52 protein-coding genes (2 of these 52 cut by a window edge) are annotated in these 56788 nt (G+C 64.6%); 20 read left to right on the forward strand and 32 right to left on the reverse strand.

What is annotated here, in order from left to right; all coding sequences use genetic code 11:
* From IH615_RS18835 to IH615_RS18845, 3 genes are all read left to right on the forward strand, one after another.
* A protein-coding gene (locus tag IH615_RS18835) for a heparinase II/III-family protein (protein WP_291364334.1) crosses the window boundary here: on the forward strand, nucleotides 1-560 show its final stretch. The gene continues 1339 nt to the left of window position 1, outside the view; the window shows 560 of its 1899 coding nt (coding positions 1340-1899); its start codon lies off the left edge, out of view; it ends in the stop codon at nucleotides 558-560.
* A 118-nt stretch (nucleotides 561-678) separates the two neighbouring features.
* The gene (locus IH615_RS18840; protein WP_291364336.1) at nucleotides 679-1668 is read left to right on the forward strand and encodes a sterol desaturase family protein; all 990 of its coding nucleotides are present in this window, start codon (nucleotides 679-681) and stop codon (nucleotides 1666-1668) included.
* 2 nt (nucleotides 1669-1670) lie between these two features.
* Nucleotides 1671-2813 (forward strand): GNAT family N-acetyltransferase, encoded by a 1143-nt coding sequence (locus IH615_RS18845; protein ID WP_291364506.1) that lies wholly within the window; start codon nucleotides 1671-1673, stop codon nucleotides 2811-2813.
* Here the strand turns inward: IH615_RS18845 and IH615_RS18850 are convergent.
* The 6 genes from IH615_RS18850 to IH615_RS18875 all read right to left on the reverse strand — a co-directional run bounded on the left by IH615_RS18850 (nucleotide 2801) and on the right by IH615_RS18875 (nucleotide 8671).
* Complete coding sequence (locus IH615_RS18850) at nucleotides 2801-3769, reverse strand: PDR/VanB family oxidoreductase (RefSeq protein ID WP_291364338.1); 969 nt, start codon at nucleotides 3767-3769, stop codon at nucleotides 2801-2803. The genes IH615_RS18845 and IH615_RS18850 overlap by 13 nt on opposite strands.
* A 10-nt stretch (nucleotides 3770-3779) precedes the next feature.
* On the reverse strand, nucleotides 3780-4523 hold the full coding sequence (locus tag IH615_RS18855) for a GntR family transcriptional regulator (RefSeq protein WP_291364339.1): 744 nt from the start codon (nucleotides 4521-4523) through the stop codon (nucleotides 3780-3782).
* A 3-nt stretch (nucleotides 4524-4526) separates the two neighbouring features.
* Nucleotides 4527-5573 (reverse strand): aromatic ring-hydroxylating dioxygenase subunit alpha, encoded by a 1047-nt coding sequence (locus IH615_RS18860; RefSeq protein ID WP_291364340.1) that lies wholly within the window; start codon nucleotides 5571-5573, stop codon nucleotides 4527-4529.
* Nucleotides 5574-5696: 123 nt separating this feature from the next.
* Nucleotides 5697-6719 (reverse strand): TRAP transporter substrate-binding protein, encoded by a 1023-nt coding sequence (locus IH615_RS18865; protein ID WP_291364342.1) that lies wholly within the window; start codon nucleotides 6717-6719, stop codon nucleotides 5697-5699.
* Nucleotides 6720-6809: 90 nt separating this feature from the next.
* Entirely contained in the window at nucleotides 6810-8132 is a 1323-nt protein-coding gene (locus IH615_RS18870) for a TRAP transporter large permease (RefSeq protein ID WP_291364344.1), read from the reverse strand.
* Complete coding sequence (locus IH615_RS18875; RefSeq protein WP_291364346.1) at nucleotides 8129-8671, reverse strand: TRAP transporter small permease; 543 nt, start codon at nucleotides 8669-8671, stop codon at nucleotides 8129-8131. The genes IH615_RS18870 and IH615_RS18875 overlap by 4 nt, the downstream gene beginning before the upstream one ends.
* A 338-nt stretch (nucleotides 8672-9009) precedes the next feature.
* Here IH615_RS18875 and IH615_RS18880 point away from each other — a divergent pair, with 338 nt between their 5' ends.
* The gene (locus tag IH615_RS18880) at nucleotides 9010-9468 is read left to right on the forward strand and encodes a MarR family transcriptional regulator (protein ID WP_291364348.1); all 459 of its coding nucleotides are present in this window, start codon (nucleotides 9010-9012) and stop codon (nucleotides 9466-9468) included.
* Between the two features lies 1 nt (nucleotide 9469).
* On the opposite strand, the gene IH615_RS18885 is transcribed toward IH615_RS18880, so the two are convergent.
* From IH615_RS18885 to IH615_RS18920, 8 genes are all read right to left on the reverse strand, one after another.
* A complete protein-coding gene (locus IH615_RS18885; RefSeq protein WP_291364350.1) occupies nucleotides 9470-10234 on the reverse strand; it encodes a crotonase/enoyl-CoA hydratase family protein in 765 nt (254 codons plus the stop codon).
* 23 nt (nucleotides 10235-10257) lie between these two features.
* Nucleotides 10258-10674 carry a thioesterase family protein gene (locus IH615_RS18890; RefSeq protein ID WP_291364352.1) on the reverse strand — a complete coding sequence of 139 codons (417 nt, stop codon included), beginning with the start codon at nucleotides 10672-10674 and terminating at the stop codon, nucleotides 10258-10260.
* Nucleotides 10675-10682: 8 nt separating this feature from the next.
* Complete coding sequence (locus IH615_RS18895; RefSeq protein ID WP_291364353.1) at nucleotides 10683-11444, reverse strand: SDR family NAD(P)-dependent oxidoreductase; 762 nt, start codon at nucleotides 11442-11444, stop codon at nucleotides 10683-10685.
* The gene (locus IH615_RS18900) at nucleotides 11444-12685 is read right to left on the reverse strand and encodes a thiolase family protein (protein ID WP_291364355.1); all 1242 of its coding nucleotides are present in this window, start codon (nucleotides 12683-12685) and stop codon (nucleotides 11444-11446) included. The genes IH615_RS18895 and IH615_RS18900 overlap by 1 nt, the downstream gene beginning before the upstream one ends.
* Nucleotide 12686: 1 nt before the next feature.
* Nucleotides 12687-14549: a feruloyl-CoA synthase gene (locus IH615_RS18905; protein ID WP_291364356.1), complete on the reverse strand. Its 1863-nt coding sequence runs from the start codon at nucleotides 14547-14549 to the stop codon at nucleotides 12687-12689.
* Nucleotides 14550-14699: 150 nt separating this feature from the next.
* Nucleotides 14700-15491, reverse strand: a complete 792-nt coding sequence (locus tag IH615_RS18910; RefSeq protein ID WP_291364358.1) for an ABC transporter ATP-binding protein — start codon at nucleotides 15489-15491, stop codon at nucleotides 14700-14702.
* Entirely contained in the window at nucleotides 15481-16515 is a 1035-nt protein-coding gene (locus tag IH615_RS18915; RefSeq protein WP_291364360.1) for an iron ABC transporter permease, read from the reverse strand. Before IH615_RS18915 ends, IH615_RS18910 begins: the two co-directional genes overlap by 11 nt.
* On the reverse strand, nucleotides 16512-17546 hold the full coding sequence (locus IH615_RS18920; protein ID WP_291364362.1) for an iron ABC transporter permease: 1035 nt from the start codon (nucleotides 17544-17546) through the stop codon (nucleotides 16512-16514). Before IH615_RS18920 ends, IH615_RS18915 begins: the two co-directional genes overlap by 4 nt.
* Before the next feature lie 81 nt (nucleotides 17547-17627).
* Here IH615_RS18920 and IH615_RS18925 point away from each other — a divergent pair, with 81 nt between their 5' ends.
* From IH615_RS18925 to IH615_RS18935, 3 genes are read left to right on the forward strand one after another with little or no spacing between them, the layout of a single operon-like run.
* Nucleotides 17628-18545 (forward strand): iron-siderophore ABC transporter substrate-binding protein, encoded by a 918-nt coding sequence (locus IH615_RS18925; RefSeq protein ID WP_291364364.1) that lies wholly within the window; start codon nucleotides 17628-17630, stop codon nucleotides 18543-18545.
* 47 nt (nucleotides 18546-18592) lie between these two features.
* Nucleotides 18593-19510, forward strand: a complete 918-nt coding sequence (locus tag IH615_RS18930) for an iron-siderophore ABC transporter substrate-binding protein (RefSeq protein ID WP_291364366.1) — start codon at nucleotides 18593-18595, stop codon at nucleotides 19508-19510.
* Between the two features lie 5 nt (nucleotides 19511-19515).
* Nucleotides 19516-20382, forward strand: coding sequence for a sucrase ferredoxin (locus IH615_RS18935; protein WP_291364368.1), 867 nt, complete (start codon nucleotides 19516-19518; stop codon nucleotides 20380-20382).
* A 9-nt stretch (nucleotides 20383-20391) separates the two neighbouring features.
* Here the strand turns inward: IH615_RS18935 and IH615_RS18940 are convergent, their stop codons facing one another.
* From IH615_RS18940 to IH615_RS18965, 6 genes are all read right to left on the reverse strand, one after another.
* Nucleotides 20392-22857: a hypothetical protein gene (locus IH615_RS18940; RefSeq protein ID WP_291364370.1), complete on the reverse strand. Its 2466-nt coding sequence runs from the start codon at nucleotides 22855-22857 to the stop codon at nucleotides 20392-20394.
* A 60-nt stretch (nucleotides 22858-22917) separates the two neighbouring features.
* Nucleotides 22918-23970 carry an oligopeptide/dipeptide ABC transporter ATP-binding protein gene (locus IH615_RS18945; protein ID WP_291364372.1) on the reverse strand — a complete coding sequence of 351 codons (1053 nt, stop codon included), beginning with the start codon at nucleotides 23968-23970 and terminating at the stop codon, nucleotides 22918-22920.
* On the reverse strand, nucleotides 23963-25003 hold the full coding sequence (locus IH615_RS18950; protein WP_291364374.1) for an ABC transporter ATP-binding protein: 1041 nt from the start codon (nucleotides 25001-25003) through the stop codon (nucleotides 23963-23965). Before IH615_RS18950 ends, IH615_RS18945 begins: the two co-directional genes overlap by 8 nt.
* A 4-nt stretch (nucleotides 25004-25007) precedes the next feature.
* A complete protein-coding gene (locus IH615_RS18955; protein ID WP_291364376.1) occupies nucleotides 25008-26135 on the reverse strand; it encodes an ABC transporter permease in 1128 nt (375 codons plus the stop codon).
* A 9-nt stretch (nucleotides 26136-26144) separates the two neighbouring features.
* Entirely contained in the window at nucleotides 26145-27131 is a 987-nt protein-coding gene (locus IH615_RS18960) for an ABC transporter permease (protein WP_291364378.1), read from the reverse strand.
* A gap of 80 nt (nucleotides 27132-27211) precedes the next feature.
* Complete coding sequence (locus IH615_RS18965; RefSeq protein WP_291364381.1) at nucleotides 27212-29116, reverse strand: ABC transporter substrate-binding protein; 1905 nt, start codon at nucleotides 29114-29116, stop codon at nucleotides 27212-27214.
* Nucleotides 29117-29516: 400 nt separating this feature from the next.
* On the opposite strand from IH615_RS18965, the gene IH615_RS18970 reads away from it, so the two are divergent.
* On the forward strand, nucleotides 29517-30608 hold the full coding sequence (locus tag IH615_RS18970) for an ROK family transcriptional regulator (protein ID WP_291364383.1): 1092 nt from the start codon (nucleotides 29517-29519) through the stop codon (nucleotides 30606-30608).
* Here IH615_RS18970 and IH615_RS18975 read toward each other — a convergent pair whose 3' ends face one another.
* The 5 genes from IH615_RS18975 to IH615_RS18995 form a co-directional block, all read right to left on the reverse strand.
* Nucleotides 30609-31655, reverse strand: coding sequence for a LacI family DNA-binding transcriptional regulator (locus IH615_RS18975; RefSeq protein WP_291364385.1), 1047 nt, complete (start codon nucleotides 31653-31655; stop codon nucleotides 30609-30611). It abuts the gene before it with no gap.
* Nucleotides 31656-31710: 55 nt separating this feature from the next.
* Entirely contained in the window at nucleotides 31711-32817 is a 1107-nt protein-coding gene (locus IH615_RS18980; protein ID WP_291364387.1) for a CehA/McbA family metallohydrolase, read from the reverse strand.
* A gap of 115 nt (nucleotides 32818-32932) precedes the next feature.
* Nucleotides 32933-36028, reverse strand: coding sequence for a glycoside hydrolase family 38 C-terminal domain-containing protein (locus IH615_RS18985; RefSeq protein WP_291364389.1), 3096 nt, complete (start codon nucleotides 36026-36028; stop codon nucleotides 32933-32935).
* A 153-nt stretch (nucleotides 36029-36181) separates the two neighbouring features.
* Complete coding sequence (locus tag IH615_RS18990; RefSeq protein WP_291364390.1) at nucleotides 36182-38728, reverse strand: FtsX-like permease family protein; 2547 nt, start codon at nucleotides 38726-38728, stop codon at nucleotides 36182-36184.
* On the reverse strand, nucleotides 38725-39426 hold the full coding sequence (locus IH615_RS18995) for an ABC transporter ATP-binding protein (protein WP_291364391.1): 702 nt from the start codon (nucleotides 39424-39426) through the stop codon (nucleotides 38725-38727). Before IH615_RS18995 ends, IH615_RS18990 begins: the two co-directional genes overlap by 4 nt.
* Nucleotides 39427-39510: 84 nt before the next feature.
* On the opposite strand from IH615_RS18995, the gene IH615_RS19000 reads away from it, so the two are divergent.
* The gene (locus IH615_RS19000; RefSeq protein ID WP_291364393.1) at nucleotides 39511-40119 is read left to right on the forward strand and encodes an arylesterase; all 609 of its coding nucleotides are present in this window, start codon (nucleotides 39511-39513) and stop codon (nucleotides 40117-40119) included.
* A gap of 73 nt (nucleotides 40120-40192) precedes the next feature.
* On the opposite strand, the gene IH615_RS19005 is transcribed toward IH615_RS19000, so the two are convergent.
* Both IH615_RS19005 and IH615_RS19010 read right to left on the reverse strand, forming a co-directional pair.
* Nucleotides 40193-40423 (reverse strand): zf-HC2 domain-containing protein, encoded by a 231-nt coding sequence (locus tag IH615_RS19005; protein WP_291364395.1) that lies wholly within the window; start codon nucleotides 40421-40423, stop codon nucleotides 40193-40195.
* A gap of 90 nt (nucleotides 40424-40513) precedes the next feature.
* Entirely contained in the window at nucleotides 40514-41140 is a 627-nt protein-coding gene (locus tag IH615_RS19010; protein WP_291364396.1) for a sigma-70 family RNA polymerase sigma factor, read from the reverse strand.
* A 351-nt stretch (nucleotides 41141-41491) separates the two neighbouring features.
* On the opposite strand from IH615_RS19010, the gene IH615_RS19015 reads away from it, so the two are divergent.
* The 4 genes from IH615_RS19015 (at nucleotide 41492) to IH615_RS19030 (ending at nucleotide 43996) form a co-directional block, all read left to right on the forward strand.
* Complete coding sequence (locus IH615_RS19015) at nucleotides 41492-41785, forward strand: DUF2282 domain-containing protein (RefSeq protein ID WP_291364399.1); 294 nt, start codon at nucleotides 41492-41494, stop codon at nucleotides 41783-41785.
* 71 nt (nucleotides 41786-41856) lie between these two features.
* Complete coding sequence (locus IH615_RS19020) at nucleotides 41857-42726, forward strand: DUF692 domain-containing protein (RefSeq protein ID WP_291364401.1); 870 nt, start codon at nucleotides 41857-41859, stop codon at nucleotides 42724-42726.
* Nucleotides 42723-43481, forward strand: a complete 759-nt coding sequence (locus tag IH615_RS19025; protein ID WP_291364403.1) for a DNA-binding domain-containing protein — start codon at nucleotides 42723-42725, stop codon at nucleotides 43479-43481. The genes IH615_RS19020 and IH615_RS19025 overlap by 4 nt, the downstream gene beginning before the upstream one ends.
* Nucleotides 43482-43495: 14 nt before the next feature.
* Nucleotides 43496-43996, forward strand: a complete 501-nt coding sequence (locus IH615_RS19030; RefSeq protein WP_291364405.1) for a DoxX family membrane protein — start codon at nucleotides 43496-43498, stop codon at nucleotides 43994-43996.
* A gap of 61 nt (nucleotides 43997-44057) precedes the next feature.
* On the opposite strand, the gene IH615_RS19035 is transcribed toward IH615_RS19030, so the two are convergent.
* Nucleotides 44058-44504 (reverse strand): universal stress protein, encoded by a 447-nt coding sequence (locus IH615_RS19035; RefSeq protein WP_291364406.1) that lies wholly within the window; start codon nucleotides 44502-44504, stop codon nucleotides 44058-44060.
* Between the two features lie 361 nt (nucleotides 44505-44865).
* On the opposite strand from IH615_RS19035, the gene IH615_RS19040 reads away from it, so the two are divergent.
* The 3 genes from IH615_RS19040 to dxs all read left to right on the forward strand — a co-directional run bounded on the left by IH615_RS19040 (nucleotide 44866) and on the right by dxs (nucleotide 50638).
* Nucleotides 44866-46566 carry a L,D-transpeptidase family protein gene (locus IH615_RS19040; protein WP_291364408.1) on the forward strand — a complete coding sequence of 567 codons (1701 nt, stop codon included), beginning with the start codon at nucleotides 44866-44868 and terminating at the stop codon, nucleotides 46564-46566.
* A 232-nt stretch (nucleotides 46567-46798) separates the two neighbouring features.
* The gene (locus IH615_RS19045; protein ID WP_291364410.1) at nucleotides 46799-48469 is read left to right on the forward strand and encodes a DUF882 domain-containing protein; all 1671 of its coding nucleotides are present in this window, start codon (nucleotides 46799-46801) and stop codon (nucleotides 48467-48469) included.
* 237 nt (nucleotides 48470-48706) lie between these two features.
* Nucleotides 48707-50638 carry a 1-deoxy-D-xylulose-5-phosphate synthase gene (dxs, locus tag IH615_RS19050; RefSeq protein WP_291364412.1) on the forward strand — a complete coding sequence of 644 codons (1932 nt, stop codon included), beginning with the start codon at nucleotides 48707-48709 and terminating at the stop codon, nucleotides 50636-50638.
* On the opposite strand, the gene IH615_RS19055 is transcribed toward dxs, so the two are convergent.
* Nucleotides 50639-52126: a cache domain-containing protein gene (locus tag IH615_RS19055; RefSeq protein ID WP_291364414.1), complete on the reverse strand. Its 1488-nt coding sequence runs from the start codon at nucleotides 52124-52126 to the stop codon at nucleotides 50639-50641. It lies immediately after the preceding gene.
* A gap of 130 nt (nucleotides 52127-52256) precedes the next feature.
* Nucleotides 52257-52721: an Lrp/AsnC family transcriptional regulator gene (locus IH615_RS19060; RefSeq protein WP_291364415.1), complete on the reverse strand. Its 465-nt coding sequence runs from the start codon at nucleotides 52719-52721 to the stop codon at nucleotides 52257-52259.
* Nucleotides 52722-52881: 160 nt separating this feature from the next.
* On the opposite strand from IH615_RS19060, the gene IH615_RS19065 reads away from it, so the two are divergent.
* From IH615_RS19065 to IH615_RS19075, 3 genes are all read left to right on the forward strand, one after another.
* Nucleotides 52882-53592, forward strand: coding sequence for an aspartate/glutamate racemase family protein (locus IH615_RS19065; protein ID WP_291364417.1), 711 nt, complete (start codon nucleotides 52882-52884; stop codon nucleotides 53590-53592).
* Nucleotide 53593: 1 nt separating this feature from the next.
* Nucleotides 53594-54364: a class II glutamine amidotransferase gene (locus tag IH615_RS19070; RefSeq protein ID WP_291364419.1), complete on the forward strand. Its 771-nt coding sequence runs from the start codon at nucleotides 53594-53596 to the stop codon at nucleotides 54362-54364.
* A 97-nt stretch (nucleotides 54365-54461) separates the two neighbouring features.
* Nucleotides 54462-54692: a flagellar basal body rod C-terminal domain-containing protein gene (locus IH615_RS19075; RefSeq protein WP_291364421.1), complete on the forward strand. Its 231-nt coding sequence runs from the start codon at nucleotides 54462-54464 to the stop codon at nucleotides 54690-54692.
* Nucleotides 54693-54696: 4 nt separating this feature from the next.
* On the opposite strand, the gene IH615_RS19080 is transcribed toward IH615_RS19075, so the two are convergent.
* Entirely contained in the window at nucleotides 54697-55551 is an 855-nt protein-coding gene (locus tag IH615_RS19080) for a LysR substrate-binding domain-containing protein (protein WP_291364509.1), read from the reverse strand.
* Nucleotides 55552-55647: 96 nt separating this feature from the next.
* Between IH615_RS19080 and IH615_RS19085 the strand changes: the two genes are divergently transcribed.
* Nucleotides 55648-56535, forward strand: a complete 888-nt coding sequence (locus tag IH615_RS19085) for a PhzF family phenazine biosynthesis protein (RefSeq protein WP_291364422.1) — start codon at nucleotides 55648-55650, stop codon at nucleotides 56533-56535.
* 103 nt (nucleotides 56536-56638) lie between these two features.
* Here the strand turns inward: IH615_RS19085 and IH615_RS19090 are convergent, their stop codons facing one another.
* A protein-coding gene (locus tag IH615_RS19090) for a DUF2312 domain-containing protein (RefSeq protein WP_291364423.1) crosses the window boundary here: on the reverse strand, nucleotides 56639-56788 show its 3' portion. 114 nt of this gene lie beyond the right edge of the window; 150 of the gene's 264 nt are visible here — the last part of the coding sequence; its start codon lies off the right edge, out of view — the gene reads right to left on this strand; it ends in the stop codon at nucleotides 56639-56641.

Consider the following 56788-nt stretch of genomic DNA (forward strand, 5'->3'; position numbering starts at 1 on the left):
ATCCCGGCACCTACCTCTATGGATCGGGCGGCCCCTGGCGAGCCTGGTTCCGCTCGACGCCTGCGCACAACACCCTCAATCTGGCGTGGCAGAGCCAGAGCGTGATGTCCGGGGCTTTCAACTGGTCGCACAAGGCAAATGCCGGCCTTGTCGAGCATCGGCCGGCGGACTGGAGCGTCACCGCCGAGCATGACGGCTACGAACGACGCTTTGGGGCGCGGCATCGGCGGCAGGTACAGCGGAAGGATGACCATGCCATCCTCATCCACGATTGTCTTGTCGGCACGGCACGGGAGGCGGAGATCGTGTTCCAGCTGGCCATTGGGCTCGACGCCGAGCGCATCGGCAATGTCGTGACCGCTAGCCGCAATGGTACGCCGCTGCTGCGCATCACGCTCCCCGACGACGCCATCACCATTCAGGCTGGCGGGGAGTTGCCTGATCATGGCGGGTGGGTTTCGCCGCGCTTCGGCGTCAGGCATCCGGCGCCCCGGATTGCCTGGCAGGGCAGGGTCGACGCGGCGGGCGTTCGCTCGGTCCTGACCGTCCTGCCAAGTTAACTAAGCTTTAGTAATTAAGGGGTCTTGGCCCCCGTGATCTGGCATTTTGATCGCGCGGCGGACGCCCCTGTCCAGGGTCGCGTGCCAACCCATCCACTGTCGCTCGGGAGCAAATGCGATGATCGCCCAATTCCTCGACAAGGTTATGGACAAGCTGACGGTCGAGAACCTGACGACGGCGGGCCTGCTGTTCCTGACGGCTTTCGTCAGTGCACTCATCGCCTATTGGCGGACCGTGGAAAAGAAGTCCTTTGCCGATTTCTTCGAATTCGCCTTGCCCAAGGAAGTGATCCTGCATCCATCGGCCCGTGCCGACGCGCTGTTCTGGATCACCAAGCGGCTGATCATGCCGTTCCTCCTCATCCCATCGGGCGTGATCTTCGTGTCGGCGGTGGCCTTTGCGACCAATCAGGGCTTGGGGGCGCTGTTCAACATTCACTCGCCCCTGCTGGGCGGACCAGCCGGCCCCGTCGTGGTGATCATCTTCACCATCACCATGCTGCTGGCCTACGATCTTTCGTATTACCTCTATCACGCCGCTCAGCACCATTTTCCGGTGCTTTGGGAACTGCATAAGGTGCACCACTCGGCCGAGGTCATGGTCGGCATCACCAAGGACCGGGTGCACCCGCTTGACGATCTGCTGAACCGCATGTGGGACGGCGTCATCCCCGGCATTGCCTTCGGCATCTGGACGTTGATCGCGCTCGACCCTGTCGAGGTGACCATTTTCGGCATCAATGTCTATGTCATCCGCAACATCCTGATGATGGACTTCGTCCGTCACACCCATTTCAAGATCTCGTTCGGCCCGCTCAACAACGTGGTGCTCTGCCCCCATTGGCATCAGTTGCACCACAGCGTTGATCCTCGCCATTACGACAAGAATTTCGGGCTGCTGTTCTCATTCTGGGACCGGATGTTCGGCACCCTGGTCGTCCCCCAGCCGGACGAAGACTTCAAGTTCGGGCTGATGGATCGCGACGCCCACGAGTATCAGTCGCTATTCGGGCTCTACATCCTGCCTCTGAAGAAAATGGCTCAGGTGATCGGCCAGGGATTCCGGCGCCGCGAGCCAGCCAAGCCCGTCGAGGGCAACCAGCCGTGAACATGCATGCGCTTGGCGCGACCATCCGCGCCGAACGGCTGGAGATCGTCACGGACTCAGAGCGCCTCGCCGAGATCGGCCCGGCCTGGGATGAACTCTGGACCCGCACGGACAGCCTCGTGTTCCAGGGCCATGCCTGGATTTCGGCCTGGTGGCAGACCCTGCCCGATCGGGACAACAGGCAATTGCGCATCGGGCTGGTCTGGAACGGCGACCGCCTCGACGCGGTGATGCCGCTTTGCCTGCACAGGCGCCGCGGCCTGCGCTTTCTCGAATGGGCGGCCAACAGCTATAGCGACTATGAAGACATACTCGCTGGCCCCGACTGCCCGACGGCCGCGCTGGAACGCCTCTGGGCGGAACTGACCGGCCTTGGCGGCTTCGACATCGCCCTGCTCAACCGCCTGCAGCCCGGCGCACGCATGCGCGAACTGGCGGCAAGCCGAGCCCGGCCAACGCTGGTGCCGAACCACCGCAGCGAAGTCAGTCACCGGGTGACCGGTGCCTGGACATCAGGCGCCGCCTGGTTCGACAGCCAATCCAAGAAAGCGCGCCAGAATTACCGCCGCGGCCAAAGCGCCATGAGCGAGTTCGGCTCGGCCCGGTTCCGCCTGCTGCCAGAGGACGAGCCGCTCGCCCCGGTGCTGGCCCGCCTTTCAGCGCTCAAACGCAAGTGGCTGGATGCCCGCGGCCACACCTCCGCCCTGTTCGATGAAGGCGATGTTGCGCTGCCCGCTTTGGTGCAGGCGCTGGCCCGGGCGGGTGTCCTGCGCATCTTCGTTATCGAGGTGGATGGATTGATCGTGGCCATCTCGATCAATTTCGAACATCACGGCACCCTGATGGCTTTCGTCACCACCTATGACCCGGCTTTCGAGCGCGCTTCGCCTGGGACGCTGCTGATGAGCGACTACATCATGTGGGCGTTCGATCGCGGCCTGCACACGGTCGACTTCCTCTGCGGCGCCGAAGCCTTCAAGCAGCGTTTCGGCACCGATGCGGTGACGCTGGGCACCTTCGTCGCCCCAGGATCGCTACGCGGACGCGCTGTCCTCGCGCTGGACCATGCGCGGCATGCGCTGGCGCAAAGGCGCCAGCGCGCTGCGTCGGCAACCGTCACAACGGCCAGCAATCAGGCGCGATAGCCCACGTCGATGACCGCCTTGCCGCTGGCAAAGCGCGAGACGCAGGCACACATGCGGGTCCCCTCATGCTTTTCCTCGGCGCTGAAGAACACGTCGCGATGGTCTATGGGTCCGTCATGCGCGACGATGTCGACGGCGCAGAGCCCGCATTCGCCACGCTGGCAATCGTAGATCATGTCCACGCCAGCCCCGAGCAAGGCTTCAAGCAGCGTCTGATCCGGCCGCACGGCCACGGAACGACCGAGCCCCTGCACCTCCACGCTGAACGGGCCTTCGGCAAAGAGCCCGCTATCGCCGAACACTTCGTAGCGCAGCCGCCCCAGGGGACGCCCTGCAGCGGCCCAGGCGGCCTTGACCGCATTGAGCATGTCGATGGGTCCGCAGACATAGAGCTCGCCATCGGCAGGCAGGGCCGCGATCTCGGCGGCGACATCGATCCGCCCACCGGCATCGCCGGCATGCACGGCCACCGCATTCCCCAGTTCGGCCTCGAGCGCATCGGCAAAGGCCATCACCGAGCGGCTGCGCCCGCCATAGGCCAGACGGAAGGGAATGCCGCGACGCTTGAGGGCCAGGGCCATGCCATAGATCGGGGTTATGCCGATGCCGCCGGCCATCAGCAGGTAATAGGGCGCGCGCCAGGCCAGCTCGAACCGGTTTTCCGGCAGGCTGAGTTCGATGGCCGCGCCCACCTCGAGCCCCCACATGAAGCGCGAGCCGCCACGGCTGTGCTCGTGGTGTTTGACCGCAACGCTGATATGGCCTGATGGCGCCGGCAGGCAGCTATAGGTTCGGATGGCCTGCCCCTCGCCGAGGCTGACCTTGAAATTGCTGTGCGAGCCCGGATCGAAACGCGGCAGCACACCTTCGACCGCGAATTCGAGCAGCCTGACATCGTCGGCGATCTTCTCGGCGCGAGTGAGGACGCCCTGGCGCCATTCCTGCCTGTTGCGCATAACCTGCCTCCTATTCGCCGACCAGAGCCAGCGCCGGCATGCGGCGCAGCAGGCTTCGATCCTCGGCGATGACATATTCGAGATTCTGCCGCGCCAGCCGCGCATGCTCGCGCGCCAGCGCCTCGGCCCGCCCGCCCTCACGCAGGTCGATGGCGTTGACGATGGCCTTGTGCTGCGCCTGCCCCACCAGCAGCGACTGGCGGAAGGCCGGGACGTCGGCCTGCTTGTCGAGAAAGGCGCTCGGCGAGGCGAAGGGCAGCCGCGTCACCCGTCCGATCTCGCGCCTTATGGTCTCGCTGCCGGACAGACCTGCCAGGGCCTCGTGAAAGGCCGCATTGAGTTCGACATAGCGCTCGAATTCCATGTCCGCGGGCCGGTCGCGCACCGTTTCGTCAAGCGCGCGCACCAGGTCCTTGATCGCCTTCATCCTCGCCGGCGGCACGCCGCGTTCCGCCGCCAGCCGCGCCGCAGTGCCTTCGAGCACGCCGCGCAACTCAATGGCGTCGATAACCTCCTCACGCGCGAAGCCACGCACTGCAAAACCGCCTGAGGGAATGAGCTCAAGCAGCCCCTCCTGCTCCAGCCGGGCCAATGCGGCGCGGATCGGCGTGCGGGAGATCCCGAGGCGTTGGGCGATGGCCACCTCCGAAAGCCGCTCGCCCGGGCGGACGCTGCCGCCCAGGATCAGGTCGCGTACGCCCATCAGCGCCTTGAGCGATTGCGGCTGCTGGCGTGTCTGCAGTGATACGGCCATGGACTATTCCGCCGCCATGGCGTGTTGCTGCTCGTCCGCGATCATCGCGTCGATCAGCTTGCGCGCCCACATCGAGCCGGCATCGATATTGAGGTTGTAGATGACATGGTCCGGATTGCTGTCGATGGCGATCTGCTGGGCTTCCAGGATCCGCTCATCCTCGCGGAAGATGCCCGCCACCCCCTCGCGCAATTCATGCGTGCGGCGCTGCTCGGAGAGTTTGTAGTTGCGGGCAAAGGCCCAGAAATAGTGGCAGGTCTTGTCGGTCTCGGGCGTGATCGTATTGAGCACGAAGCCGTTGACCCCCTGGCTGCGGTCGCCCTCGGGTGCGCCCGTCCCGGCAACCGCCACACCCACATCGATGGCGATGGTGGCCGGCGCCTCGAAGTTGATGATCTGCCAGCGATCGACATTGCCCTCCTTGCCCAATTGCCCACGCCAGAACGGCGGTGGGTCGATATCCTTCATCCAGCGGGTAATGGTCGCCGTCTTGTCCGAATGGGTGGCGGTGAACGGCGCCTCGGCGACGGCGCGGTTGCCGATGGATGAGCCATGCACATAGGTCTCGTGCGTCAGGTCCATCAGATTATCGATCACCAGCCGATAATCGCATTTGGCGTGGATCAGCTTGCCATCCGCGGCCCAGGCCGGATCGTCGTTCCAATGCAGGTCAGGCACTTTGGCGGGATCCGCCAGCGCCGGATCGCCCATCCACAGCCAGATGAAGCGGTGCTTCTCGATCAGCGGATAGGACACCACGCAGGCCGACGGATTGATCGTGTCCTGCGAAGGCATGTATACACAGCGGCCGGTATCGTCGAATTCCAGCCCATGGTAGCCGCAGATGACATTGTCACCATAGAGCTCACCCATGGAGAGCGGCAGCAGCCTGTGCCAGCAGGCATCGGCCAGCGCCACCGGCGTTCCATCCTGCTTGCGGTACATAACGACAGGCTTTCCGCAGATTTTGCGCGGCAATAGCTGCCGCTTCACTTCGGTGTCCCACGCGGCGGCATACCAGGCGTTCAGTGGAAATGTCTGAGTGGTCATCAGCGGGCTCCTCCTCAGGCGCTCAATCTCATGGGGACATGAGATACCAATTGTATACATTTTTCAAGGGCACATGCCCGCCGGAATTGGCAGGGTCCGGCCTTGTCGGCCGGACCCCTTTGCTCAGTTGGACTCTGCGGCAATGGCCGCCTTGGCAGCTTCATAGAGCGCCGGACCATCCAGCCCCAGTGCCGTCATTTCGGTGAACCAGCCCTCGACCGTAGGCTGTGCGGCAGCCTGCCAGCGGGCCGTTTCGGCTTCGTCCAGTTGCACGATGTTGTTGCCGGCCGATACAGCGATCTTGAGGCCGTTGGCATCGCCCGAATCCATGACATTGCCGAACTGACGCGAGACCTCGAGGCCCGAATTGGCATCGATGATCGCCTTCAGGTCATCAGGAAGGTTGTTGTAGCTGTCCTGGTTCATGATGAAGCCGAAGGTCTGCGTATAGAGCCCGTACTGGCTGGTGAAACCGGTATGGTTCTTGACCAGTTCGGACACGCGCAGGGACGGGGTCACTTCCCACGGAATGGTCGTGGCATCGATCACGCCCTTGGACAGGGCCTCGGTCACCTGCGGCACCGGCATGCCCACCGGCTCGGCGCCGAGCTGGGCCAGCATGCTGGAAATGATGCGAGACCCGCCGCGCACCTTCATCCCCTTGAGATCTTCAAGGCTGGTGATGGGGTTCTTGGAGTGGAACAGGCCAGGACCATGGGTATGCAGGGCGATGACGTGAACGCCGGCGAATTCGTCGGCCGAATTTGCCATGACATAGTTGTAGAAGGCCGCCGATGAATCAGCGGCATTGGTCACCATGAAGGGCAGCTCGAACACTTCCGACTTGGGGAAGCGCCCGGGCGTATAGCCCAGCACCGTCCAGATGATGTCCACCACGCCGTCCTTGGCCTGGTCGTAGAGCTCCGGCGGGGCGCCGCCCAGCTGCATGGCCGGATAGAGCTCGAACTTGATGCGCCCGCCGGATTCTTCGGCAACCTTGGCCGCCCAGGGCTCGATTGCCTGGGCGGGAATGGTCGCCTGCGCGGGCAGCATCTGGTGGATGCGCAGGGTCACTTCCTGGGCGAATGCTGTTGTCGACATCGCGAGCGCGGCCAGCGCGCCTGCAATTATATGTACGGTCTTCATTGGGTTTCCTCCCTAACTGGGCCATCTGGCCCCTCTCTTTCAGCCTTGCCGGGCCCTCTCCTCATCGGGTCCGGCAAGGGGTTCGAAGCCTTAGTAGAGCATCCAGACCAACCATAGCGTGATCGGTGGAAACGCCACCAGGATTGCGGTGCGGACAATGTCGCTGACCACGAAGGGCAGTACGCCGCGATAGGTCTCCGATAGTCTTGTCCCCGGCGACATGGAGTGGATGATGAACAGGTTCATGCCCACCGGAGGCGTGATCAGCCCCACCTCGACCACGATCAGCACGATGATGCCGAACCAGATGCCGAACTCGTCCGGCGTCAGACCGAAATCGAGCACCGTCATCATCGGATAGATGATCGGCACGGTGAGCAGGATCATCGACAGCGAGTCCATCACGCAGCCCATGACCAGGTAGAAGATCAGCACCAGGATCATGACGAGCCAGGGGTTGAAACCCTGTTCGCCGACCCAGGCAGCCATCACCTGGGGCACCTGCGACAGGGCCAGGAAGCTGTTGAGGGCTGCCGCGCCAAGCACGATCAGGAAGATCATCGCCGTGGAACTGGCCGTGGCGAGGCATGCCTGGACAATGGCCTTCCGGTCGAGGCTTCTTGCCGAAAGCGCAATCACGAATGTTCCCGCCGCGCCGATGGCAGCCGCCTCGGTCGGGGTGAAGATGCCGGCATAGATGCCGCCGATCACCAGAATGAAGATCGCCAGCACCGGCCAGGTCCTGAACAGTTCCCGGAAGCGCTGGCCATAGGGCATGCGCTCCCGCACCCCGCCCGAATCCGGTTGCACCCGCACATAGATGGCAATGACGATGATATAGCCGATGGCCGCCAGAACGCCCGGCGCGAAGGCACCCATGAACAGCTTGGCGATGTTCTGCTCGGTCAGCACGGCGAAGATCACAAGGATGATCGAGGGCGGAATGAGAATGCCCAGCGTTCCACCTGCCGCGACAGCGCCGGTCGCCAGCGCGCCGGAATAGCCATATTTCTTGAGTTCGGGCAGCGCCACCTGGCCCATGGTGGCCGCCGTGGCCAGCGAGGACCCGCAAATGGCCCCGAAGCCGGCGCTGGCGCCGATGGCGGCCATGGCTACGCCACCCCTCTTGTGACCGAGCCATGCGGCGGCAGCGTTGAACAGGCCGGCCGACAGCCCGCCAAGCGTGGCGAACTGCCCCATCAGCAGGAACAGGGGCACCACCGACAGCGAGTAGGACGCATAGGTGGAATAGGTCAGGTTCTTGAACTGGCCCAGCAGCGGGTTGAAGCTGCCGGTCACCAGCCAGGTGCCCACGATGCCGACACCGAACATGGCTATGCCGATCGGTATGCGCAGGAAAATCAGGATGAGGACAAGCGGGATGCCGATCAACCCGAGCGCGAGGTCGCTCATAGCTCTGCCCCCGCCTGCCGGGGTTCGGCCTCGCCGGCCAGCGCATGCCGGATGGACCGGCCCGCGACATAGAGCGCCACCAGCACCAGCGCCACCGCCCCCACCAGGCCCAGCGCATAGGCCCAGCCCAGCGGGAACCGCAGCAGTAGGGTGGTTTCGCGATAGGCGAATTTATCGAGCATGCCGAAATAGAGGCGCCAGGCGATGAAACCGGACAGCGCCAGCATTAACAGGTCGCTGATGACAAGCAGCCAGGCATTGGCGCGCACACCGAAACTGTCGGTAACCAGCGTCACCAGGGCATGGCCGCGCTGCAGGTGAACCCAGGGCATGAAGGCAAACACGGCAAAGCCCATGCCGACCGAGACCAGTTCATAGTCTCCGGTAATCGGCCGCAACCCCGCCCATATCAACGCCCGGCCGACCACGCTCGCCACGACCATCGCCACGATCGCCATCAGCGCTATGCCGCCTGCCACGGCAAGCCCCCTCGCCAGCGCAATTGTCATTCGCCCCAGCACGGATTCGTCTCTGAACATCCACCACTCCCCTTCCGTGCGATTAGAGGCTCTGCCGGCTCCGATGTAAAATGAGAAATGTCTTCGTTTTTATAACTTGACGATTATCATGAGCCAGGCCGGAAGCAGTCTTTCGGCCAAAATAGGCGGATTTTCATAACCAATGATGCAATATTGCGCCGAACAACGGATCGTTCGGCTCGCCTGCCCGTCCAGCGCCTCGCATCTTTGGGCGCCATTGCCGTTGCGATCGGCTATTATGTTATCCTAGATAACTAAATTAGCGGGTTGCTGCAAGCTGGCCTTGCCTTCCGCTTCAGTCCGGTTACGAAATGACGCCGACGAGCAGCGAGCCGCCAATGTCTGACAATCCTGAACCGTTGATCACGGCCGACAGCCTCAGGGCAGAGGCCACGACGGGTATCATCGGCTACCGCCTGCGCCGCGCGCAGCTGAACGTGTTCCAGAAATTCCTTGCCGTCTTCGAGGATCTGAGGCTTCGCCCGGCCGAATATTCGGTGCTGGTGCTGATCGCCGACAATCCTGGCCGCAAGCAGACCGAGATTGCCGAAGTTCTGGGGATCAAGCGGGCCAATTTCGTCACCCTGGTCCATGGACTGGAGGAGCGGGGCCTGGTCGAGCGCTCGTCCTCGCTGCAGGACAAGCGCGCCAATGCGCTCCACCTGACCGGCACCGGCCAGGAATTCCTGGCCAATGCCCGCGCCATGCACGAGGCCATGGAGGCCGATCTGGTGGCCCGGCTTGGTGGCCAAGGAGCCCGCGACAGGTTGCTGGCACTGCTCGATCGCCTGACCTGATCTAGCGGAACACCGGCGGGCGCTTTTCGAGAAAGGCGCGCAGGCCTTCCTCCGCGTCAGGGCCCGTCTGGCTCAGGGCCGCGGTGAGGCTCTCCGCGTAAAGGCCGGCCTCGGGCGGCATCGAGCCGATCTGGGCGATGGCCTGGATGATGAAGCCGTTGATGGTGGGCGAATTTTTCGCAATGCGCTCGGCCAGCTCGAAAGCCTTGTCCAGCGCCTTTCCCTCGGGAACCAGGTGATGGGCGAGGCCCAGGCGCTCACCCTCGGCACCGGAATAGGTGCGGCCAGTCAGCATCATTTCGGTGAGCCGGTCCGGCCCGATCAGTTTCGATATCCGCACCGAACCGCCGCCGCCGACAAAGATGCCGCGCATCCCCTCGGGCATCTGGAAACGCACCGTCTCCTCGGCCACCCGCACATGGCAGGCGGCGGCGAATTCAAGCCCCCCGCCCATGACCGCGCCACTCATGGCCGCGACGACCGGAACCGGCGAGCTGGCAATCTGCGCCATGACGCGATGCCAGTTGCGCGAATGGGCCATCACCTCGAGCGGCTGGCGCATCACATGCTGGGACAGATCGAGGCCCGAGGAAAAATGCCCGCCCTCGCCGCTGACCACGATGGCGCGCGCGCCTGTCGGCACCGCCCGGAAGAAGGCGTCGAATGCGGCGACCAGCTCGTCATTGAGAGCATTGCGCTTCTCCGGCCGGTTGAGCAGCAGGTGAACGATGCTACCCCTCGTGGTCACCGTCAGCACGTCGGCCATGTTGTTTCCTTCCAATGCAATAGTCACGAGGCGCTCAGCTTTTGGCGTACGTCGTCGGGCAGTGGGGCCGAACGGATGCCGCCCTGCTCGTCGCGCACGACCCAGACGCGCTTCTCATGCGCTTCGATGGCGACTTCGCCATCACGAAGCACGGTGTGCTTCACCGAGAAGCTGGAGCGGCCCAACTCGGTGATTTCAGAGCGGATGTCCACCACGTCGCCAAAGCGCGATGGCTTGATGAAGCGGGCGCCGGTATCGACCATCGGGATGCCGGCAATGCCATAATGCTCGAGCCAATTGCGCTTGTGCATGGCAAAGGCGGCCGAGAGCAGTCCCGCCGTCGCATTGTCGAAGAAGCGGAAATAGTTGGGGTAATAGACGATTCCGGCCGGGTCGCAATCGCCGAACTGGATCTCGACCTTGATGGTGCGGTTAAACATGGCCGTTCCTACTTTGCCTGCATGCGCAGGGCGCCATCGAGGCGCACCACTTCGCCGTTGAGATAGTCGTTTTCCACCATCGAGCGCACCAAAGCCGCAAATTCCTCCGGCCTGCCGAGACGAGCCGGGTTGGGAATGGCGCTGGCCAGACCGTCCTGCACCTCCTGCGGCAGTTCCGCCAGCAGCGGCGTGAGGAACAGGCCGGGCGCGATGGCCAGCACGCGAATGCCGAAGCGGGCAAACTCCCGCGCTGCTGGCAGGGTGAGCGAGACAATGCCCCCCTTGGACGCCGCATAGGCCGCCTGGCCGATCTGGCCCTCGAACGCGGCCACCGAGGCGGTCGAGATGATGACGCCGCGCTGGCCATTGGCATCCGGCTCGGCCAGGGTCATGGCATGGGCGCAAAGCCGCATCATGTTGAAACTGCCCACGAGATTGACGCCGATGACCTTCTGGAAGGCATCGAGCGGCATCGGTCCGTCACGGCCCACGATGCGGGCGGCAGTGCCGATGCCGGCACAATTGACCAGCACCGATGGCCGGCCCATTGCCGCGACGGCGGCGCTGACTGCGCCTTCGGCGCCGTTGGCGTCGGCAACATCGACCGCAAAGAACTTGCCACCCAGTTCCTGCGCCACCGCCTCGCCCTGTTCGGCATTGCGGTCAAGGATCGCCACACGCGCACCTGCATGCGCCAGCGCACGTGCAGTTGCGGCGCCGAGCCCCGAAGCCGCGCCGGTGACGAAGGCTGTCTTGCCGGAAATATCCATTATGCCGCCTCGGGATTTTCGATGAGCAGGGCAATACCCTGGCCGCCCCCAATGCAGGCCGAGGCGATGCCGTAGCGGAGGCCTGAGCGCTTGAGCTCGTTGGCCAGGGTCAGGCAGAGGCGGATGCCGGTGACGCCCAGGGGATGCCCGATGGCAATCGCCCCGCCATTGACGTTGAGCTTGCCCTCGTCGAGCCCGAGTTCATCCACACAGGCCAGGATCTGCGCGCCGAAGGCCTCGTTGATCTCGATGCGGCCGATCTGGTCCAGTGTCATGCCGGCTGCCTCCAGCACGGCGCGGATGGCGGGAGCCGGGCCGATACCCATGATCTGCGGCGGCACGCCGACAGCGGCGCTGGCAACGATGCGGGCGAGTGGCTTGTGGCCATTGTCCCTGGCATAGGCCGAAGACGCGATCAGCACGGCCCCTGCCCCATCGACGATGGCCGAACTGTTGCCACCGGTCTGCACGCCGCCAAAGGCAGGGCGCAGCTTGGCCAGCACCTCATAGGACGAGGGACGGATATGGCTGTCGGTATCGACGCTCTCGACACCGCGCGGCAGCTTGATACCGCGCTTGTCGATGCCATCCACCTCGAACGTCTCGCTCACGACGGGCACGATCTCCTCGGCGAGGATACCGCTGTCACGCGCGGCAATGGCGCGGTTGAAGCTGCGCTCGGCAAAGCGGTCGACGCGCTCGCGGGAAATGCCATATTGCTTGGCAAGGTTCTCAGCCGTGTCGCCCATAAAGACGCAACCAGCCGGGTCGTAGAGCGCCTCCCACAGGAAGTCCTTGAACTCGACCTTGCCCATGGTGAAGCCATTGCGGTGGGTATAGGCGGCGATCGGGTTGCGGCTCATCGATTCACAGCCGGCGCCCAGCGCCAGATCGACGCGACCCAGCGACACCGAGTCCGCCGCCTGCGCAATGACTTCGATGCCGGTGCCGCAGATGCGCTGCACCAGATGCGCCGGGGCTTCGATCGGCGCGCCGGCATAAAGGCCGATATGGCGGGGGGTGACATAGGCATCGAACGAGGCCTGGGCCATGGAACCGGCAATCGTGTGCCCGATATCGGCGGCCTTGACGCCGGTGCGCTCGATGGCAGCGCGCGCCGCCTTGATGCCCAGGTCGATGGGCGAGATTTCGGCCAGGGCACCGCGATAGTCGACGAACGGCGTGCGTGCGCCGCCCAGCAGCCAGGCGTCATCAAAGGTTAGGCGGAGGCCTTTGCTCATGTCAGGCGCCTTTGCGGTTGAGGATGAAGATATCGGGGCCGGGCGCGTCACTATGGAGCGCGGCCACCAGGTCGGCACGATGCGTGCGCACCGCGCGCTGGTTGATCGAGCCCTTGTCGGTGATCTCGCCTTTGTCGATGTCGGGCGCCGCCGCCATGAGCAGGGCGCGGGCAACATGATTGGAGCTACCCGTCGATTTCTCTGCGAGTGCCGCAAGATTTCCGGCAAATTTCTCGCGGACTGCCGGGTGATCGACGATGGCCTGGGCTTCGCTGCCCGGCGGCAGGCCGGCCAGGCGGGCGCAGGCATCGAGGTCCGGGATGATCATCGCGCCGATGAAGTTGTGATCGAGGCCGGTCAGCACGACGTCGCGGATCAGTGGCGCGCAGGCGCCGATGACGGAAGCGCGTACCGCCGAGAAATTGACCCAGGTGCCGGTCGAGAGCTTGAAGTCCTCGGTGACACGTCCGTCGAAGACCAGGCCCTTGGACAGATCGTCGGGATCGGCATAGCGAACGGCGTCACCGATTTTGTAGAAGCCCTCCTCATCGAAGGCTTCGGCGGTCTTTTCGGCGTCGCGCCAGTAGCCGGGGGTGACGTTGGGGCCCTTGAGGCGCAATTCGGTCTTGTCGCCATTGGGCACCAGCTTCACCGTCATGCCGGCGGCGGGCAGGCCGATATGGCCGGCGGCTTCCACCGGCCAGGTGGTGGTGAAGGCAAAGGGCGCCGTCTCGGTCGAACCATAGCCGGTGATGATCAGGATGCGCTCGCCGGTTTCGGCGCGGGCGGCATGGTCGAGCCCGTCGAAGACATGCTGCGACAGCCCCGCCCCGGCATATTGCAGCAGCTTCAGCCGCGCGAACAGGTTGCGCCGCGCTTCTGGATGATCATCGAAGGCGGCGACGAGGAATTCATAGGCCTTGGGCACGTTGGTGAAGAAGGTGGGCTGCACATGGCGCAGGTTTTCCAGCGTGCGGCCGATGCGCGCCGGGGTGGGCTGGCCATCATCGATGTAGAAACTGCCGCCGTTGTAGATGGCGATGCCGGTATTGTGGCTGCCGCCGGCCACGTGGTTCCACGGCATCCAGTCCAGCAGTACCGGCGGCTCATCTTCCAGGAAGGCCAGGGCGGTGCGGATCATCTGCTGGTTGCAGGCCATCATCCGGTTGGTGGTGATCACCCCCTTGGGCAGGCCCGTCGAGCCGGATGTGAACAGCACCTTGGCCACCGTATCGGCCGTGATGGCGTCATGCGCCGCGGCAACCGCGGGGGTCACCATCGTCTTGAGCAGGTCGTCGAACAGCCGCACCGGACGCCCTGACGGCGGCGGATTGCTGCGCACGATCAGCGGAATGTCCGAGGCGAAGGTAGCCTCGATCGCCGGAGCAAAGCGGGCGCCATCGCTGGCATAGACCATGCCGGGCGTCAGCAGGCCGGCAATGTGCTTGAGCTTGCCATAGTCGGTCGAGACCAGCGAATAGGCCGGCGATATGGGCGCATAGGGAATGCCCACCCAGATGGCGGCCATGCCGAGCAGGAAATGCTCGATCTCGTTGCCGGAAATGATCATGAGCGGGCGCTCGGGCGAGAGGCCCGCATCGAGCAGCGCCTGGCCCAAAGGCTGGATACGCTCGAACACCTGGGCGAAGGTAAGCTTGCGCCAGCCCTCGCCTTCGCGGTCGGCGATCAGCACGGTGTCCGGCGTCTTGATGGCCCAGGCTTCCAGCGCGTCGACGATGGCGCGCGGATAGGCGCCCAACGTCTCGACAGAGCGCAGGATGGTCGTGCCGTCGGCGCGATGGTCGGCTGCGGCAGCCATGTTGCCCAGCCGGACCGGGCGCATGGGGGTGCCCAGATGGTTCATGTCGTCCTCCCTTAATATAGTTATGTCGCATAACTAAGTTGGGCGCAAGAGGGCATGGCTTTGGCCGCTACCTTGCGGGCGGCGCGGCATGGTTCCACGGAAGCATGCCGACAAGCCAGCGTCGAAGGTCCTATCGCACCTGGCGCAGACTCATCGCGTGCGCAGCGGGATGCAGAGGGGGCGGCCATAGGCGGGATCGGTGATGACCATGGCATCGACGTCGAACACCCGGGCGATGAGATCTTCGACCATCAGCTCCTCCGGCGGGCCGCTGGCCGCCACCACGCCGTCCCGCAGGAAGACCAGCTGGTCCGCATAGCGCGCGGCGAGATTGAGATCGTGCAACACCAGCACGATGGTGCGGCCGAACTGGGAATTGAGCTGGCGCACCAGATCGAGGCAATCGAGCTGGTGCGACATGTCGAGATGATTCACCGGCTCGTCGAGGCACACCACTTCGGTTTCCTGCGCCAGCACCATGGCGATCCACACCCGCTGCAGCTGCCCGCCTGACAGCGAGCCGAGGTGACGCTCGCGCAGGTGGGTGACGCCCGTCCCCGCCATCGCGGTTTCGAGCGCCCGCGTATCGTCGGGACTCCAGGGCTGCAGCATGGACTGGTGCGGATAGCGGCCCAGCCGCACCAGTTCCTCCACGGTCATGTCCTCGGGCGCCGAGGGGCTTTGCGCCAGAAGCCCGATCTGGCGGGCCAGCATGCGCTCGCCCAGTTTCGCTATATCGGTGGTTTCGAGCAGGATGCGGCCGGCGCTCGGCTTGTGCAGCCGGCGGATCGCCCGCAGCAAAGTGGACTTGCCGCAGCCATTGGGTCCGGCCAGCACGGTGATCTTGCCGCGCGGAATGGCCAGGGACAGCGTGTCGAGAACGCTGGTATTGCCATAGGCCAGGGTGAGGCCATCGACGGCAATGGCTGGACTATCCGTCATGGCGTTGCCTGCTCATCAAGAGGAAAAGGAAATAGGGTGCGCCGATCACCGCGGTTACGGTTCCGGCCGGGACCTCGACCGGGCTGAACAGCACGCGCACGATCAGGTCCGCCCCGATGAGCATGATGGCGCCCAAGAGGAAACTGGCGAACAGTCCCGCATGGATGTTGCGGCCCACCACCAGCCGCGCCAGATGCGGCGCCATCAGCCCGATGAAGCCGACGCCGCCCACAAAAGCGACCGAAACCGCCGTAAGGCCCGCGGCGAGGGCAAAGATCAACACCCGGAATATCGGCAGGTCGAGCCCTATGCTGCGCGCCGACACTTCGTCGAGGTCGGCTGGCGGCATCTTGCGCGCGGCCAATACCGCCAGCGCCAGCAAGGGCAGCAGCATCAGCAGCGTGATCTGGATTTCGCTCCAGTTGATTTCGTTGACCGCCCCGGCAATCCAGCGCGCCGCCTGGCTGGTCCGATAGATCGGCCCGATCAGCATCATGACCATGACCAGCGCCTTGAACACCGCGGCAATGGCAATGCCGAACAGCAGCAGGCGCACTGCCGATGCCGATTGCCGCCCGCTCAGCAGGAAGACCAGACCAATGCCCAGCACAGCGCCAGCCATCGCCGCCAGCGGCTGGTAGCCAATGGAGGTGACGAGCGTATTGGATTCGTTCGACAGCACCGCGAGGAAGACAACGACGCCCAAAGCGGCCCCGTCGATGACCCCCAGCACGCCCGGCGATGCCAGGGCATTGCGGGTGATCTTCTGCAGCAGGAACCCGGCAACCGCCATGCCGCCACCGGCCAGCGCCGCGATCGCCACGCGCGGCAGGCGCAATTGCAGCACGATGAGTTTTTGCGTCTTCTCGCCGGCACCCAGAATGACTGAGGCGACCTGATCGAGGGGAATCCAGCTCGAACCAAAGGCCACGCCGCTCAAAGCCAGCAAGAGGCCGATCGAGCCGAGAACCGCCAAGGCAATGGGCGCGCGTGCGGTTGTCAGAGTTGAGGTCAAGCCGCTCATGCTGCCCTCCGGCGCAGCAGGGCCACCAGCACGATGCCCCCCAGCACCGCCGTGATTGCCCCGACCGGCGCCTCGACCGGAAAGATCACGAAGCGCGCGGCAACATCGGCCAGGACAGCATAGATGGCGCCAATCAGCGCCGCGGCAATGATCTGCCGGCCATGCCGCAATCCGACCAGCCGCCGCGCCGCATGGGGCACGACCAGGCCCACGAAACTCACCGGCCCGGCCATGGCGACCGATGCGCCCGTCAGCAGCGAGACCGACACAAAGCAGCCAATCCGCACCAGGGTGAGAGGCACACCCAGCCCCTTGGCGGTTTCGTCATCCGCCTGCAGCGCATCGAGCGGCCGCGCCAGCAGCAGCGCCAGGGCCGCCCCGGCAAGGATGAACGGGCCGCCGCTGAGCGCCAGCGTCATGGGCCGGTCGACGAACGACCCGGCCAGCCAGAACAGCAGGTTCTGCAGCTGCGCCTCGTTATTGGTGAGGATGATCTGGACGATCGATTGCCCCAGCCCCGCAATGGTGACGCCGATCAGCACGATACGGATCGGCGACAGGCCGCCCGCCCCTGCCGCAATCGCAAAGACCACGAGGCTGGTGACCAGCGCCCCCAGAGCCGCCGTCAGCGACAGGCCGATCAGTGAGCCGACGCCAAAGACTGCGCTCGCCACCACCACGGCCAGGGAGGCGCCGGCATTGAGCCCGAGCGTATCGGGCGAGGCGATGCGGTTGCGCGCCAGGGTCTGCACCTGCACCCCGGCAATGGCGAGGCCCGCGCCCACCAGCGGCGCGATGATCGCACGCGGCAGCCTCAGGCTGGTGATGACGGTCGCCGCCTCCGAACCATCGAAGGCAAACAGCGCCGCGAATGCCTGCGGCAGCGAATAGATGCGGTAGCCGACCGTGACGCTGAGCACCATCGCGGCCACCAGCGTGATGAGCAGGCCGCCATAGACCAGCCCAAGCGACGTGGATCGCGGGAGCGGCGTGGCGTTGGACGAAACCTCGTGCAGAACGTTGGCTTGCAAAGTTGATCTTCAAAGTCAGGTTGACATCTCGCGCTTTCGAAGATCATTTTATGACTGTCACTGTCAAGTTCGAGAATTGTTATGAAGCTTTTTCGCCGCGCGGTTCTGGCCGGTATTGCACTGGCCGCACTGCTCGCCATGCCAGCCATGGCCCGGGAAATCACCCATGCCATGGGCGTTACCGAGGTGCCTGATAATCCCCAGCGCATCGTTGTCCTGACCAATGAAGGCACCGAGGCCCTGCTTGCCGCCGGCATTACCCCTGTTGGTGCCGTTCGTTCCTGGCTGGGCGACCCCTGGTATGCTCACATCGCCGCCCAAATGGCCGACGTCACCGTGGTGGGCGAAGAATCGGCGGTCAATCTCGAAGCGATCGCCGCGCTCGAACCCGATCTGATCCTGGGCAACAAGACGCGCCAGGAAAAAATCTACGACCAGCTTTCCGCCATTGCCCCCACCGTCATGTCCGAGCGCCTGCGCGGGGACTGGAAGATCAACATGGCGCTCTATACCGATGCCGCCGGCAAGGGCGCCGAAGGAGAGGCCGCCCTGGCGGCCTTCGACGCGCGCGTCGACAAGATTGCCGAAGCGGCAGGCCCGGCTCTCCAGGAGCGCATCTCGCTTGGCCGCTTCATGGCCTCGCTCACCCGCATCTACTACAAGGACACCTTTGCCGGGCTGATCCTCGGCGAAATCGGCTTTGCGCGACCGGCCGTGCAGGACAAGGACGAGTTTGCCGACGATGTCGGCAAGGAACGCATTCCCGACTTCGACGGCGATCGACTGTTTTACTTCGTCTACGAGACCGGCGATGGCGCGGCGGAGGCCCAGGCCAATGACTGGACCAGCGACCCGCTCTGGCAGAACCTGCCGGTGGTGAAGGCCGGCAAGGCCCATGCCGTGGACGATGCTGTGTGGAACACCGCCGGTGGCATCATCGCCGCCAACCTGCTGCTCGACGACCTCGAAGAGATCTACGAGCTGGCGCCGACCCGCTGACACCAAGGGGTCGCTGCGGCGGCCCCTCCCCTTTCCGGATTTTCCCAATGACCAACCGATTGCTTACCACGGCACTGCTTGCGCTTGCCCTCACCATCCCCGCTCAGGCCCGCGAAATCACCCATGCCATGGGCGTCACCGACGTGCCCGATGCGCCAGTACGGATCGCCATTCTCACCAATGAGGGGACAGAAGCCCTGCTGCATCTGGGCGTCGTGCCGGTCGGCGCCGCCCAGTCCTGGGAAGGCGACCCCTTCTATCCGCACCTGGCTGACAAGCTGGTCGATACCGTCTCGCTCGGCACCGAGACCGCCATCAATCTCGAAGTGCTGGCATCGCTCGAACCCGACCTGATCATCGGCACCATGGTCCGGCAGGAGAACATCTACGAGCAGCTCTCGGCCATTGCCCCCACCGTCATGTCGACCACCATTGGCTCGGCCTGGCTCGACAACTACCAGTTCTACGGCGACGTGGTCGGCCGTGGCGACGAGGCCAGGGCCAATGTCGCGGCGCTGCAGGCCAGGGGCGCTGAACTCGGCGCCGCCATTGGCGATGCGATCAATGAGAAAATCTCGCTGGTGCGTTTTGCGCCGGGCCGCACCCGCATCTATTCCGACCACTCCTTCCCCGGGGTGGTCCTCGATCTCGTCGGCTTCCAGCGCCCTGCTTTGCAGCGTAGCGCCGAGACCTTCGTGCAGATCGGCAAGGAGCGCATTCCCGAAATGGGCGGCGATAGGATTTTCTATTTCGCCCCTGACGACGACAATGCCGAATCCCTGGCCAATCTCGAAGAATGGCTGAATGATCCGCTGTTCCTGCAGCTTGAGGCGAGCAAGGCCGGCAAGGTTGCCCGCGTCGGTGAGCTGGCCTGGAACCTGGGCGGCGGCATCTATAGCGCCTATATGATGCTCGACGATCTGGCCGAAATCTACGGCGTCACCCTGCCGCCGCAGGCCGACTAGCACTCATGCATAGGTTCTGCACCGATCACGCCATTGGCTGCGGCGAGCCGCTGCCTGGCACCGCGGCCCTGGCCGAACGGCACCTGTTCATGCGCTGGCCCAAAGGCAACTGGCGCCGCCCGCGCTTTGAGACCGTGGGACTGTCCTATGAGTTGCGGACCCAGATGCGGGCAGCGACCGGCGACGGCCGCTATGTCGGCCTGGTCGATACCGGTGACGGAGAGGCGCTGGAGCTCCTGTCCTTCCCCGATGCCACCAGCATCGTGCCGCGCGACCAGGCGCATGCGGCCGAGCTGATCGCCCGCTGGCGGGATGGTCACCCCCTGGGCGGCGAACCCCTGCCGCGCCGCGTGATCCTGTGCTGCACCGACGCCAAGACCGATGCCTGCTGCGCGCGCTATGGCTTTCCGGTGTTCAAGGCCCTTGTGGCCGCCGCGCCCGCCTTCGATCTCGACGTGCTGCAATGCACCCATATCGGCGGCTGCCACTTCGCCCCCTCGGTCATCGTCATGCCGGACCGGCAGCGCTATGGCCGGCTGACCCCCGCTGCCGTTCCCGAATTCCTGGCCATGGTCGCCCGCCACGACATCTACCTGCCGGGCTACCGGGGAAATCCGGGGCTCAGCGAACTCGAACAGTCCGCCGAAGCTGCGGCGCGCCGCTGGGCCGACGGTCGCTACCCCATCGAGCGGATCGAGGTCGCCGAGGTGAAGATGCTGGACGAGGACACGGCCACCATCGAGGTCCGGCTCAACGCCGAACCCATCACCATCAATGCGCAGCGGCAGATATTCCCGGTCTATGGCAACTGCCGCGACATGGACGGCGAAGCGCCGGACAAGGCCCGGTGGGTCGCCTGGGCAAGCCCCTAGAGGCTTGGGCTACGCCCGTGGCATCTGGTGAATGCTGACCTGCGGAATTGCCGACAGGTCCTGCGCGACCACCGGCTGGCCATCCAGGCTCAGGCCAGCCGACCAGTCCAGCATCAGCTCTGGCTTGCGCGGCATGGACAGCGACAGCCGCCCGGCCTGGGCATCCAGAGACAGGCGGCAAGCCACCACCTGCTCGGTGAACGCCTCCAGGTCATCAGTCTCACTCACGATGACGGCCCATCCCTGCTGGTGCCCGTGGCACCGGTATTCGAGACCCGCGGCAGGCCCGGTCGTGATGGCCTCCAGGGCGCCGGTCGCCTTGTAGGCCACCAGGGCTTCGCCCGATTGCAGGATCAGCGTATCGCCATCGAGGCGATGCACGATGCCGCTGCGCGCGGCATAGGCATGGGTGAACTTCAGGCGGGCATCCGCTTCGAGCCGATAGAGCAGCATGGCCACATTGCCGGCCTGTCCGATCCGCGGCAGGGTGCCGTTTCCGGCCCAGTAGGACGGGCGCTGTTCGCCCCAAGGATCGTCCTCGCCCGGATGGTTGATCCAGCTGCGGGCCATTGGGTGAGCGGAAAAGCGCAGGTCGAGCACATGCTGCTGGTGGCCATAGCCTCCGGCCTTCGCACCGCTATTGGTGGAGAGCTGCACATGCCGGGTCTTGTAGAGGGTCAGCAGGCTCGCCGGACCGTAGCCCTGCAGATACCGCGCCGAGACCACCTCCCCCGCCGCCGGCTCCACATATTGCTCCAGCGCCGCCGGGGGTTCGTAGCGCCCCGCCGCAAACAGCGGCAGCGAGGCCACCCCACGGTTCAGCCAGCCCTTGCCAAAAGCCACCGCGGCAAACGGCGCCAGCTCGGTCAGCGGGCCGGCGCGCAACTCCTTGTCATAGGCGCGGCCCATCGAACCGGCCGGCACGCCGTTGAGGCTGTGCAGGGCCACCATGGTGAAGATGCGGTCGCATAGCACCCGCGCCCGTTGCGCCAGGGGCTCCGGAGCCAGTTCGGCCAGTGCGAGCAGCCCGATGAAGTCGACCGGGTAATAGGCCGACGAATTCCACTCGGCCAGCCCCTCTTCCTCCACGGCATCAAACCAGCGGCCCAGCCGCTCGGTGGCACGCTCCGCCTGTTCCCGGCCGGGGCGGCCCGACGCGGTGAATATCCTCTCCGGCCAGGCGAGGCCGGCCAGCAATTGCGAGACGTGAAAGCACAAAGCGTGGTTCTCGCTCCAGAACCACATGACGTCATTGCCCTTCTCGTCCACCCAATAGCGAAAATCGAGCAGGGCCCTTTCACTGCGCAGGCGCAGATCGGCGGGCAGGCTGGCCGCGTGGCGCTGATAGGCCCATAGCAGCGGCACCGATACGAAATCGGCGCAATCCCGCCTCTCCTCGATCGCCAATAGGGTTTCCTCGATGATCGGCCGCAGGCGCGGGTCATCGGCGCGGCCGGTTTCCAGCAGGGCGACCGCCGTCCCCATCCGCATTTCGCCATGCAGCGCCGCATGGTCGAGCGCGATCCGCTTTCGGGCCGCTAGGTCTCCGGGCAGCGGCTGTGGCACCGTCTCGTGCAGCACTGCACAGCCAATACTGCGCGCCACCCGCGATTCCCCGGCGATCAAGGTCAGCGGCAGCGTGTGATAGCCATCAGGCAGTTCCTGCCCCTGGCATAGCGGCAATTCGGTTGTGCCGGCCCTGAGGGTGAGCCGGCGATCGAGCAGCACCGCATGGGTATGGGAGGTCGATGTGACCTGGACATGAATATCGACGTCGATGCTGGCGGGGGTATCGAACAGCAGGATCACCTGGCCGTCCCGATCGACCACATCGCCCTTGCATCGCGCCTGGCTGGCCAGGGTCTTGAGGGCATCGACCTGCTTGCCCATGCGCGCCCCGGGCAGAGTGACCGCGAGCGCCACATCGTCGAGCAGGACCATCTCGAAGAACCACTGCACGTCCCGCTCGGCCATGTCCTCGGTCAGGACGACGATCTCGCTGCCGCCAGCCTTGAGCGGCAGGTGCACGACCGTGTCTTGGGTGCTGTTGCGGGTGAACGGCTCGAACCGCCCGGCCAGTTCGCCATCGACCCAGATATGGACCCCACCACGGGTCGATAGCTGGAACGAGCAATATCGACTTTCGGCCGCTGTGACCCAGCTGCGGCACCAGCGCGCCAGGCGCGTGGGGCGGTGGCGGAACTGGGTGAATTCCACCCGCCGGTTGCTACCCGGGAGATAGAGGCTTTCCACCGGCCAGTCCGTTCTGAGGCGAACCCGGCGCGTGGCCACGTCGCGCCAGGTCGCCACCCGGCACGGCAGGTCGCCGACATCGACGAAACCGTTGACATAGCGGTAGTTCTGCTTGTCGTGCGCGACTGCCGGCTCGCCCGGAAAATACTGCGCCTCAACCGGCGAGAGCTCCCAGGCATTGAGGCTGTCGCCCTTGGAGATGGTAAGCAGGGGAGCGGGCATGGCGATCAACCGGTCAGGATATTGTGGTCAAGGCGTGGGCGTGGCGGGTCGGCGCCGCCACTACGCGACTGCGCCCACCAAGGATAGTTCCTCGGCGAAGTGGCAGCGCACCTGGCGACCGCCGGCGACCTCTCGCAGGGCCGGGACCTCGGCACTGCACCTGGGCTGGGCATAGGGGCAGCGCGGGTGAAAGCTGCAGCCGGAGGGCGGATTGGCGGCATTGGCGATCTCGCCCTTGAGCGGGACGCGCTTGCGGGTGCGATTGCCGCGCGGATCGGGCTGCGGCACTGCCGCCATCAGGGCCTCGGTATAGGGGTGCAGCGGGTTCGAGAATAACTGCTCGGTGGGCGCCACTTCCATCATCCGCCCCAGATACATCACGCCCACACGATCGGCGATATGCTCGACCATCCCCAGATCGTGGGTGATGAAAAGGTAGGTGAGGCCGAACTGCTCCTGCAGGTCCTGCAGCAGGTTGATATTCTGTGCCGCGACCGACACGTCCAGCGCCGACACAGCTTCGTCCGCAGCGATGAAGCTCGGATTGAGCGCGAGGGCCCGGGCAATGCCGATGCGCTGGCGCTGTCCGCCCGAAAAGGCATGGGGATAGCGATTGAGGAATTCGGGGCGAAGGCCGACCACCTTGAGCAGTTCCGCCACCCGGTCGCTGATCTCGCCGCGATTGCTGTTGCCATGGATCACCATGGGCTCGCCCACCAGCTCCAGCAGCGTCATGCGCGGATTGAGCGAGGAATAGGGATCCTGGAAGATCATCTGCATCTCGGCGCGCAGCGGCCGCATCTCGCGGTCGGAGAGGGCGGAAATATCCACCACCTTGCCGCTGGCCCGCCGAAACAGTATCTGCCCCTCGGAAAGCTCATAGGCCCGCAGCATCAGCCGCGCGACGGTAGACTTGCCCGAGCCGCTTTCACCCACCAGGCCCAGCGTTTCGCCGGTTCGGATATCGAGCGATACGTCATCGATCGCCTTGACGTTGCCAACATGGCGCTTGAGCCAGCCGGCATGGATGGGAAAATACTTCTTGAGCCCACGCACGGAGACCAGCACGTCGTCAGGCAGCGTCGCCGCCGAGGTTGCCGGAATATCAGACATGGGCGGGCTCCTGGACTGCGGCGAACTGCTCGGCGATATGGCAACGCGACATCTGCAGCCCGAACATCTTCTCAGGCGGCACGGTCACGTCGCAGAGCCCGGGCACCATATGGGCGCAGCGCGGATTGAACGCACAGCCAGATGGTACGCTGAACGGGTCGGGCACCATGCCCGGAATTGTCGGCAGGCGGCGGCCCTGGTCGACGCCCAGGCGCGGGATGGAACGCAGCAGGGCCTGGGTATAGGGGTGCTTGGGCGCATAGAAGATGTCATCGACCGTGGCAGTCTCGACCATCCGGCCCAGATACATGACCGACACGCGGTCGGCGATATCGGCCACCACACCGAAATTGTGGGTGATGAAGATGATGGCCATGCCCAGCTCCGACTGGAGCTGCTTGAGCAGTTCGAGAATCTGCGCCTCGGTGGTTACATCAAGCGCCGTGGTGGGCTCGTCCGCAATCAACAGGCTGGGATCGCAGCTGATGGCCAAAGCGATCATGGCCCGCTGCCGCATGCCGCCCGAAAGCTGATGGGGAAAGGCATCCACCATCTGCGCCGGGCGCGGCATCTGCACCTTGGCGAGCAGGTCGATGGCCCGCTCGCGCGCGGCGGCACGGCTAAGCCCCTTGTGCAACTGCACTGTGCGCATGATCTGCGTGCCGATGGTGTGGACCGGCGACAGCGCCGTCATCGGCTCCTGGAAGATCATGCCGATATGCTGGCCGCGCACCTGGCGGATAGCCCGGCTGTTGCGGTCGAGCGCCGACAGCTCGTATTGCTCGCCACTGCGGGGCCGGAAGCGAATGCTGCCTTCCGGCGCCACCGCCCGCTTGGGCAGGAGGCGCATGATGGCACGCGCCGTGATGGACTTGCCCGAGCCGCTCTCGCCCACGATGCCGAGCACTTCGCCCTTGTTCACATGGTATGAAACGCCGTTGACGGCCTTTACCAGCCCTTCCCGCAGCGGGAAGTGCACATGGACATTGTCGAGTTCGAGCAGGCGCTCGGGCGGCATGGTCTGAGAAGTCATGGTTTTACTGCCCATAGGGATCGGCCGCGTCGCGCAGGCCATCACCCAGGAAATTGAAGGCCAGCACGGTCACCACCACCGCAACGCCCGGCGACAGCAGCCACGGGGCCAGCGAGATGGAGCGCAGGTTCTGTGCGTCCTGCAGCAGCACGCCCCAGCTCACCACCGGTGGCCGCAAGCCCAGGCCGAGGAAGCTCAGCGCCGTTTCGCCCAGGATCATTTCGGGGACGGCCAGCGTCAGCGCCGCGATGATATAGGACGTCATCGAAGGCAGCATATGCTTGGTGATGATGCGATATTCACTGGCGCCGGCGAGCCGGGCGGCAAGCACGTAATCCTCGTTGCGGATGGCGAGGAACTGTCCGCGCACCACCCGCGCCAGGTAAGTCCAGCCGATCAGCGCCAGGATGAAGGTGATCAGCACATAGACAAAGATGGGATCCCAGGCGATCGGCAGCGCCGCAGCCAGACCCATCCAGAGCGGGATAGTGGGGATGGAGCGGATGAACTCCATCAGCCGCTGAATAGAGCTGTCGATCCATCCCCCGAAATAGCCCGAGATGGAGCCCAGGGCCAGGCCGAGCACGAAGGCGAAAGCTACGCCCACCAGACCCGCCGACAACGAGACGCGCGCGCCATGAATGAGACGCGAGAACACATCGCGCCCCAGATCGTCCGTACCCAGAAGATTGACCTGCTGGCGGCGACCCTCGACGCCGAAGAGATGGATTTCGGTCGTGAACAGGCCGAACATGGAATAGGCATCGCCGGCAAAGAAGAAGCGTATCGGCAGCACTTCCTCCGTATCGTGCACATAGGTGACGCGCGTGGTCTCTGCATCGCGCGTCCGTTCCAGAGCATAGACGAACGGGCCGACAAACTGTCCCTCGTGGAACAGATGCACGCCGGTGGGCGGCGCCAGGGTGCGCAGGCGCTCGAACGTCACCGGATCATAGGGGGCCACGAATTCGGCAAACAGGGCGCTGACCCCAAGCAGGATCAGGAACCACATGGACACGACCGCCAGGACGTGTTTGCGGAACCGGCGCCAGATGAGCTGCCAGGGACGCGCGCTGTAGAGCTCTTCCTTGCGCTTGTTGATCGGTTCGTCGGCGATGGATTGTTCGGTCATGGCCCGGCCTCAAGCGTAGCGGATGCGCGGATCGAACCACGCCAGCAGGATGTCGGAGAAGAGCGTGCCCACCACGGTGAACAGGCTCAGGATGAGAATGAAGCTGCCGGCAAGGTACATGTCCTGCATCTTGAGCGCCTGCAGCAGCAGAGGGCCCGTCGTCGGCAGGTTCAGCACCACGGCCGTGATGACGTCGCCCGAGAACAGCGCCGGCAGGGCCCAGCCCACCGTGGAAATGAAGGGATTGAGCGCCACACGGACGGGGTAGTTCCACACCACCTGTCGCTCCGACAGACCCTGTGCATAGGCGGTTTCGACATAGGGCTTGCCCATCTCGTCCAGCATGTTCGCCCGCATGACGCGGATCAGGCCTGCGGCGCCGCCGGTTGAGAGCACGACCAGCGGAATCCACAGATGCTGGAGCAGGTTGATGACCTTGCCCATGCTCCAGGGCGCGTTCTGGTACTGCGTCGAAAACAGGCCCCCCACGTCCATGTTGAGATAGACAAAGCTGATCCACATCAGGATGAGCGCGAGCAGGAAATCGGGCGTTCCCTTGCCCAGGAATCCGAACACGGTGAAGACATAGTCCAGCACTGAATACTGCCTGGTGGCGGAATAGACGCCGACTGGGATGGCGATGGCCCAGGTGATGACCAGGCTGATTGACGACAAGGCCAGGGTGATGGCCAGGCGGTCCCAGATCAGGCTGGATACGGGCGCGTTCCATTCCAGCGAATAGCCAAAATCGCCGCGCAGCACGATGGCGGTGATCCAGCGCCAATATTGCAGCAGGATCGGATCGTTGAGGCCCATGCGGTCACGCAGGAGTGACTCCTGGACTGCTGTCAGGTGTTCCCCGGACTGTCGCAGCTGCGCGGCATAGGCGGTGACGTAGTCTCCCGGCGGGAGCTGAATGATGAGAAATGCAATCAGCGAGATAAAGATCAGCGTTGGAATCGCCAACAGGGTACGCCGAACGATGAAGGCGATCATGCACTGTCTCCTTGGTCACCGGCCTGAGACAGGCCGATGCCGGCCACGGCATATTCACCGTGGCCGGCTTCTAGCTGCGATCAGTTCTGGTCGAGCCAGTATTGCTGGGTACGGGACAGGCCGACCTCGCGGAAGATGTCGTCCATGACCAGGCCCGGCTGTACGTTGTGCATCTTGTTGGACACCACGTTGACCACGGTGCCCTCGCCATGGACGCCAATCACATAGCCGCCCTCGACAAAGGTGCGGATCAGTTTGGCCATGGCAGCATCGGCTTCCTCGATCGTGCCGGCGCTGGAGGCGACATCCCACAGGTCGAACATGGTGCGGAAGTCACTGCCCTCGGGTGGCTCGATGCCGCTTTCGCCATTGGTCGTGTACCAGACATAGTGCTGAGCGGCGTAGGTGTCATTACCCATCATCACCCGCGGATCGGCGGGAACATAGGTCAGCCGGTCGAACGCGATGTACTGCATGTCGAACGCATTGTTGGCACGATTGGTATCGAGCTGGGTGCGATCGATGATACGCGGCAGCAGCTCTACGCCTATTTCGACATAGGTTTCGGCCAGCAGCTCCAGCGTCTTGGCATGAGCCATGTCACCGGCTTCCACTACGAGGGTCATCCGCTTGCCATCGGGGCGCAGGCGGAAGCCTTCGCTGTCGCGCTCAGCCAATCCCGCCGCGTCGAGCAGCTCGTTGGCCATGTCAGGATCATATTCGGTCCAGTGGCTGGCCAGATCTTCCTGATAATAGGGAGAGCCGCTGACCGGTGCCGCCTGGATCGGCTTGGCCAGACCCGACTGGGTCAGCTCGATGACCAGTTCACGATCGACGCCGATCGAGAGGGCATGGCGCACATTCTCATCGGCATAGAGCGCGTTGAGGACCTCGTCGGTGGTGTTCATGTTGAGCACCATCGACCACACGGTCGAGCCCAGCCAGGGGACGACCTGGTAGTTCCCGCGCTCTTCGTTCTCCTTGTAGAAGTCGAAGGGCTGGGACATGCCGCGGTCCTGCGCGTCGATCTGGCCCTGGGCCACCATCAGCGCCAGCGTCTGCGGGTCCTGGAACAGTCGATGGTCGATGCGATCGATATAGGGGAGCTGATTGCCCTCCTGATCGACGGCCCAATAGTAGGGATTGCGCACCATGCTCACGGTTTCGGCCGGAGCAGGGGTCTCGATCTTCCAGGCGGTCAGCACTGGCAGGTCGGGATTGGCCCACCAGGCGGTGGCAACACCCTTGGAACCCCAGAGATCCTTCCAGCTCGCCACATTGAAGCTGGCTGCCGCAGCGGCCAGCTCGGCCTCGCTGGCATAGTTGTTGTTGAAGGCGCTGAGATAATGCTTGGGGAAGACGAAGCTGGGGCGGTCCAGGCTCGGCTCGCCAGTGGAGTCCTTGGCCAAGATCTGCAGGAAGTAGACATAGGGCTGGGCAAACTTCACCGTGAAGGTGCGCTCGTCCTTGATTTCGAGTTCCATCGGGACGCCGCCCGGCGCAAAGGTCGCGTCGATGGTGGGCACGATCTCGGGATTGAGGAAGACGTCCTTGTACCAGAACTCGACGTCTTCGGTGGTGACCGGATGGCCGTCTGACCACTTGAGCCCTTCAAGCAGGGTGAAGGTGAATTCGGTCGAGGATTCATTGACCGAATAGCTCTCGATATAGCCAGGGGTCAGCTGGGCAACGCCGTCGGGGCCGGCGGCCCATTTGAGCACCCGCTCTTCCATCAGCTTGGTCGGACCCCAGCGATCACCCGGGCCGCTATAGGCGCGATGCCAGGTGCCGCCATATTCGCCCACGGAAAGGGCATTGACCACGGTAGGCTTGGCCGGCAGGCGCTCGTCGACCGGCGGCAGCGTGCCCGCCTCGACCAGCTCGGTGAGCATCGGAGCCTCCTGGAACGCCCAGGCAGAACCTGCCAGGGCCGTAGCCGACATGGCAGCGATCGCCAGGCGCGCGATCCACTTATTGGCACTCATTGATTTCGTCCCTCGTGCTTCTGCCGAAACTGCACCCGCGGGTGACATGCGGCATCGTGAACCCTTTTAGGGTAGGCTGATCCAAATTGAAAAATTTGCATGATCACCTCCCTGTCATCCTCTGTTCCAGCGTTCGCTTGTACAATTGGCTTGTCTCATTGGCGCGTTTTGTGCTGTTACATGTACAGTCTATGCGCCAGTTTCTCCGTGGCGCAATATGAAATAATTTGCATTGCAGCCATTGTCGGAAGTGAGCGAGGGGGCCTCGCGGGAAACTTGAATGGAAGATTGGCAATTGAATCAAGGTCGTAGCGGCGTGTCGCGTCGTGCTGACACAGCGCCACTTTCGGCACGAAAAAATTCACAAGCCGGTTACTTACGCCTGCTGGCCGAGGCGATGATGGGGGGCGAATCCCTGCAGCGACCCGCCCTGGCCCAAAGGATCGGCCTGTCCAAGCTGGCAGTCTCGGAGCTTCTGGCAGGCCTTGAGGTCCGTGGCCTTGTGCAGGTGGAGGGCAAGCTGGGCGGTGCGCCGGGCCGCTCGCAATTGTCCTATGCGCTCAAGGCCGATGCCGCGCTGGTGCTGGGCTTCGATGTCGGCGGCACCAAGATCGCCGGTGCCATCGCCGATCTGCGTGGACAGGTGCTTGCAGAGACAACCGAACCGACCGTGCAGTCCGGTGCGGCCGATCTTGTCGCCCAACTGGGCAGCATGGCGGACACGCTGTGTGCACAGGCGGGCGTGCCTAGATTCCGCCTGCGCGCAGGCGCTGTCGGCATCCCGGCGGCCGTCCACCCGATCACCGCCGACTTGAGCCTTGCCGGCAATCTTCCGGGGCTGGAGGGTGGCAATCTGCGTTCGAGTCTGCGCGACGCACTGGGCGTCAACGTTCTCATCGACAACGATGTCAACCTGGCTCTTCTCGCCGAAATCGGCCAGGGCACCGACCCGCGCCGGGGAAATGCCGCCTTCATTGCCCTGGGAACCGGCATCGGCGGCGCGCTGATGATCAACGGCCACCTGTTGCGCGGTGCGCATGGTGGCGCCGGCGAGCTTGGCTATATGCCCCTGTGGCAGATCGACGGGCCGGGCGTCCCATCGCTCGAAGAAAGGGTTGGCGAGGCAGGCATTCGTCGCGACTATGTGAGCCGGGGCGGTGACGCTGCCCATACCGTGCGCGATATCTTTGCCGCTGCAGAGCACGGCAACAAGACTGCCCGGGACGTCCTGGACGCTGCCGCCCACCACGTGGCGCGGGCCGCCCTCGCCCTCTTGGCATTGCTCGACCCCGATCTGCTCATCTTCGGCGGCAGCATCGGATCCCGCCCAGAATTCATCGAGCGCGTCGAGCGCCTGGTGTCCGCCACCTGGTTGCGACCGATCCAGGTTGTCCGCAGTCGCAGCGGCGGCAGGGCCGGCCTGCTCGGGGCGCTGGACCTAGCCCGGGGGGCCCTGCTGGAAGAGCTGTTCGGAACCCTTCCGACGCGCTGATCAGCCGATCCGGCGCACGCTGCCACGCACGGTCAGCCGGCATCCGAGCTCGAGCCGGTGGGCCGGCGGATTGAGCGCCACGTTCACGATACGCTGTTCGAGCAGGTGCAGGGCCGCCGACCCCATATATTCGAGCGGCACGCTGACAGTCGTCAGTGCGGGCGCAGTGAACTCGCCGATCGCCACGCCGTCAAAGCCCACGATCGAAACCTCCTCGGGCATCTTCACACCGGCCCGGTCCAGCGCCGTCATCACGCCCAGCGCCAGGTTATCCGCCGCGCAGAAGATCGCCGTGATCCCCCCCATGCCGCCGTGCTGGTCGAGCCAGTCATCGATGGCCTTGGCGCCCAGTTCCGGCAGGTAGCCTTCCGCCAGATGTACGTAGGCTGTGTCGAGGGGCAGTCCATTGGCGCGGAAGGCATCCAGAAAGCCGTCGCGGCGGCGCCGAATGGTGGAGCGCCCCTCCCAGGTCAGATGCATGATCGACCGGTGCCCCTGGCCGATCAGCCAGTTGGTGGCGTAGCGCGCCCCGAAGCGATTGCCCGGCGTCACGCTGTCGATTTGCATTTCGTGGTCTTCGCCATTCATCAGCACCGCCGGAATGCGGGAGGCGGCTATTTCATGCAGCAGGTCGGGGCGGTCCTCGTTGAGCAGCAGGATGCCATCCACCTCGGCCGAGCGCGCCACGTCAACCACATGGGAACCACCCACCGACGGCTTGTCGACCTCCAGGGGGATCACGCGGATGGCGCGCCGCTCGCATTCACGGGTCAGTGCACTGAGCAGCGTCCAGGAATAGAGGTTGTGCTCGTTATGGGGCAGCGTATCGCTGGGCACCGCCAACAGCACGCTGCGCAACACGGCGATGGCGGCCTTCTCCCGCCGCCGCGCCAGATAGCCCAGCGTATTGGCTGCGTTCAGGACGCGTTCGCGCACATCCGCGGAAATGGGCGCCGTGCCATTGAGCACATGCGACACGGTCGAGACCGCCACATCGGCCGCCTCGGCAATGTCCTTGATGCCCACTTTGCGGCTCGGATCACGCACGCTCTGTCCTGTCCAATGCCTGCCCGCACAGTGCGAGGCAGCGATGCCGCCTCAGCTAGAAATGCGGATCATAGTTGAAATAGAGCGGATTGGACAAAGCCACCATGTTCTGGCTTTGCGCCATCGAATTGGGCACTTCCGGATAGGGCGCCTGCGGCCCTTCGATCTCCACCCGATAGTAGGACCGCTCATCCGGTGCCGGCGTGTCCGTGAAGCGGACAGACCGGCTCGCGGCATCGGTAACCAGGCTCGCGAACTCGCCCCGGTTCTTGATCACGCGCACCCGGTAAGCGGCGCCCGGAATGCCGCCTCCGACCAGGCGCACCTCGAAGGTAACCGGGCCGCCAGTGGGCCTGGCATTGTCCCCCATCATCATGTCGAACTGCCCGCTGCCGAGATCGGCATAGAACTCGACACGGGGATTGTAGGGATTGGAGCTGACCGAGGCCCGCCCGCCCTGGAGCGCGGCGAGGATAGCCGGCTTGGTGCGGGCCGTGGCGAAAATCCAGGTCGTGGGTGTGCCGACATAGTTGGCCGAGCCCTCTATGGTCTGCGGCACGATGAGCGCGGGGTCGTTCGGGATGCCGTGATGCGCATCGCTACCGCCGCGCGCGCCGATCATGCGGCCCGACAGCAGCTGGTCGTCCCACATGCGGACGCTTAGGACGTTCTTGGGCCAGATGCTGGTATTCCAGATCTCGACGGAATCGGCGAGGTCCCATGAAAAGCCATAGTGGTTCTTGTGGTTGGGGTGGTTGGCGGACCAATGCACGCCCAGCTCCTGCTTGAGCCGAAGCAGGTCCCAATCCCGCGCATTGCGGGCGTCGAAGATGCGCTGATGGTCATAGGGTTCCGCCGACAGGATATTGACGTGGCCGCGCGGCGCCGTCAGTTCGGCGCCGTAGAACAGCAGCAGCCGGTCCGAGACATAATCCGGGTCGGCCCAGGTATGCTGGGCGACCGAGCCACTGACATGCACGTCATGGTCCGTTACCACGAGATAATCGAACCCCAGCCGCTCGGCAAAATCGATGATCCTTGATTGCGGATTGTTGGTGGAATCGGTGCTGTGCCGGGAATGCATGTGCCAATCGCCCTTGAGCCACATGCCAACTGTCCGCTGGGCAAAGGGGGGCAGGGCATCCGGAATGGCGGGGATCATGGCGTCGTCCTGGCAGTGGGTTGGAACCGGCTTCGGCGCTCAGCGAAGCGGGTCGGGATATCTGGCGCAAACGGTAGGTGAGGTCGCCCCCCGCCGCAAGCGGGAGGCCTGCCCCCTACCCCTCCTGGTCGATCTTGAGGGTGCGGATCTGGAACGGGCGGAATGACAGGGTCACGCTGCTATCGTCTTGCGCCAGCACTGACGTGACGGCTTCGTGCAGGTCCGTCTCGCTGATCCGCGCGGCGCGCGGCAGCGACAGGGTGACGACCCCCGCTTTGCCCTGCGTCTCCCACAGCCGCAGGATCGTTCCGGTTCCCGACTGGCAGGCCTTGACGGTCTCGATCGTCACCTGATCCGAGTTCAGCGCCACGACGGGCAGCACGTCCGGCTGGCTCTCCGCCGCTCCGGCGAGCAGTTGCAGCGGCTGGTTGAAAGCCGTCGCCGCATTGTGGACCGCCTGCAGGTCGCCATCATGCACCAGCAGTGCATAGCGGAAGCGATGCTCGCCCCGATCCGCCTCCGGCCAGGGAAAGATCGGCGACTTGATCAGCGTCAGCCGCAGCACGCTGCCCTTGGCATCATACCCATACTTGCAGTCATTCAGCGCGGCGACGCCGAAGCCGGCTTCGCTGAGGTCGACCCAGCGATGCATCGACGTCTCGAAGCGCGCGCGCTCCCATCTGGTATTGGCATGGGTGGGGCGCGAGACGTGGCCGAACTGGGTTTCGGCCCGGCTGGTATCGGTACGGATATCGAGCGGGAAGCCGACCTTGAGCAGGGTCTGGCTCTCGCGCCAATCGACAAAGCTATCGAATTCGAGCTGGCCCGAACCGGCCGCCAGCGAGACGACCTGCACGATGCGGGACTGCTCATAGGTCCATTCGAAGCGGATGGCCGCGCGGTAGGGTCCGCGCTCGACCACCTCGGCGCTGACCAAGGCATCGACCGGCCAGCTGCGATCCTCGAAATAGTCGTCGATATCCCAGGCATCGAAATCGATCGGAATATCCTGGTGCGCGACAAAGGCATTGCCCGCCTTGCCGGGCATGATGGCTTCGCGGCCGCGGCGCTTGTCGAACAGCGACACCAGTTGCCCCTTCCGGTTGAACACGGCGCGCAGCACCGCATTTTCCAGCAGGGTGGAGGACACCGAGAGACTCGATGGCGGCAAGGGCGCTTCGATGTCGGTCAGCGTGACGTCCAGCGTCGAGAACCCGGCAATCCCCGCGATCGGCACCGCGCAGGCCTGGGTGCCATCGGCCAATTCCAGCGCCTGCGCGGCAATGTCGATACCCCCGACGTGCGCCGCCTTGGTGCCAGCAGGCAGATGCAGCAGACCTGACCGCGTCTGGCTGGCAGCATTGAATACGAGATGCCGGCCCTGTTCGGCCAGGGCCCCGGCCAGCCGCTGCAGCAACGCCTCCGCCTGCGCGAAGAAGCCGGCATATTCGGCGTCGCTGTCATCATAGACCGGCCCGATCGACGTGCCCGGAAGGATATCGTGGAACTGGTTGAGGAGGACCACCTCCCAGAGCTGCTCAATCTCGTCATGGGGATAGGCCACGCCCTGCTGGCGGGCCATCACAGCAAGCAGTTCCAGCCGATGCAGCATCTGTTCGGCGCGGCGATTGTTCCGCTTGTTCTTGGCCACCGAGGTCAGCGTACCGCGATGGTATTCCAGATAGAGTTCGCCCACCCAGCGCGGGAACGCCTCCGGTTCCTGGCGCATGCGCGCCACCAGGCGCTCGAAATAGGGCGCCATGGGCTCGTGGCGAATCTTGGGGCAGCCGGGAATGCCGCGCTCCATCCGGCGCACATTTTCCAGCATGCCGCGGGTCGGGCCGCCGCCGCCGTCACCATGGCCATAGACCAGGAACAGCTCGTCATGCAGCCCCTGCTGGCTGAACCGCTTCCAGGTCCCCATGACGTGGCTGGGAACGAGATCGGGGCAATAGGTGGTGTTGATCCCGTCATATTCGTAGCGCTGCGTGGTCAGGAAATAGGTGGGCACCTGCGTGCCATCCAATCCCTGCCAGAAGAAGATCTCATGCGGCATGCGGTTGGTGTCGTTCCAGCTCATCTTGTGGGTGATGAAGATGTCCAGACCCGCCTGCGTCATTAGCTGCGGCAGCGCGGCAGTGTAGCCAAATGTGTCCGGCAGCCAGACGATGCGCGGCTTCACGCCGAATTTTTCCTGGTGGTAGCGGGAGCCCTTGACGATATGCCGGACGAGGCTCTCGCCGGACGCGATCACCACATCGGGCTCGAGCCAGAGTGCGCCTTCGATCTCGAAGCGCCCTGCCTTGACCTGGCCGGACAGCCGGTCGAACAGCTCGGGATAGTCCCTGTCCAGATAGTCCAGCAGAACGCCCTGATTATACATGAAGCGGTAATCTTCATATTCGTCCATCAGCGCGAGCGCATTGGCCATGGACCGCGCCATCTTCTGGCGGGTCTCGCGCACGCGCCACAGCCAGGCCACGTCGATATGGGTATGGCCGGTGGCGACAATCTCGGGCATGGCGTCGGCATCGGCCTCCGCATAGATCGCGTCGGCCCGCGCCCGCGCCGCCTCGAGGCTGGCGGCGAAACGTGCCGGGTCGCCCGGCCGAAAATCGATCAAGTCGAGCGCCTCGTCGATATAGCGCAGCAGCCGGGCCCGGCGGGCGTCGTCGGGCTTGAGCAGCCGGGCCACATCCAGCGGCACCTTGAGGTCGTAATAGACAATTTCGGCCAGCCGATCGTGGATCACCAGCTCAACGCCAAAGCCGAGCTGCCGCCGGTCCTCGATCGTCCCGGCCTCGATCAGGATGTCGAAGACCTGTCCGGCCGCGGCATGGTCGGTCAACCTGAATTCGCGGTGATTGCCATCGCCGCCCTGGGCAATCCGGCCGTCGATCCGCACCAGCAGTTGCGGATCGCTGCGTCCCATCACCGAGCCGAACTGGGCGTGGATCCGGCCGAACAGGGCCTTTCCGGCAAGTGCGTCGGGCACGACGAGTTGCCCGCCAAACCAGTAATAGCCATCCGGCTCGCCCCAGATCAGGTCGCGATCGACCCTGGTCCAGGCAGAGCGATCCTCAACGGGCACGGTCCCGCGCTCGCCATTGCCGGCGGGACGATAGTGCAACGATGCAAAAACAGCAGATGGCGAAAAGATGCGCTCGCGCAGAACGGCGAGCAGACGATCGAGCTTGGCGAGGCGGGGCATGGAACATTCGCTGGTTGATACTCTCGCCTTCTAGCCAAGATCGCGCCGCATCGCCAGACGTTCGGGCAGCGCCATGCAACCGAATCCGCAGCGAAAGCAGGCCGCGGCTTCGGATGCGACGATGAATGAATGCGGACGCATATCGAGGCTGCGCTAACCGTCTTCTCGCAATCGGTCTGCGGGCCTTGCAGACATGGCGGACCAGGTCGTGGCGGCCCCCGTGGCGGTCGTCACGATGACGATGCTGGCCGCCAGCAGGCTCAGTTGCAGGGGCTGAACGGCAAAGCCGATTTCGAGCAGGAAGGTGGAGGCAGCCCAGGCGCCGGCGAGTGCGATCAGGCCCGCCAGGAGCGCGGCAATGGCGCCCAGGAGGGCATATTCAACCAGAAACGCCAGGATCACGAAGGAGCGCCGGGCACCCAGCACTTTCATGACAACCGCATCGGCCTCCCGCTGTTGGCGACCGACACTGAGTGCGCCTGCCAGCACCAGCACGCCGGCGATGACGGCCGTTCCGCTGACCAGCGCGATAGCGCTGATCAGCCCGTCGAACACCGACTGCACGCGGGCCAGCGCGTCCCCCACGGGCACGAAGGTCAATTGCGGCAGGGCTGCTATCAGCCCCGCTTCAACGGCCGATGCCGCGCCGGGCGACGCCTTGATGGTGCCGAAATAGGATTGCGGTGCGCGCTCGATCAGGCCGGGCGAGACGATAATGCGGAAATTGAAATCTGGGCTACGCCAGTCGATGGCGCGGAAGCTGGCAAGGGTCACCGTCAAAGGCCGCCCGGCAATCGACAGGGTAATGGTGTCACCCAGCTCAAGGTTCAGAGCGTCTCGCATTTCGGTGCTGAGGGAGGCTTGGGGCTCGCCCGCATAGTCGGTCGGCCACCAGACGCCTTCGTCGATCACCGTGCCACCTGGAACCTCGGCAGACCAGGTCAGGGCCGTATCACCTCGGAACATGTCGGCGACGTCGCGGCGAACGTCTTCGCTCGATGGCGCTGGCACGCCGTTCAGTTCGGTAATGGTTCCTCGCAGCATGGGAATGGTCGTCAGCGTATCAACCTGCGGCGTTTCGGCGACGAAGGTGTCGAGCGCTGCCCGTTCGTCGCGGTCCATATCCAGCAGCACGAAATCGGGCGCCTCGGCACTGACCTCGGTGGCGATCTGGCCATTGATGTTGGACTGGGTGGTTACGATGAGCAGAAGCAGGGACAGCCCCATGCCCATCGAGACCAGGACGGTGGTGGTCGGCGCGCCGGGGCGGATGATCGCCGAGATTGCCTGGCGCAACAGGCGTTGACGCGGCGCCGGCGCCTTGACCAGGAAGCGCCGCAGCAGGGCCGCCGCGAGACGCAGCACAGCAAAGGCAACCAGTGTGCCGGCAAAGTAGATGGCCACCAGCCGAAGATCGCTGGCGATGAGCAGGGTCAGGCCGAACAGTGCGGCAAAGCCTGCCAGGAGCGGCGCGACAAAGCCGGGCCTGAGCAGGGCCCGCCACGCAAGACCCTCCATCGCGCTGCTCGATCCGGCGCGGAACAGCAGGGCGGGCCGGACGGCGCGTGCCTGCAGCAATGGCACCCAGGAAAAGATCAGTGCCGTGACCAGGCCGATGACCCCGGCGACCAGCATGGACCGGAAGTCCAGCATCGGCGGCAGATCGATGCCGATCAGGCCCGAGAGCAAGGGCAGCAGTGCCAGGGTCGCCGCTGCGACGATCACCAGGCCAATGCCAACGGCGATGAGCGAAAGGAGAACAATCTGCACCAGGAAGTGGAACAGCACGCGGCCGCCGTTGGCGCCGAGGGAACGCATGGTGGCAATGGCCCCCTGGCGTTCGCCGATATAGGCCGCCACGGCATTGGCCGCCCCCAGACCACCCACCACCATGGAAGAGAGGGCCACCAGCAGCATGAAATTGCCGAACACACCGATGAAGCGCGCGATTGTTGCCGTGGCCTGGCGGGGCGAGCGGATCTGCCAGTCGCCCTCCGGGAAAGCCTCATCCAGCGCAGTGCGCGCAGCCTCGAAATCGCTATCGTCCAGCAGGACCTTGTAGCGGAACTGGCTAAGTACGCCCTCCTCGCGCAAGCCGGCCGGTGCCAGCGCCGAGCTCGAAATCAGGGCCGGCGCCCCAAGCTGGAAGCCCGCCGTCGCCTGGTCGGGCAGCGCTGCGATAATGCCGCGCAGTTCGACATCGAGGGCCCCGATGCGGACGGTCTCCCCGACTTGCGCCCCAAGACGTAGCGCCGCCTGTTGGGATAGGAGCAATCCGAAGCTTCCATTCCGCTCGGCCAGCAGGTCGGCAATGTTCCCCTCCAGCGCGCCAGCAACCAGGCTGACCTCTCCCACCAGGGGGTAGGCGTCGGTTACCGCCCGAAGCGCGAGGAACACGCTCTTGCCATTGGCCACAGCCTGCGAATTGAGCTCGACTTCCCGGCTGACCGTCCCTAGCCCGTCGAGCGCCGCGACCAGCAGGTCGCCGACATCGCTGCGCTGGGACCGCAATTCCAGGTCGCCCCCTAGGATGAGCCGGGCATCACGTTCGATCGCTGCCTCGACGCTGCTGCGCACGGCACTGACGGTGCCAATGGCGGCCACGCCCAGAGCGAGGCAGGCAATCAGGATGACGAACCGCTGGACGCTGCCGCGCAGATCGATCAGCGCCACGCGTAACCAGCCTTGCAGGCGCCTCATGAGACGGCCGCTTCCAACTCGCGCAGTTCCCCACGGTCCATGCGCATGCGGCGATCGGCCCGCTTCGCCAGCCCGTTGTCGTGGGTGATCAGCATCACCGCCATCTTGTTGCGCCGCGCCAGGGTGAACAACAGGTCGATGGCCGACGCGGCCGTTTCCTGGTCGAGATTGCCGGTCGGCTCGTCGGCCAAAAGGAGCCTCGGCCGCGTGACGATGGCTCGGGCCAGTCCCACCCGCTGCTGCTCGCCGCCCGAGAGCGCACTGGGCAGATGGGTCTCGCGCTCGGCCAGCCCCACCTCGGCAAGCGCTGCCCCGGCACGTGCCCTGATCTCGGCCACCGGCAGGTCATCGAAGGCAATCTCGAGCGCCAGGGCGACATTTTCGAGGGCTGTCATCGAGGGGATGAGGTGAAAATTCTGGAACAAGATGCCAATGTTTTGCCGGCGCATATCGGCAAGCTGGTCTTCGTCCAGTCCGGCAAGGTCGGTACCGCCGATGGAGACGACCCCATCGCTGGCCTTTTCCAGGCCACCCAGCACCATCAGCAGGCTGGTCTTGCCGCTGCCAGAGGGCCCCACCACGGAGACCACCTCGCCCGGACTTATCGCAAACGTGATGGATTTGAGGATATGAAGCGCGCTGCCGCCCGACTTAAGGTGCAGGTTCATGTCCCGCGTGCGGGCGATGTTTTCGATCATGGGCGGGGCCGGGGATTGGTCGGAACGGAAGGGTTCGAAGTGCAGCACGTGAGGACAAGATGGTGGCAGCGCGCGGCTGGCGCAATGGTGCTGACCGCCGCGATGTCGGCACTGGCTCCGCCGGTTGCGGCCGAAGATATCAGGATAATGCTCTACGGCGACTCCCTGCTCGCCGGGCTGGGCCTGTCGGCCGAAGAAAGCCTCATGGGTCAATTGCAGGCGGCGATGGATGCGGAGCGGATCCAGGCGACGCTGGTCAATGCCAGCGTTTCCGGGGACACCACGGCCGATGGGTTGGCGCGGCTGGACTGGACACTGGGTGACGCCCCCGATGCGGTGATCCTGGGGCTCGGCGCCAACGATATGCTGCAGGGCTTCCCGGCAACCGATGCCCGGGCGAACCTTGACGCGATAATGGCCCGGCTTGATCAGCTCGGCGTGCCAGTATTGCTTTTGGGTATGAAGGCCAATCGCGGCCTGGGCAGCGACTATGTGGACGAGTTTGACGCCATCTATCCCGACCTGGCCCAGGAGCATGGGACCCTGCTCTATCCGTTCTTCCTTGGGGGCGTGGCGCTCGATCCTGACCTCAACCAGCGCGATCTGCTCCACCCCAACGCCGAGGGTGTCGCGGTGATCGTGGCTGGCATGATGCCGCTGGTGGAACAACTGGTCCAAAGCGTGGAGCCGTGACGGATCACGGAAGGCCTGTCAGATATCGGTACCATCCATGCCCAGATGCCCCTTGGCGATCGCGGTGTCGAACCTATGACTTTCCCAGAGCATCACGAAAGGCTTCGATGACGCGGGGATCCGGTTCGGAACGCTCGGCCTGCCCTGACTTCAGCAGCGCGACTGTCTTGGCGAGCTGATCGATATAGGCGCGGCAATGCTTGCACATGAGCAGGTGCATCTTGACGCCGGCGCGCTGGCGCAGGGTCAGGGTGCCTTCCAGGTAATCGGTCGCGGTCTCGCTGAGTTCGCGGCAACTAAGCATGGTCAGGTCTCCGGGGCGCAGACGGAAACGCCCGATCGTGATCGAATATGTAGGTGAGTGGCGCTAGTGCGCAAACTGTTACAGTCATGCTCAAGAGTTTCCCATCAGCGCTTCCAGTGCTGCCCGGATGCGGGCGCGCCCACGATGCAGCAGGATGCGATGGTTGGCTTCGCTGACCTCCAGGATAGCGCAGGCTTCCTCGGGAGAAAGACCTTCGAGATCACGCAGGGTGACCACGGCGCGCTGATTGGCCGGCAGCGTTTCGAGCACGGCCATGGCATGTGCGAGCAGTTGCTTGCCACCCACGATGCGTTCCGGGTTGATCTCGGACCACCGCCCCGGTGGAGATAGCCAGGAGCCGTCGCCCGAAAACCGATCGGGATCGACCGCCGGGTCATTATAGCCCATGTCCGAGAACGACACCGAGCGACCGTTGCGCTTGGCCTTGGCGCGGGCGATGTTGGCGAGAACGGCGAACGTCCAGCTCTTGAGGGATGAGCGCTCCTCAAACCGCGCTATGCCCGATATGAGCGCAAGCCAGGTATCCTGCACCGCTTCTTCCGCCGCTGCGGGATCGCGCAGGAATGTCCGGGCAAAGGCCAGCATGGACTTTTGTTGTTCGGCCACGAGCTGGCGAAAGGCCTGCTCGTCTCCGCGCTTCAGCGCCTGGATCAATGCCCGCTCGTCGCGCCCGGACCCAGCAGCGCCCAAAACCATGCATGCCCCCGGAATCCTTGGCCCGTGGGTAGCGGCCTTTTCCCGGATTCCGTTCCCATTCGCAGGATTGCGACCGGCGGTTACAGAAATGTCTCCTGATCTGTAACGCTGACTGCTGCCGACGGACGTGAGCACATGGGGCCGATCAGCACTCCTCGGTCCCTTTCCGTCACCGGTATCGTCCCTTCGCCGCGCGCAGATTGTTCGTGTGGCCAGGCGTCCATTCGTGCGCTTCGCCGCTTCGATCTGCTCACTATTCTGTGAAGAGCCACGTCGTAACGGTAATGCCCGTCAACCGAACTATAGGGCACGGAGCCCTTCTGGTTCCGCCTCTGAAAGGGAGAACTCACCATGAACCGTCGGACCTCGCTCGCTCTCGCCGCCTCGCTGCTCACCGCCGTCGCCGGTCTGTCCGTGCAGGGCGCTGTCGCTCAGGACGCCACCGAAAAGTGCTACGGCGTTGCCCTTGCGGGCCAGAATGACTGCGCCGCCGGCCCCGGCACCACCTGCGCCGGCACATCTGTCATCGACTACCAGGGCAACGCCTGGAAGGCAGTTCCGGCAGGAACCTGTCTGACCATGTCCTTTGAAGGCGACCGCATGGGCTCGCTTGAAGCCCTCGATCGCGACCTGCCCCAGGCCTGATCGACGTCGCCCCCAAAGCACCGGAGATCCGTCCCCTCGGATCTCCGGCCTTCCCCAAAGGGAGATCGAGAATGGACGCACCGCACCTTCCCCCACGCGCCGGTCTGGGACTCAAGCCCCAGCACTATGCCGAGATTCTTGAAAGCCGCCCCGATATCGGATTTTTCGAGGTACACGCCGAAAACTATATGGGTGACGGGGGACCACCGCATCGGTACCTCGCAGCGATCGTTGATCGATATCCGCTCTCGCTGCATGGTGTCGGCCTGTCGATCGGCGGCGAGGCTCCGCTCAACCGGGACCATCTGCGCCGCCTGCGGTCATTGGTCGACCGCTACAAGCCACAATCGTTTTCCGAGCATCTGGCCTGGTCGTCGCATGAGGAGACAAGCCTCAACGACCTGCTGCCGCTGCCCTATACCAATGCCACGCTGGACCGGGTGGTCGCCCATGTCGAAGAGGTCCAGCAGGCGCTGGGCCGCACCATGCTGCTCGAAAACCCGTCCACCTATGTGCTGTTCGCCGAAAGCACGATCGACGAGATCGATTTTCTGGCGGCCATCGCCGAACGGACGGGCTGCGGGCTGCTGCTGGACGTCAACAATGTCATGGTCTCCTCGGTCAATCACCGGCTCGACCCCTTCACCTATGTCGAGCGCTTCCCCGTGCATGCTGTGGGCGAGATCCATCTGGCCGGCTATGACGAGACCACCGACGCCGCTGGCGAGCGGCTGCTGATCGATGCCCATGCCTCGCGGGTCAGCCAGGACGTCTTCGCGCTCTTTCGGCATACGCTGGGCCGAACAGGACCGGTGCCGACGCTGGTGGAGTGGGACAATAACGTGCCCGCCTTTTCGGTGCTGGCGGACGAGGCGCGCATTGTCGATCTTGCCATCACGGAGGTCTCCGCTCGCGGCGACCGCCAGGAGCGCGTTGCATGACGATCGGGTCCGTTCGTCAGGCAGACTTTGTCGCCGCGCTGGTCGACCCGGCAAGGGCGGTACCATCAGGCATCGTCTCCTACCGCGGCGACAGCGACACCAAGCGCTTCGCGGTCTATCGCAACAATGTCCATGTCGGACTGGTTGGCGTGCTGGCCGCCAAGTACCCGGTTTGTGCGCAGCTGGTGGGCGAAGAGTTTTTCACCGTCATGGCGCGCATCTATGTGGCCGACCACAAACCCACCTCACCCATCATGATGCAATATGGTGCCGATTTCCCTGCCTTTATCGCCGACTTCGCCGGCGCGCGCTCGGTGCCATATCTTTCCGACATGGCGGCGCTCGAGGAGGCATGGAGCATCGCGTACAATGCGGCAGATGACAGCCCGGCCGGCTTGGCCGAGATCGCTGCGATCGATCCGGAAGTCTTGCCGGACCTGACTTTGAAGCCCCATGCGGCGACCGGCCTGCTCCGATCGGACTACCCGATCGGCTCCATCTGGTCCGCGCATCAGGCGCCGGGGGTAGCCGTTCGGGCGGGCGCAGAGGCCGTATTGATCACGCGGCCTGCACTGGACGTGAAAGTGACGGTCATCCCCACCGCAGATGCTGTCTTTGCGCATGACCTGCTGCAGGGCTCGGCTGTCGGCGACGCAGTGGAGCGCACACTGATCAGCCACCCCGAATTTGATTTCGGAAGCGCCTTGGTGGGGCTTTGTTCCCTTGGCGCATTTTCCCAACCGGCGTTGACGTAGAAAGCAGGCTCATCATGCTGCAGAAAATTGGAAGTCTCTGTCAGGCTGCGGATCGGCTGATTGCGGCCATCCCCCACTCCATTAGCCTCCTGGTCTTGCGCGTGGCACTTGCCATTCCGTTCTGGCGCTCTGGCATGACCAAGTGGGACGGATTTCTCAATCTCTCGAGCGGAGCGCGCTACCTGTTCGAGCAGGAGTTCAAGCTCCACATCTTCGGGCAAGCCATAGCCTATCCGTTTCCCCTCACTGCTGCATTTCTGGCAGGCCTAGGCGAGGTCGTGCTGCCAGTGCTGCTCGTGCTGGGCCTGGGCACCCGATTTGCCGCGGCGGGCATTCTGCTCATGACCTTGGTGATACAGCTGACCATTCCCGATGGTCTGATCAACTTCCATTTGCCCTGGGCCGCCATGGCGCTCGCGCTGATGGCCTTTGGCGGCGGACGGCTATCTGTCGATGCCCTCGCAATGGGGATGATGCGGCAGACGCCAGCCCAGCGCGCACTCCACCCCTTGTGACGTGCGAGGCCTCGCGACCCGGTGTTACGGCCGTACAGCTGTTGCTCGCGCCCGAACGACCCTATCGCACGACCAGAACGGGGATGGTCGTATGGGCGAGCACCTCGGATGTCTGGCTGCCGAGAAGCACCTTCTGCACGCCGCGCCGGCCGTGCGAAGCCATGACGATGAGATCGCAGCCATTGAGCCTGGCATATCTGACGATTGCCTCGGCCGGAGCTTCATCAATTTCGTGGGCAAGCTCGGCAGTGATGCCAAATTCGGAGGTGCGTCGCTCGATATCGGCGAACCGCTCCTTCATGATCGCATCTATCTGCTGATCGTAGCGCGACACCGGATCATCGATCCCGCCCATGCGCGCGGCATTGACCATGTCGAGCCGCAATGGTTCTGAGACAGTCAACACGGTAACCTTGGCATTCAGAGGCCGAGCCAGCGCCAATCCATGTTCGAGCCCCTTGCTGGCAAGTTCAGAGCCATCGGTAGCGATCAGCACGTGCTTGTACATTGCTTTCCCCCTGGTCTTGTTCCGCTATCCTGCACGGGAGTGACCCGAAGACAAGCAGCTTCACGACGGTTACGGACGGTGCCGTCTGGCCCTTGAGCAGCATTCAACCAGCCTGGATGGCGACGAGGCCCACGCGGCTTTTGCGCGACCGACACGGCGAAGCCCTTCCACAGAATGCGATCGGGTTCTGAGGGGCATCGCAAACGTTGTATTCGCACCACAAAATCGGCTCACAACATTGCGAGCGATTGCTCCCGTTAAGGTTTGCAGAGTATTGAGTTTTTGGTGCGGAACGGCCCACCGAGTCTGTTGCAAGACGCGGTGAGTTGGTCGTCACAGCGTCGCCGTGCATGGAGCTCAGATGAACAAGATCGTGGTTTGCCTCGCCGTCGCCCTTGCCGGCTTTGGCGGTGCATTGCCTGCTTCGGCGCAGGACATTGCCGGCCTGGCGCTGAGCCCGGTCATCATCGCGCCGCCGCAGACGCCGCTCGCCCAGACCATAAAATCCGGGCTCGGCGCCGTCTATTATGGCGCGGCCAAGGACAGTCGCGCCTATCTCGAAGCCCAGAAGCTGTACTTCTTTTATGGCAACCGCCATTTCGAGCCGATCTGGCTCGATGAGGCCGCCAGTGGCGAAGTGGTGTTTTCCGAGCCGGCCCGCAAGATCCTGAAGCTCTTCGAGACCGCTGCCAGCGAAGGTCTGCGCCCCTCGGATTACCTGACGCCAGACCTCGACCCGGCCGGCGCCAAGGGCGACCCTCTCAAGATGGCCGCGCTCGAGACCGCCTTTTCCGGCGCCACCCTGCGCTATGCCAGCCATATCTATAACGGCCGCATCGATCCGCAATCGGTGAGCGCCCTGCTCGACATCGCGCCCAAGCCGCTCGATACCACCGCGCTGCTGGTCGAACTGGCCTCGAGCCCTGACCCCGTGGCCGTGCTGGCGGCACTGGAGCCGGCTCACCCCGAATTCCTCGCCCTCAAGGCCGCGCTGGCAACCTTTGACGATGTCAATCTCGATCGTCCCACGCCCGTGGCCGAGGGGCCAACCTTGCGCCCCGGCATGACCGATCCGCGCGTGCCGGCGCTGCGCGACCGTCTCGGCATCCCTGCGCAGGATGGCCTGGTTTATGACGATGTGCTGGTCGACGCCATGAAGGCGTTCCAGGGCACGCTCGATCTGGACGTTGACGGCGTCATGGGCCCCGCCACACTGGCCGCGCTCAATGGCGGCGTCCCGGTGACACGCGCCGACATCATCGCCAATATGGAACGCTGGCGCTGGATGCCGCGTGAGCTGGGCACGTTCAACGTCCTGGTCAACATCCCCGAGTTCCGCCTGGCCATCAGCCGCGACGGCGTCGAGGAATACACCACCCGCGTTGTGGTCGGCACCACCAAGAACCAGACGCCGGTCTTCTCGGACAATATCCGCCACATCGTGGTGAACCCTTACTGGAACGTGCCCAGCTCCATCATCCGCGGCGAGGTCGCTCCGGCGGTGATGCGCAATCCGGGCTACATCGATAACCAGAACATGGACCTGCTCTATAACGGCTCACCAGTCAGCCCCTGGCAGGTCGACTGGAGCCAGGTCAGCTCGACCAACTTCCCGTTCCGTGTGCGCCAGCGCCCCGGCCCCGGCAATGCGCTGGGCCAGATCAAGTTCCTTTTCCCCAACAAGCATGACGTGTATCTGCACGATACGCCGTCCAAGTCGCTGTTCGCCCGCTCCTTCCGCGCCTATAGCCACGGCTGCGTGCGCGTGCAGAACCCGATGGAATTTGCCGAGGCACTGATGGCCAACGAGCCCAATATCTCGCGGGCCTCGCTCGAAGCGATGTTCGGCTCCTCCGAGCGCTGGGTCAATCCGGACCACCAGATCCCGGTGCACATCGCCTATTTCACCATCCGCGTCGACGCCGATGGGTCGCTCAAGTCCTTTGGCGACGTCTATGGCCACAATGCCAAGCTCATTGCGGCTATGGACCTGGTACAGCCCGAAATCGCCCCCGAGATCGTGGCCGAAGCCGCGCCGGTAGTGGACGCGCTGTCGCCGTAGGGCCGTCTTCAACCTCTCCCTTTGGGGGGGAGAGGTGTGCCCCCCTTAACACCGCGTTTACAATTTCGCCTTGGTTGCGCCCGTTTTTGCCCTTAGTGTTCTAGGGATGAGGGGTCCGGCAAAGGCCAATTGTGTTCTCGTTAGCGTTAATCAATTCGATGATGTTTCGCGCTAACGTCCTACGACAACTGGCAATAACCGGGCAGAGTTTGGCGTGGCGGGGACATCCTTTTTGATACGGCACCATATCGCGCGGCTGTTTGTTGCCGCCCTTATGAGCATCACCGTCATCCTGCCGCAGGCCGTCGTGCCCGCCGCGGCCGCCAGCGAGCGTGCGCTCTACCTCTATTATACCCACACCAAGGAAACCGCCCGTATCGTCTTCAAGCGCAACGGGCAATATGTCCAGTCGGGGCTCAACGAGCTCAACCAGTTCCTGCGTGACTGGCGCCGCAATGAGCCCACCAAGATGGACCCGCGCCTGTTCGACCTGGTCTGGGAAGTCTATCAGGAGGTTGGCGGCAGCCAGCCGGTCAATATCGTTTCGGCCTATCGTTCGCCCGCCACCAACGCCATGCTGGCCGCCAATTCCAATGGCGTTGCCGACAATTCCCAGCACATGCGCGGCACGGCGATGGACTTCTTCATCCCCGGCGTGCCGCTGGCCAAGCTCCGTGCCGCTGCCATGCGCAAGCAGGTCGGTGGCGTCGGCTATTATCCGACCTCGGGCAGCCCCTTCGTGCATCTCGATACCGGTTCGGTGCGCGCCTGGCCGCGCATGACCCGCGCCCAGCTCAAGGAAATCTTCCCTGACGGCAAGACCATGCATCTGCCCACCGACGGCACGCCGCTGTCGCAGGAGGGCTATCAGGTCGCCATGGCTGAGTGGAAGCGCTGCCACGCCTATCCCTGCAATGGCAGCAGTTCGGGCACCCAGGTCGCCGAGGGCGGCAGCGGCCGCTCGCTGATGGACCTGTTCTTCGGCGGTGGCGACGATCAGCCGGCGCCGGCCGCTGCTGCGGCGCCTGCTCCCGTACAGGTCGCCTCCGCCGCGCCACAACCCGTCACGCCGCAGGCTGCCCCGATGCCCGCCCTGCGCCCAGCCTCGCTGGGTGGCGTCGCTGCCCCGATCGAGGTCGCGGCGGCCCCGGCCATGGGCGCCATCCCATTTTCCACCGTTGGCAGCATGCCTCTCGATCCCGCCGAACTGGCCCCGGCCAGGATCGCGCCGATGCCTGTGATGAAGTCCAATGCGCTGCAGGTGGCGACCGCCGCCGCCCTGCCCTCCGGCGACGCCGTCACGGCCCTCGCCGCGCTGACCGCCCCGGTGCCGCAGCCGCGACTGATCATGACCGAGCCGCCCCGTCCCGAGATCATGACGGCATACCTGCCGACCACGCCGCAGGACCCGGGTGCGCAGCGCGCCCTCGAAATGATCATCCAGCGCGAGACCACGGCCGCCGTCCCGCCACCATCGCCGACCACGCGCCTGCCCATCCTGCCCTCGCTCACCGCGGCCACTGGCCTGCGGACGGCATCGCTGGGCGGCCAGCAGGCCAATGCCCTTGCCGGCCTGTTCAGCGGTACCTTTGGCGCAGCGCAACAGAACGAACCCATCGCCGCAGCCCTGGCCGAGCATATCGCCAAACGCCCGGCGCCAGGAGATATGCGCAACCCCGACCTGATCACTCCCGATCTCGAACACGTGGCCGAAGTCTTCATGGCCCCCGACGCCATGACCTCGTCCCACTTCGCGATCATCTGGGATCACGACGAGGCCGATTTCGACCCCACCGCCGAGATGGGCCGTTACGTCACCGTCATGGCCGTTGGCGACTTCCCGGCAGGCCTGCCGCATACGCGCTTCGTCGCCGCCCGCCCCGTAGCCCTCGCATCCAACTAGTCAACAGCAGGCACCGTCTGCGGCGGGAACCTCTGGCTGGCTGGGGCATTGGCACGGAAGCCACAACCCTGCGTGGCAACGGCACGACTATGGAACCCACCTGCCCTAATTCAGGCATCTTGCCCGCCTAGCAGTCCCATGCCGCAGTTTGGCGCAGGCGGGCTGCTGTTATTGCAAAGCACTGGCCTGAGGCCTAAAGAACTGAGTTAGCGCCGTATTTGGCAAAGGACCGCCCGCTTGGCCGACAAGCCCTCCACGCCCCTTCTCGACACTGTCCGCTCACCCGCCGACCTGCGCGCCATGCCGCGCGAAGACCTGCGGCAGCTGGCCGATGAATTGCGCGCCGAGATGATCGACGCGGTCTCGGTGACGGGCGGCCACCTGGGCGCCGGACTGGGCGTGGTCGAGCTGACCGTGGCCCTCCATGCCATCTTCGATACCCCGCATGATCGCATCATCTGGGATGTCGGCCACCAGGCCTATCCGCACAAGATCCTGACCGGCCGCCGCGACCGCATCCGCACCCTGCGCCAGAAGAATGGCCTGTCTGGCTTCACCCGTCGCGCCGAAAGCGAATACGACCCGTTCGGCGCCGGCCATTCCTCGACCTCCATTTCTGCCGGCCTCGGCATGGCGGTGGCCAGCGAATTGCTGGACAAGCCGCGCAACGTAGTCGCGGTCATCGGCGATGGCGCCATGTCGGCTGGCATGGCCTATGAGGCGATGAACAATGCCGGCGCCATGGATGCCCGGCTGATCGTCGTGCTCAACGACAACGACATGTCGATCGCCCCGCCCACCGGCGCGCTGCGGACCTACCTGGCGCGGCTGGTCTCGGGGCCGGTCTATCGCGGCACGCGCGAAGCCGCCAAGACCGTTGTCAGCAAGCTGCCAGCTTTCCTGCATGAACCCGCAAGAAGGACCGAGGAATTCGCGCGCTCCTTCTTCACCGGCGGCACCCTGTTCGAGGAGCTGGGCTTCTACTATGTCGGCCCCATCGACGGGCATGACCTTGAAAGCCTGTTGCCCATCTTCGAGAATGTGCGCGACGCCGCCGAGGGTCCGATCCTGGTCCATCTGGTGACCCAGAAGGGCAAGGGCTATGCCCCGGCCGAGGATTCTGCCGACAAGTATCACGGCGTTTCCAAGTTTAATGTCATCACCGGCGCACAGGCCAAGGCGGCGTCCAACGCCCCCTCCTACACCTCGGTCTTCGCCGATAGCCTGATCCAGGAAGCCAATGACGATCCACGCATCGTCGCCATCACCGCTGCCATGCCTTCGGGTACCGGCCTCGACAAGTTCGCCGAGATCCATCCCAGCCGCATCTTCGACGTCGGCATTGCCGAGCAGCATGCCGTAACCTTCGCGGCGGGCATGGCCAGCGAGGGCATGCGCCCGTTCTGCGCCATCTATTCCACCTTCCTGCAGCGCGCCTATGACCAGGTCGTGCATGACGTGGCCATCCAGCATCTGCCGGTGCGCTTCGCCATCGACCGGGCCGGCTATGTCGGCGCCGATGGTCCCACCCATGCCGGCAATTATGACGCCGCCTATCTGGGCGCCATCCCCGGTATCGTGCAGATGGCTGCCGCCGACGAGGCCGAGCTGCGCCACATGGTGGCCACCGCCGCTGCCTATGACAATGGCCCCATCGCCTTCCGCTATCCGCGTGGCGAAGGCCTGGGCGTCGACATGCCGGCCCGCGGCCAGAAGCTCGCCATCGGCAAGGGCCGCATTGTCAGGCAGGGCGCCACCATCGCCATCCTCAGCTATGGCACGCGTTTGGGCGAAGTCCTCGCCGCCGCCGACAAACTCGCGGCCCTGGGCCTCAATCCCACCGTCGCCGATGCCCGCTTCCTCAAGCCACTCGACGAGGAGCTGATCGCGAAACTGGCCACCACCCATGATGTGCTGCTGACCACCGAGGAGAGCTCCATCGGCGGCTTCGGCAGCCATGTCGCCACCTTCCTCGCGTCCAATGGCCTGCTCGATGGCAAGCTGCGTTTCCGCCCGCTGATGATCCCGGATCGTTTCGTCGAACATTCGAGCCAGGCCGACATGTATGCCGATGCCGGGCTCGACCGGGCCGGCATCGTCGCCACGGCGCTGACCACGCTGGGCTATGACAAGGCCGCCATGGCTGCGGCCCTGGGCCAGAGCAGCTAGTCAGCCCTTCCGCACGCTGGTCGAGAGCGCAATATCGGCCTCGAACACGGTGCCGCCCTCATTGCGGAACGTGTGCGTGCCGTCCATCTGCGCCACCACCCCCTTGATCAGCCGCATCCCCATGCTGCTGCCCGCGTCGCGCTCGGCCTCGATACCGCCGCCACTATCGCGCACCGTAAGCTTAGCCCGGCCGTTCTCGCCGCGGCGCAGCCCGATGGTGATCGTGCCGCCGCCATCGGCAAAGGCATATTTGCAGGCATTGGTCACCAGTTCGCTCAGCAGCAGCGCCAGCGGCGTGGCGTGATCGCGATCCACCGGTATATGGGCGACCTCGTAATTGACCGCGGCATCGCAGCCATAGGCCGCCAGGACTTCGTCGACCACCGCCGGGATGAAGTCATGCGCGTCGATATCCTCATAGCGATCGTGCTTGTAGATATGTTCGTGCATGGCCGCCATGGCGGCGAACCGGCTCTGCAGGTCGAGCTTGGCGGCCTGCGGAATGTCCTGCATGCGCACCAGTGACTGCACCGATTGCAGGTTGTTCTTCACCCGATGGTGGATTTCGCGGAACAGCATGGTGTTGGCCTCGAGCGAGGCCTGCAGCGCCCGGGCCTGCGCCGCATCACGATAGAGCAGCCGCACGATCCAGGCGCAACCCAGCACCAGCCCGAGCACGATGGGCGAAACGATGATGAACACCGCCACCACGGCGCCGTTGAAGTTCGCCCAGGTCTGCGCCGATCCCACCGAGGCGATGGCGATGATATTGGACCCCGGCACCTGGCGATAGCTCACCACCCGAGCCACCCCGTCGACCGGCGAACGCTCCGACGTATAGGTGCCCGTAGGAGCCTTGTTGAAGTGTTCGGTGAACAACGGCGTCTGGCTGAGATCGACCGGGCCCTCGGTCTGCGGAAAACGGGCGATCAACTGGCCATCGGTCCGGACCAGGCTGATCGTCGAACTCTCCTCGAAATCGAGGTTCTGCCACAGATCCTGCAGCAGCGATTCCGGGAACGACACCATGATGGCGCCGGCAAACTCCCGCTCCCGCTCCACCCGCTTGCTGAACACGAAAATGCGCTCCCCGGTTAGGCGGCTGACCAGCAGTGGCGACGTGTAGAACGGCGCTCCGTCCCGCACCGCGAGGAAGTAATCGCGGTCCGCCACCGAGACTGCGTCCGCTCCGTCCACCGTCGAGTAAATGGTCCTGGCCTGCGCATCGATGATATAGACCTGCGTGACCGACGGCAGCCCCTCCAGCACCGGTCCGAGGTCATCAATGCTGCCCGACATTGCCGGACCGAGCGCCGCATCGACGCGCCGCAAGGTCTGGTGCGCCACCTCCGCAATCCAGAAGGCATTGCTCGACACCACCTGCGCCGCCGCGCTCGATCGCTCGACCAGGCGCTCCTCGGTCTGCCTGATGCCGGTAGCAAGGAAGTAGCCGAATATAGCGGCAAAGGCCGCCAGAAAAACCAACATCAGGCCGATTGCGGCCGGGATCGCGGAGATCGTCCGGCGGGCGATACGTGGCTGCTCCAGTCTGGCCTCCCCCAGTGCCGGATATGCCCGGCCCACCTTAGCAACGATCGGCGAGGTGGCCAGTTGCAGTCTAGTCGACGTAATTTGTCGGCACGCCGGTGGCCAGCTTCACGGTTTCCATCGAAATATAGGCCGACATGTCGAACAGTTCGATCCTGCCGACCAGGCGCCGATAGATCACGTCGTAATGCTCGACATTGGGCAAGACCAGCTTGAGGATGTAGTCGAAATTGCCGGTGAGCCGATGCACCTCGACGATCTCGGGGATGGCACTCACCGCCGCATGGAACTGGTCGAGCCAGCCCGCCTCGTGCTTGCCGGTACGGACGATCACGAACACCGTGGTCGGCAGGCCCATCTTCTTGCGATCGAGCAGCGCCACGCTGCGGGCAATATAGCCCTCCTCGCGCAGCCGCGTGATCCGTCGCGAGCAGGCCGAAGCCGACAGCGCCACTACGTCGGCAATGTCGTTCACCGCCATCTCGGCATTGGCCTGCAACAGGTCGAGAATTCTGCGGTCACGATCATCAAGCATGCGCCATTTCTGCACGATCAAGCGCAATGACGCAATTGCTAAGCGTGTTTCCCCGCAGAGTCACCCACGATCTGCACAATCCGTGAGAGCAGCGACCCTTTTCGCACGCCGCTTGCGCGCGGTCTGCAGCACACTGATGCCAACAAGAGGAGCCAGGGACATGAAGACAATCGGCCTGATCGGCGGCATGAGCTGGGAATCCACCGCCGTCTATTACCGCCTCATCAACGAGGCAGTTCGCCGGCAGTGCGGCGGCCTGCACTCCGCCGAGATCGCCATGCGCTCGCTCGATTTTGTCCGCGTCGTCGAGCTGCAGCAGGCCGGCAAATGGGACGATGCGGGGCGTCTCCTCGGCGAGGCAGGAGCTGGCTTGGCGCGCGCGGGCGCGGCTTGCGTGCTGATCTGCACCAATACCATGCATCTGGTGGCCGACCCTGTCGCCGCCATGAGCGGCGTGCCCCTGATCGACATCATCGACGAGACCGCCGCTGCCCTGCGCGCCGATGGCCGCCGCCGGCCGCTGCTGCTCGCCACCCGCTACACCATGGAACACGGCTTCTACGCCCAGCGCATGGCCCGCCATGGCATCGATGTGGTCGTGCCCGACGGCGATGACCGTGGCCTCGTGCATGATGTCATCTTCAACGAGCTCTGCCAGGGCCAGGTGCGCGACGGCTCGCGCGCCCGCTATCTCTCCATTGTCGAGGCCGCCCGGGGCCGGGGCATCGACTCGGTCATCCTCGGCTGCACGGAAATCTCGCTGCTGGTCGATCCCGTCGCCCTGCCGCTTCCCGGCTATGACTCCACCGCCATCCACGCCGCGGCGGCGGTCCGCTTCGCACTGGCCGACGAGTTGGAACGGGCTGCGTAACATGTGCCGCTTCCTCGCCTACATGGGGGAGCCGGTCTTCCTCGATACCCTCCTGATCGAGCCGGCCTCTTCGCTGGTCAGCCAGTCGCTCGCTGCGCGCCAGGCCAAGACGACGGTCAACGGTGACGGCTGCGGCGTCGGGTGGTATGGCGCCCGCCCCGACCCGGGCATCTATCGCGGTACACTGCCGGCCTGGTCCGATGCCAATCTCGCCTCGCTCTGCCGGCAGGTCAGCGCCCCGATGTTCCTGGCCCATGTCCGCTCAGCCACGTCGGGCGAAGTATCGATGGCCAACTGCCATCCCTTTGCCGCCGGCCGCCACCTGTTCATGCACAACGGCCAGATCGGCGGCTACGACCGCATCCGCCGCCCGGTGGAAGCCATGATTCCCGACGATCTCTATGCCCGCCGCCGCGGCAATGGCGACAGCGAAGCCATCTTCCTTGCCGCCCTGGGCCATGGTCTCGACGCCGACCCGGTGGCAGCGATCGCCCGCACGCTCGGCAACTGCCTGCGTATCATGCAGGCGGACGGCGTCGACCAGGCGCTGCGTTTCACTGCCATCCTGGCCGATGGCGAGAAGCTCCTGGCCATGCGCTGGGCCAGTGATGACCGTCCGCCCTCGCTCTATTGGCGGCGTTTCACCACGGGCATCGCCATCGCCTCCGAGCCCTTCGGCGACAGCGGGGACACCTGGCAAGCCGTGCCGCCGGGCACCGCGTTGACCGCCACGCAGGACGATGTCTCATTCGCTGAATTCGCCGTCGCCTGACCCATTTCAACGGCCTTTGAGCGGCTTTGACCGCTTCACCCTAAGACATTGTCAAGCACTTGCTGGCTTGGTGACTGCAACAGAAGAAGGGCCGTTCATGAGCATCTCTGCCATCAACATCGGCACCAGCGCCATGCACCGGGCCGCCGACCGTTTCGAAGCCAGCGCTGGCCGGGTGGCCCGCTTCGGCACCGGCCTGGGCGGCGAGGTTGACCTCGCCACCGAGATGGTCGACGTCATGATGGCCGAAACCGACTTCAAGGCCGCCACCAAGATCGTCCGTGTTGCCGACGAAATGGCCGGATCGCTGCTCGATATCTTGGCCTAGGCCCTCACGGATCCCGAGACTGCTGGCGCAGCCAGTCGCAGAAGCTGCGCGGCGCCGGGCGTTGGTCGCCTTCGCGGATCAGTGCGAAATACCAGTCGGGTCCCCTCAATACCGTGTCCAGCGGCGCCACCAGCAAGCCGGCCTCCAGCAACGGCCGGAACAGCGTCGGCGACAGCAAGGCCACGCCCTGCCCGTTCACCGCCGCATTGGCGATGAGCTCGAAGATCGAGTAGTCGACGCCGACAAAGCGCAGGCCATCAGGCATCGACCGCTCGGCCCTGGCGAACCACTTGCTCCAATCGGGATGCGGCAGGAGATCGAATTCCGTCAGGTCCTCGGGCTTGGCCAGCGTCCTTGCGCCAAGCAGCCCGGGCGCCAGCATCGGCGTGACGTCGACCGGCGTCAGCGCATATTCGTCGAGCCCGTCCCATCCCCCGCGCCCGGTCCGGATCGCGACATCGAACTCCGTCGGGTCACGCAGGTCCGAGGATATGTCGAGTTCGATCGCAGCCCCTCCCGGTGCGCGATAGTCCGACAGTCGCGGCGCCAGCCAACGCGAGGCAAAGGTCGGCGGTGCCGTCACCCGCAGGGGCGCGGCCGATGCCCGAAAGGCATCGACAGCATCGTTGACGCCATCCAGCGCATGCCGGACCCGGCTTGCCAGTGCCACCGCTGCCGGCGTGGGCACCACCCCCCGGCCGACGCGCGTGAACAGGGCCTGGCCAAGCTCGGCTTCCAGCGTGCGAATGCGCAGGCTGACGGCGGCAGGGGTGAGAGCCAGGCGATCCGCCGCGCCGGCAAAGCTGCCCGCGCTGACGCACATTTCGAGAATTCGCAGCGATTCAAGCGACGGACGAATGATCAGTTTCCCTTGTCATAGGGGCAAGGAATGCGCGTTTTATGCCGAAGGCGCCCTGGTGCAGAGTCACCTTCGTCAAACGATAGGAGCTCTGCCATGCCACCGCAATCGAGCAATGCGGCCTTGACAGCCGGACTGATCGACGTGTTCGCCGATACCGCATTGAGCGGCAATCCCCTGGCAGTCGTCGAGGGTGCCGATGCCCTGTCGGAAGCCCAGATGCGTCGCATAGCCGGTGAATTCAACCAGGCCGAAACCACCTTCATCATGCGCAGCGACCGCGCCGATCTGAAACTGCGATCCTTCACCGCCGCCGGGGCGGAAGTCGGCGGCGCCGGCCACAATGCGCTAGGTGCCTGGCTCTGGCTGGCCGAGGACGGCAAGCTCGGCCCGATCGAGGGGCCCCGGCTGTTCCAGCAGGAGATTGGCGGCGAGGTGCTCCCCATCGAACTGCGTCCGGTGGATGGACGCATCTTCGGACGCATGAACCAGTCCGCCCTCAAGCTCGGGCCGGACCTGACCGACGTCGCCGCCCTGACGGCGGCTCTGGGCCTTGCTCCCGAGGACGTTCTCTCTGAGCCCGCACCGCGCGTCGGCGATACCGGCGTGGCACACCTGCTGGTCCGCCTGCGTGATGCTGCGGCCGTCGATCGCGCCGAACCTTCCGCCAAGGGGCTTCTCAAGGTCCTGGGCGCAGCGGCCGCAGAGGGGTGTTATGTCTACGCCTTCGATCCCGCCGCGCCAGCGCACGCCTATGCCAGGTTCTTCAACCCCACCGTAGGATTGTGGGAAGACGCCGCCACCGGCACCGCCGCCGGCCCGCTCGCCGCCTATCTGGCAAGCCAGGGCCTGATCTCTGGCCCCATCGACATTGAGCAGGGCACCCGGATGGGCCGAAAGAGCATCCTGCGCGTCAGCCTCGCCCCGGAGCCCCAGATTTCGGGAGCCGGCATCATCGTCATGCGCGGGACACTGACTCTCTAGAGCCCAACGTCCAAGAAAACGCCGGGCGAGGCACCTCGTCCGGCAGGATAACTTGCTATCTCAGGGCTGCGGGCGAATGACCGCCTGCGGACCAGCCGGGACCTCAGTCTTCCGGCGGCGCTGCCACCATGCCCAGTGCCGCCATATACAGCTCCAGGATCGCCTCCTGTTCGGCCCGCTCATTGGCGTCCTGCTTGCGGATGGCCACGATCTTGCGCAGGATCTTGGTATCAAAGCCATTGCCCTTGGCCTC

Origin of the sequence: Devosia sp., from assembly GCF_014860165.1 — a bacterium.
Taxonomy (GTDB): domain Bacteria; phylum Pseudomonadota; class Alphaproteobacteria; order Rhizobiales; family Devosiaceae; genus Devosia.

Excerpts from the sequence above, each read along its gene's own strand:
- IH615_RS18840 (WP_291364336.1), top strand. The coding sequence starts at position 679 with ATGATCGCCCAATTCCTCGACAAGGTTATGGACAAGCTGACGGTCGAG.
- IH615_RS18845 (WP_291364506.1), top strand. The coding sequence starts at position 1,671 with ATGCATGCGCTTGGCGCGACCATCCGCGCCGAACGGCTGGAGATCGTC.
- IH615_RS18850 (WP_291364338.1), bottom strand. The coding sequence starts at position 3,769 with ATGCGCAACAGGCAGGAATGGCGCCAGGGCGTCCTCACTCGCGCCGAG.
- IH615_RS18855 (WP_291364339.1), bottom strand. The coding sequence starts at position 4,523 with ATGGCCGTATCACTGCAGACACGCCAGCAGCCGCAATCGCTCAAGGCG.
- IH615_RS18860 (WP_291364340.1), bottom strand. The coding sequence starts at position 5,573 with ATGACCACTCAGACATTTCCACTGAACGCCTGGTATGCCGCCGCGTGG.
- IH615_RS18865 (WP_291364342.1), bottom strand. The coding sequence starts at position 6,719 with ATGAAGACCGTACATATAATTGCAGGCGCGCTGGCCGCGCTCGCGATG.
- IH615_RS18870 (WP_291364344.1), bottom strand. The coding sequence starts at position 8,132 with ATGAGCGACCTCGCGCTCGGGTTGATCGGCATCCCGCTTGTCCTCATC.
- IH615_RS18875 (WP_291364346.1), bottom strand. The coding sequence starts at position 8,671 with ATGTTCAGAGACGAATCCGTGCTGGGGCGAATGACAATTGCGCTGGCG.
- IH615_RS18880 (WP_291364348.1), top strand. The coding sequence starts at position 9,010 with ATGTCTGACAATCCTGAACCGTTGATCACGGCCGACAGCCTCAGGGCA.
- IH615_RS18885 (WP_291364350.1), bottom strand. The coding sequence starts at position 10,234 with ATGGCCGACGTGCTGACGGTGACCACGAGGGGTAGCATCGTTCACCTG.
- IH615_RS18890 (WP_291364352.1), bottom strand. The coding sequence starts at position 10,674 with ATGTTTAACCGCACCATCAAGGTCGAGATCCAGTTCGGCGATTGCGAC.
- IH615_RS18895 (WP_291364353.1), bottom strand. The coding sequence starts at position 11,444 with ATGGATATTTCCGGCAAGACAGCCTTCGTCACCGGCGCGGCTTCGGGG.
- IH615_RS18900 (WP_291364355.1), bottom strand. The coding sequence starts at position 12,685 with ATGAGCAAAGGCCTCCGCCTAACCTTTGATGACGCCTGGCTGCTGGGC.
- IH615_RS18905 (WP_291364356.1), bottom strand. The coding sequence starts at position 14,549 with ATGAACCATCTGGGCACCCCCATGCGCCCGGTCCGGCTGGGCAACATG.
- IH615_RS18910 (WP_291364358.1), bottom strand. The coding sequence starts at position 15,491 with ATGACGGATAGTCCAGCCATTGCCGTCGATGGCCTCACCCTGGCCTAT.
- IH615_RS18915 (WP_291364360.1), bottom strand. The coding sequence starts at position 16,515 with ATGAGCGGCTTGACCTCAACTCTGACAACCGCACGCGCGCCCATTGCC.
- IH615_RS18925 (WP_291364364.1), top strand. The coding sequence starts at position 17,628 with ATGAAGCTTTTTCGCCGCGCGGTTCTGGCCGGTATTGCACTGGCCGCA.
- IH615_RS18930 (WP_291364366.1), top strand. The coding sequence starts at position 18,593 with ATGACCAACCGATTGCTTACCACGGCACTGCTTGCGCTTGCCCTCACC.
- IH615_RS18935 (WP_291364368.1), top strand. The coding sequence starts at position 19,516 with ATGCATAGGTTCTGCACCGATCACGCCATTGGCTGCGGCGAGCCGCTG.
- IH615_RS18940 (WP_291364370.1), bottom strand. The coding sequence starts at position 22,857 with ATGCCCGCTCCCCTGCTTACCATCTCCAAGGGCGACAGCCTCAATGCC.
- IH615_RS18945 (WP_291364372.1), bottom strand. The coding sequence starts at position 23,970 with ATGTCTGATATTCCGGCAACCTCGGCGGCGACGCTGCCTGACGACGTG.
- IH615_RS18950 (WP_291364374.1), bottom strand. The coding sequence starts at position 25,003 with ATGACTTCTCAGACCATGCCGCCCGAGCGCCTGCTCGAACTCGACAAT.
- IH615_RS18955 (WP_291364376.1), bottom strand. The coding sequence starts at position 26,135 with ATGACCGAACAATCCATCGCCGACGAACCGATCAACAAGCGCAAGGAA.
- IH615_RS18960 (WP_291364378.1), bottom strand. The coding sequence starts at position 27,131 with ATGATCGCCTTCATCGTTCGGCGTACCCTGTTGGCGATTCCAACGCTG.
- IH615_RS18965 (WP_291364381.1), bottom strand. The coding sequence starts at position 29,116 with ATGAGTGCCAATAAGTGGATCGCGCGCCTGGCGATCGCTGCCATGTCG.
- IH615_RS18970 (WP_291364383.1), top strand. The coding sequence starts at position 29,517 with ATGGGGGGCGAATCCCTGCAGCGACCCGCCCTGGCCCAAAGGATCGGC.
- IH615_RS18980 (WP_291364387.1), bottom strand. The coding sequence starts at position 32,817 with ATGATCCCCGCCATTCCGGATGCCCTGCCCCCCTTTGCCCAGCGGACA.
- IH615_RS18985 (WP_291364389.1), bottom strand. The coding sequence starts at position 36,028 with ATGCCCCGCCTCGCCAAGCTCGATCGTCTGCTCGCCGTTCTGCGCGAG.
- IH615_RS18990 (WP_291364390.1), bottom strand. The coding sequence starts at position 38,728 with ATGAGGCGCCTGCAAGGCTGGTTACGCGTGGCGCTGATCGATCTGCGC.
- IH615_RS18995 (WP_291364391.1), bottom strand. The coding sequence starts at position 39,426 with ATGATCGAAAACATCGCCCGCACGCGGGACATGAACCTGCACCTTAAG.
- IH615_RS19000 (WP_291364393.1), top strand. The coding sequence starts at position 39,511 with ATGGTGCTGACCGCCGCGATGTCGGCACTGGCTCCGCCGGTTGCGGCC.
- IH615_RS19005 (WP_291364395.1), bottom strand. The coding sequence starts at position 40,423 with ATGCTTAGTTGCCGCGAACTCAGCGAGACCGCGACCGATTACCTGGAA.
- IH615_RS19010 (WP_291364396.1), bottom strand. The coding sequence starts at position 41,140 with ATGGTTTTGGGCGCTGCTGGGTCCGGGCGCGACGAGCGGGCATTGATC.
- IH615_RS19015 (WP_291364399.1), top strand. The coding sequence starts at position 41,492 with ATGAACCGTCGGACCTCGCTCGCTCTCGCCGCCTCGCTGCTCACCGCC.
- IH615_RS19020 (WP_291364401.1), top strand. The coding sequence starts at position 41,857 with ATGGACGCACCGCACCTTCCCCCACGCGCCGGTCTGGGACTCAAGCCC.
- IH615_RS19025 (WP_291364403.1), top strand. The coding sequence starts at position 42,723 with ATGACGATCGGGTCCGTTCGTCAGGCAGACTTTGTCGCCGCGCTGGTC.
- IH615_RS19030 (WP_291364405.1), top strand. The coding sequence starts at position 43,496 with ATGCTGCAGAAAATTGGAAGTCTCTGTCAGGCTGCGGATCGGCTGATT.
- IH615_RS19035 (WP_291364406.1), bottom strand. The coding sequence starts at position 44,504 with ATGTACAAGCACGTGCTGATCGCTACCGATGGCTCTGAACTTGCCAGC.
- IH615_RS19040 (WP_291364408.1), top strand. The coding sequence starts at position 44,866 with ATGAACAAGATCGTGGTTTGCCTCGCCGTCGCCCTTGCCGGCTTTGGC.
- IH615_RS19055 (WP_291364414.1), bottom strand. The coding sequence starts at position 52,126 with ATGTTGGTTTTTCTGGCGGCCTTTGCCGCTATATTCGGCTACTTCCTT.
- IH615_RS19060 (WP_291364415.1), bottom strand. The coding sequence starts at position 52,721 with ATGCTTGATGATCGTGACCGCAGAATTCTCGACCTGTTGCAGGCCAAT.
- IH615_RS19065 (WP_291364417.1), top strand. The coding sequence starts at position 52,882 with ATGAAGACAATCGGCCTGATCGGCGGCATGAGCTGGGAATCCACCGCC.
- IH615_RS19070 (WP_291364419.1), top strand. The coding sequence starts at position 53,594 with ATGTGCCGCTTCCTCGCCTACATGGGGGAGCCGGTCTTCCTCGATACC.
- IH615_RS19075 (WP_291364421.1), top strand. The coding sequence starts at position 54,462 with ATGAGCATCTCTGCCATCAACATCGGCACCAGCGCCATGCACCGGGCC.
- IH615_RS19085 (WP_291364422.1), top strand. The coding sequence starts at position 55,648 with ATGCCACCGCAATCGAGCAATGCGGCCTTGACAGCCGGACTGATCGAC.